Origin of the sequence: Pseudoalteromonas ostreae (genome assembly GCF_018069805.1) — a bacterium.
Lineage (GTDB): Bacteria > Pseudomonadota > Gammaproteobacteria > Enterobacterales > Alteromonadaceae > Pseudoalteromonas > Pseudoalteromonas ostreae.
On the sequence record NZ_JAGPYN010000005.1, the window covers coordinates 173,015 to 228,053 of the forward strand.

At 40.3% G+C, this 55,039-nt stretch carries 59 protein-coding genes and 1 tRNA gene (1 of these 60 only partly in view); 37 read left to right on the top strand and 23 right to left on the bottom strand.

Features of this window, described 5'->3' with window-relative positions; all coding sequences use genetic code 11:
* Both J7338_RS05920 and J7338_RS05925 read left to right on the top strand, forming a co-directional pair.
* Positions 1-70 carry the 3' end of an ATP-binding protein gene (locus J7338_RS05920; protein ID WP_210796183.1) on the top strand. It extends 1,907 nt beyond the left edge of the window, so the window shows 70 of its 1,977 coding nt (coding positions 1,908-1,977); its start codon lies beyond the left edge, outside the window; it ends in the stop codon at positions 68-70.
* Positions 71-154: 84 nt separating this feature from the next.
* On the top strand, positions 155-1,285 hold the full coding sequence (locus J7338_RS05925) for a response regulator (RefSeq protein ID WP_210796184.1): 1,131 nt from the start codon (positions 155-157) through the stop codon (positions 1,283-1,285).
* 34 nt (positions 1,286-1,319) lie between these two features.
* Here J7338_RS05925 and queG read toward each other — a convergent pair whose 3' ends face one another.
* The 4 genes from queG to J7338_RS05945 form a co-directional block, all read right to left on the bottom strand.
* On the bottom strand, positions 1,320-2,453 hold the full coding sequence (gene queG, locus J7338_RS05930) for a tRNA epoxyqueuosine(34) reductase QueG (RefSeq protein WP_210796185.1): 1,134 nt from the start codon (positions 2,451-2,453) through the stop codon (positions 1,320-1,322).
* A gap of 71 nt (positions 2,454-2,524) precedes the next feature.
* Positions 2,525-3,742, bottom strand: a complete 1,218-nt coding sequence (locus J7338_RS05935; RefSeq protein ID WP_210796233.1) for a methyl-accepting chemotaxis protein — start codon at positions 3,740-3,742, stop codon at positions 2,525-2,527.
* Positions 3,743-3,839: 97 nt separating this feature from the next.
* Positions 3,840-4,535 carry a glycerophosphodiester phosphodiesterase gene (locus tag J7338_RS05940; RefSeq protein ID WP_210796234.1) on the bottom strand — a complete coding sequence of 232 codons (696 nt, stop codon included), beginning with the start codon at positions 4,533-4,535 and terminating at the stop codon, positions 3,840-3,842.
* Positions 4,535-5,401: a DMT family transporter gene (locus J7338_RS05945; RefSeq protein ID WP_210796186.1), complete on the bottom strand. Its 867-nt coding sequence runs from the start codon at positions 5,399-5,401 to the stop codon at positions 4,535-4,537. Before J7338_RS05945 ends, J7338_RS05940 begins: the two co-directional genes overlap by 1 nt.
* Positions 5,402-5,711: 310 nt before the next feature.
* Here J7338_RS05945 and J7338_RS05950 point away from each other — a divergent pair, with 310 nt between their 5' ends.
* The 18 genes from J7338_RS05950 to alr all read left to right on the top strand — a co-directional run bounded on the left by J7338_RS05950 (position 5,712) and on the right by alr (position 21,068).
* Complete coding sequence (locus tag J7338_RS05950) at positions 5,712-6,815, top strand: sensor histidine kinase (protein WP_210796187.1); 1,104 nt, start codon at positions 5,712-5,714, stop codon at positions 6,813-6,815.
* Positions 6,812-7,426: a response regulator transcription factor gene (locus tag J7338_RS05955; RefSeq protein WP_210796188.1), complete on the top strand. Its 615-nt coding sequence runs from the start codon at positions 6,812-6,814 to the stop codon at positions 7,424-7,426. Before J7338_RS05950 ends, J7338_RS05955 begins: the two co-directional genes overlap by 4 nt.
* A 120-nt stretch (positions 7,427-7,546) precedes the next feature.
* Complete coding sequence (gene rnr / locus J7338_RS05960; protein ID WP_210796189.1) at positions 7,547-10,042, top strand: ribonuclease R; 2,496 nt, start codon at positions 7,547-7,549, stop codon at positions 10,040-10,042.
* Entirely contained in the window at positions 10,039-10,785 is a 747-nt protein-coding gene (gene rlmB / locus J7338_RS05965; RefSeq protein ID WP_210796190.1) for a 23S rRNA (guanosine(2251)-2'-O)-methyltransferase RlmB, read from the top strand. Before rnr ends, rlmB begins: the two co-directional genes overlap by 4 nt.
* A gap of 248 nt (positions 10,786-11,033) precedes the next feature.
* Positions 11,034-11,375: a 30S ribosomal protein S6 gene (gene rpsF / locus J7338_RS05970; protein ID WP_145236974.1), complete on the top strand. Its 342-nt coding sequence runs from the start codon at positions 11,034-11,036 to the stop codon at positions 11,373-11,375.
* Positions 11,376-11,428: 53 nt separating this feature from the next.
* The gene (priB, locus tag J7338_RS05975; RefSeq protein WP_210796191.1) at positions 11,429-11,746 is read left to right on the top strand and encodes a primosomal replication protein N; all 318 of its coding nucleotides are present in this window, start codon (positions 11,429-11,431) and stop codon (positions 11,744-11,746) included.
* Between the two features lie 12 nt (positions 11,747-11,758).
* Complete coding sequence (gene rpsR / locus J7338_RS05980; RefSeq protein ID WP_002962753.1) at positions 11,759-11,986, top strand: 30S ribosomal protein S18; 228 nt, start codon at positions 11,759-11,761, stop codon at positions 11,984-11,986.
* Between the two features lie 36 nt (positions 11,987-12,022).
* Entirely contained in the window at positions 12,023-12,475 is a 453-nt protein-coding gene (rplI, locus tag J7338_RS05985) for a 50S ribosomal protein L9 (protein ID WP_210796192.1), read from the top strand.
* A gap of 274 nt (positions 12,476-12,749) precedes the next feature.
* Entirely contained in the window at positions 12,750-13,187 is a 438-nt protein-coding gene (locus tag J7338_RS05990; protein ID WP_338052490.1) for a type IV pilin protein, read from the top strand.
* A gap of 2 nt (positions 13,188-13,189) precedes the next feature.
* Complete coding sequence (locus tag J7338_RS05995; RefSeq protein WP_210796193.1) at positions 13,190-13,639, top strand: GspH/FimT family pseudopilin; 450 nt, start codon at positions 13,190-13,192, stop codon at positions 13,637-13,639.
* The gene (locus tag J7338_RS06000) at positions 13,639-14,052 is read left to right on the top strand and encodes a type IV pilus modification PilV family protein (protein ID WP_210796194.1); all 414 of its coding nucleotides are present in this window, start codon (positions 13,639-13,641) and stop codon (positions 14,050-14,052) included. The genes J7338_RS05995 and J7338_RS06000 overlap by 1 nt, the downstream gene beginning before the upstream one ends.
* Positions 14,052-14,576: a PilW family protein gene (locus J7338_RS06005; protein ID WP_210796195.1), complete on the top strand. Its 525-nt coding sequence runs from the start codon at positions 14,052-14,054 to the stop codon at positions 14,574-14,576. The genes J7338_RS06000 and J7338_RS06005 overlap by 1 nt, the downstream gene beginning before the upstream one ends.
* A complete protein-coding gene (locus tag J7338_RS06010) occupies positions 14,576-16,393 on the top strand; it encodes a pilus assembly PilX family protein (RefSeq protein ID WP_210796196.1) in 1,818 nt (605 codons plus the stop codon). The genes J7338_RS06005 and J7338_RS06010 overlap by 1 nt, the downstream gene beginning before the upstream one ends.
* Before the next feature lie 139 nt (positions 16,394-16,532).
* Positions 16,533-17,084 (top strand): RNA polymerase sigma factor, encoded by a 552-nt coding sequence (locus J7338_RS06015; RefSeq protein ID WP_210796197.1) that lies wholly within the window; start codon positions 16,533-16,535, stop codon positions 17,082-17,084.
* Positions 17,071-17,553, top strand: a complete 483-nt coding sequence (locus J7338_RS06020) for a hypothetical protein (RefSeq protein ID WP_210796198.1) — start codon at positions 17,071-17,073, stop codon at positions 17,551-17,553. Before J7338_RS06015 ends, J7338_RS06020 begins: the two co-directional genes overlap by 14 nt.
* Positions 17,554-17,564: 11 nt before the next feature.
* The gene (locus J7338_RS06025) at positions 17,565-18,509 is read left to right on the top strand and encodes a DUF4097 family beta strand repeat-containing protein (RefSeq protein ID WP_210796199.1); all 945 of its coding nucleotides are present in this window, start codon (positions 17,565-17,567) and stop codon (positions 18,507-18,509) included.
* 100 nt (positions 18,510-18,609) lie between these two features.
* Complete coding sequence (gene dnaB / locus J7338_RS06030) at positions 18,610-19,989, top strand: replicative DNA helicase (protein ID WP_145237015.1); 1,380 nt, start codon at positions 18,610-18,612, stop codon at positions 19,987-19,989.
* A complete protein-coding gene (gene alr, locus J7338_RS06035; RefSeq protein ID WP_210796200.1) occupies positions 19,989-21,068 on the top strand; it encodes an alanine racemase in 1,080 nt (359 codons plus the stop codon). Before dnaB ends, alr begins: the two co-directional genes overlap by 1 nt.
* Before the next feature lie 9 nt (positions 21,069-21,077).
* Here alr and J7338_RS06040 read toward each other — a convergent pair whose 3' ends face one another.
* Positions 21,078-21,317, bottom strand: coding sequence for a DUF2960 domain-containing protein (locus J7338_RS06040; RefSeq protein ID WP_145237021.1), 240 nt, complete (start codon positions 21,315-21,317; stop codon positions 21,078-21,080).
* Between the two features lie 131 nt (positions 21,318-21,448).
* Between J7338_RS06040 and J7338_RS06045 the strand changes: the two genes are divergently transcribed.
* Genes J7338_RS06045 through J7338_RS06055 form a run of 3 tightly spaced genes read left to right on the top strand, consistent with a single transcriptional unit; the run spans position 21,449 to position 23,164 of the window.
* Positions 21,449-21,700: a hypothetical protein gene (locus J7338_RS06045; protein ID WP_145237024.1), complete on the top strand. Its 252-nt coding sequence runs from the start codon at positions 21,449-21,451 to the stop codon at positions 21,698-21,700.
* Between the two features lie 25 nt (positions 21,701-21,725).
* Positions 21,726-22,349, top strand: coding sequence for a nicotinamide riboside transporter PnuC (gene pnuC / locus J7338_RS06050; protein WP_210796201.1), 624 nt, complete (start codon positions 21,726-21,728; stop codon positions 22,347-22,349).
* Between the two features lie 8 nt (positions 22,350-22,357).
* Positions 22,358-23,164: a phosphotransferase gene (locus tag J7338_RS06055; protein ID WP_210796202.1), complete on the top strand. Its 807-nt coding sequence runs from the start codon at positions 22,358-22,360 to the stop codon at positions 23,162-23,164.
* On the opposite strand, the gene J7338_RS06060 is transcribed toward J7338_RS06055, so the two are convergent.
* Complete coding sequence (locus J7338_RS06060; RefSeq protein ID WP_210796203.1) at positions 23,161-23,343, bottom strand: MerR family transcriptional regulator; 183 nt, start codon at positions 23,341-23,343, stop codon at positions 23,161-23,163. The genes J7338_RS06055 and J7338_RS06060 overlap by 4 nt on opposite strands.
* Before the next feature lie 255 nt (positions 23,344-23,598).
* On the opposite strand from J7338_RS06060, the gene J7338_RS06065 reads away from it, so the two are divergent.
* A tRNA-Arg gene (locus tag J7338_RS06065) sits at positions 23,599-23,673 on the top strand.
* Between the two features lie 331 nt (positions 23,674-24,004).
* On the top strand, positions 24,005-26,110 hold the full coding sequence (locus J7338_RS06070; RefSeq protein ID WP_210796204.1) for a sensor histidine kinase: 2,106 nt from the start codon (positions 24,005-24,007) through the stop codon (positions 26,108-26,110).
* 6 nt (positions 26,111-26,116) lie between these two features.
* On the opposite strand, the gene J7338_RS06075 is transcribed toward J7338_RS06070, so the two are convergent.
* On the bottom strand, positions 26,117-27,088 hold the full coding sequence (locus J7338_RS06075) for a zinc transporter ZntB (protein ID WP_210796205.1): 972 nt from the start codon (positions 27,086-27,088) through the stop codon (positions 26,117-26,119).
* Between the two features lie 150 nt (positions 27,089-27,238).
* Between J7338_RS06075 and J7338_RS06080 the strand changes: the two genes are divergently transcribed.
* Genes J7338_RS06080 through J7338_RS06090 form a run of 3 tightly spaced genes read left to right on the top strand, consistent with a single transcriptional unit; the run spans position 27,239 to position 29,628 of the window.
* Positions 27,239-27,667 (top strand): ATP-dependent zinc protease family protein, encoded by a 429-nt coding sequence (locus tag J7338_RS06080; RefSeq protein WP_145237042.1) that lies wholly within the window; start codon positions 27,239-27,241, stop codon positions 27,665-27,667.
* Between the two features lie 10 nt (positions 27,668-27,677).
* Positions 27,678-28,583: a 30S ribosomal protein S6--L-glutamate ligase gene (gene rimK / locus J7338_RS06085; RefSeq protein ID WP_210796206.1), complete on the top strand. Its 906-nt coding sequence runs from the start codon at positions 27,678-27,680 to the stop codon at positions 28,581-28,583.
* The gene (locus tag J7338_RS06090; RefSeq protein WP_210796207.1) at positions 28,570-29,628 is read left to right on the top strand and encodes a succinylglutamate desuccinylase/aspartoacylase family protein; all 1,059 of its coding nucleotides are present in this window, start codon (positions 28,570-28,572) and stop codon (positions 29,626-29,628) included. The genes rimK and J7338_RS06090 overlap by 14 nt, the downstream gene beginning before the upstream one ends.
* A 58-nt stretch (positions 29,629-29,686) precedes the next feature.
* Here the strand turns inward: J7338_RS06090 and J7338_RS06095 are convergent, their stop codons facing one another.
* From J7338_RS06095 to recQ, 4 genes are all read right to left on the bottom strand, one after another.
* Positions 29,687-30,253, bottom strand: a complete 567-nt coding sequence (locus J7338_RS06095) for a mechanosensitive ion channel domain-containing protein (RefSeq protein ID WP_210796208.1) — start codon at positions 30,251-30,253, stop codon at positions 29,687-29,689.
* Positions 30,254-30,305: 52 nt separating this feature from the next.
* Complete coding sequence (locus J7338_RS06100) at positions 30,306-32,012, bottom strand: POTRA domain-containing protein (protein ID WP_210796209.1); 1,707 nt, start codon at positions 32,010-32,012, stop codon at positions 30,306-30,308.
* A 66-nt stretch (positions 32,013-32,078) separates the two neighbouring features.
* The gene (locus J7338_RS06105; protein WP_210796210.1) at positions 32,079-32,378 is read right to left on the bottom strand and encodes a DUF3630 family protein; all 300 of its coding nucleotides are present in this window, start codon (positions 32,376-32,378) and stop codon (positions 32,079-32,081) included.
* Between the two features lie 15 nt (positions 32,379-32,393).
* A complete protein-coding gene (recQ, locus tag J7338_RS06110; protein ID WP_210796211.1) occupies positions 32,394-34,217 on the bottom strand; it encodes a DNA helicase RecQ in 1,824 nt (607 codons plus the stop codon).
* 110 nt (positions 34,218-34,327) lie between these two features.
* On the opposite strand from recQ, the gene J7338_RS06115 reads away from it, so the two are divergent.
* Positions 34,328-34,783, top strand: a complete 456-nt coding sequence (locus tag J7338_RS06115) for a thioesterase family protein (RefSeq protein ID WP_210796212.1) — start codon at positions 34,328-34,330, stop codon at positions 34,781-34,783.
* A gap of 52 nt (positions 34,784-34,835) precedes the next feature.
* On the top strand, positions 34,836-35,759 hold the full coding sequence (gene rarD, locus J7338_RS06120) for an EamA family transporter RarD (protein WP_210796213.1): 924 nt from the start codon (positions 34,836-34,838) through the stop codon (positions 35,757-35,759).
* On the opposite strand, the gene J7338_RS06125 is transcribed toward rarD, so the two are convergent.
* Positions 35,756-36,991, bottom strand: coding sequence for a response regulator (locus J7338_RS06125; RefSeq protein WP_210796214.1), 1,236 nt, complete (start codon positions 36,989-36,991; stop codon positions 35,756-35,758). The genes rarD and J7338_RS06125 overlap by 4 nt on opposite strands.
* An 88-nt stretch (positions 36,992-37,079) precedes the next feature.
* Positions 37,080-37,454 carry a MaoP family protein gene (locus tag J7338_RS06130; RefSeq protein WP_210796215.1) on the bottom strand — a complete coding sequence of 125 codons (375 nt, stop codon included), beginning with the start codon at positions 37,452-37,454 and terminating at the stop codon, positions 37,080-37,082.
* Between the two features lie 91 nt (positions 37,455-37,545).
* On the opposite strand from J7338_RS06130, the gene J7338_RS06135 reads away from it, so the two are divergent.
* Positions 37,546-38,421 carry a LysR family transcriptional regulator gene (locus tag J7338_RS06135; protein WP_210796216.1) on the top strand — a complete coding sequence of 292 codons (876 nt, stop codon included), beginning with the start codon at positions 37,546-37,548 and terminating at the stop codon, positions 38,419-38,421.
* 157 nt (positions 38,422-38,578) lie between these two features.
* Complete coding sequence (locus tag J7338_RS06140) at positions 38,579-39,496, top strand: porin (RefSeq protein ID WP_210796217.1); 918 nt, start codon at positions 38,579-38,581, stop codon at positions 39,494-39,496.
* Between the two features lie 50 nt (positions 39,497-39,546).
* Here the strand turns inward: J7338_RS06140 and recG are convergent, their stop codons facing one another.
* The 3 genes from recG to asnC are packed head-to-tail and all read right to left on the bottom strand — an operon-like array spanning position 39,547 to position 42,888.
* Positions 39,547-41,628, bottom strand: a complete 2,082-nt coding sequence (recG, locus tag J7338_RS06145; RefSeq protein WP_210796218.1) for an ATP-dependent DNA helicase RecG — start codon at positions 41,626-41,628, stop codon at positions 39,547-39,549.
* Positions 41,629-41,688: 60 nt separating this feature from the next.
* Positions 41,689-42,375, bottom strand: coding sequence for a tRNA (guanosine(18)-2'-O)-methyltransferase TrmH (gene trmH, locus J7338_RS06150; protein WP_210796219.1), 687 nt, complete (start codon positions 42,373-42,375; stop codon positions 41,689-41,691).
* Positions 42,376-42,429: 54 nt separating this feature from the next.
* On the bottom strand, positions 42,430-42,888 hold the full coding sequence (gene asnC / locus J7338_RS06155; RefSeq protein ID WP_145237092.1) for a transcriptional regulator AsnC: 459 nt from the start codon (positions 42,886-42,888) through the stop codon (positions 42,430-42,432).
* A gap of 198 nt (positions 42,889-43,086) precedes the next feature.
* Between asnC and asnA the strand changes: the two genes are divergently transcribed.
* Entirely contained in the window at positions 43,087-44,082 is a 996-nt protein-coding gene (gene asnA, locus J7338_RS06160; protein ID WP_210796220.1) for an aspartate--ammonia ligase, read from the top strand.
* Positions 44,083-44,133: 51 nt separating this feature from the next.
* Here the strand turns inward: asnA and J7338_RS06165 are convergent, their stop codons facing one another.
* From J7338_RS06165 to gmk, 5 genes are all read right to left on the bottom strand, one after another.
* Positions 44,134-45,738 (bottom strand): DUF342 domain-containing protein, encoded by a 1,605-nt coding sequence (locus tag J7338_RS06165; RefSeq protein ID WP_210796221.1) that lies wholly within the window; start codon positions 45,736-45,738, stop codon positions 44,134-44,136.
* 153 nt (positions 45,739-45,891) lie between these two features.
* A complete protein-coding gene (locus tag J7338_RS06170; protein WP_210796222.1) occupies positions 45,892-46,284 on the bottom strand; it encodes a RidA family protein in 393 nt (130 codons plus the stop codon).
* 12 nt (positions 46,285-46,296) lie between these two features.
* A complete protein-coding gene (spoT, locus tag J7338_RS06175; RefSeq protein ID WP_210796223.1) occupies positions 46,297-48,402 on the bottom strand; it encodes a bifunctional GTP diphosphokinase/guanosine-3',5'-bis pyrophosphate 3'-pyrophosphohydrolase in 2,106 nt (701 codons plus the stop codon).
* Between the two features lie 128 nt (positions 48,403-48,530).
* Entirely contained in the window at positions 48,531-48,806 is a 276-nt protein-coding gene (gene rpoZ / locus J7338_RS06180; RefSeq protein WP_064667923.1) for a DNA-directed RNA polymerase subunit omega, read from the bottom strand.
* A gap of 117 nt (positions 48,807-48,923) precedes the next feature.
* Positions 48,924-49,544, bottom strand: coding sequence for a guanylate kinase (gene gmk, locus J7338_RS06185; RefSeq protein WP_210796224.1), 621 nt, complete (start codon positions 49,542-49,544; stop codon positions 48,924-48,926).
* Positions 49,545-50,083: 539 nt separating this feature from the next.
* Between gmk and J7338_RS06190 the strand changes: the two genes are divergently transcribed.
* Together J7338_RS06190 and J7338_RS06195 are read left to right on the top strand one after the other, a co-directional pair.
* Positions 50,084-50,614 carry an AHH domain-containing protein gene (locus J7338_RS06190; RefSeq protein ID WP_228732927.1) on the top strand — a complete coding sequence of 177 codons (531 nt, stop codon included), beginning with the start codon at positions 50,084-50,086 and terminating at the stop codon, positions 50,612-50,614.
* Positions 50,614-51,201: a hypothetical protein gene (locus tag J7338_RS06195; protein WP_210796225.1), complete on the top strand. Its 588-nt coding sequence runs from the start codon at positions 50,614-50,616 to the stop codon at positions 51,199-51,201. The genes J7338_RS06190 and J7338_RS06195 overlap by 1 nt, the downstream gene beginning before the upstream one ends.
* Before the next feature lie 241 nt (positions 51,202-51,442).
* Here the strand turns inward: J7338_RS06195 and J7338_RS06200 are convergent, their stop codons facing one another.
* Complete coding sequence (locus J7338_RS06200) at positions 51,443-52,123, bottom strand: tyrosine-type recombinase/integrase (protein ID WP_210796236.1); 681 nt, start codon at positions 52,121-52,123, stop codon at positions 51,443-51,445.
* Between the two features lie 196 nt (positions 52,124-52,319).
* Positions 52,320-53,180, bottom strand: coding sequence for a YicC/YloC family endoribonuclease (locus J7338_RS06205; protein ID WP_210796226.1), 861 nt, complete (start codon positions 53,178-53,180; stop codon positions 52,320-52,322).
* A gap of 178 nt (positions 53,181-53,358) precedes the next feature.
* On the opposite strand from J7338_RS06205, the gene rph reads away from it, so the two are divergent.
* Both rph and pyrE read left to right on the top strand, forming a co-directional pair.
* On the top strand, positions 53,359-54,072 hold the full coding sequence (rph, locus tag J7338_RS06210) for a ribonuclease PH (RefSeq protein WP_145237114.1): 714 nt from the start codon (positions 53,359-53,361) through the stop codon (positions 54,070-54,072).
* A 20-nt stretch (positions 54,073-54,092) separates the two neighbouring features.
* Positions 54,093-54,737: an orotate phosphoribosyltransferase gene (pyrE, locus tag J7338_RS06215; protein ID WP_145237117.1), complete on the top strand. Its 645-nt coding sequence runs from the start codon at positions 54,093-54,095 to the stop codon at positions 54,735-54,737.
* Positions 54,738-55,039 lie beyond the last annotated feature (302 nt).

Genomic DNA, 55,039 nt, shown 5'->3' on the forward strand with positions numbered 1-55,039 from the left:
TCATAATAATAGCCTCGAAGGTACTACGATTCGTATTGTTTTGCCTTTAGAGATAAAAAGTTTTAGTTAAGCAAGAATAAATTACTTAGCCTTACTGGTAAGAGTTTTTTTTACGACTAAACTATTAATATGAATTATGAAATGGATGACAATTATGCCAGTAACTAGAATTCTAGCTGTTGATGACGAGCCCTTTAATTTAGAGATTATAGAAGAAATATTGTTAGATCTTGATTTTGAATTAAAGATGGCCAGCAGTGGCCCTGAGTGCCTCAGTGTAGTGGAAGAGTTTGCGCCGCAAGTTATTTTACTTGACGTGAGTATGCCAAAAATGAATGGTTATGAGGTATGTAGAAAGCTAAAAGCCAATCCCAGTACGGCTCATATTATAGTTATGTTTGTATCAGCCAGAGGCACTGTTGAAGAGCGGATGGAAGGATATGCAGTCGGTGCGGAAGATTATATTGTTAAGCCATTTGGGCCGGACGAACTTAAATCAAAACTGAAAATCCTTAATCAAGTCCTCATTGAAAAAAAATCGTTAGAACAGCAAATAGAAGAGGCCACATCAACCGCATTCAATGCCATGGCAAACAGTAGTGAAATGGGGCAAATAGTTAATTATATTGAGAGTATTGGTATGATTAACAACACTAAAGCACTTGGTGAAAGCTTGGTTCATTGTTTAAGAACGTTTGATTTACAAAGTAATGTTGAGTTTAGATCTAGTATTGATGCTCCTGAGCATTTTTCTCTAAATGGTACGTGTTCGCCAATTGTAATTGAATTGTTTGATATGCTAAAAAATAAGGGGCGCTTACATGAGTTTTCTCACCGTATTTTAGTTAATTATGAATTAATTAGTTTATTAGTTTTAAACATGCCAGATCACGATCCTGATAAGCATGGCCGGATCCGTGATCATGTGTGTTTTATTGTCAGTGTTACAGAGCAACAGTTACGAGCAATCATGACTCGTGAAGCTTTAGAATTGCAACAAACAAAGCTAAATGATGCAATTACTATGGTTAATAGCAAGTTTCATGGCTTAATTGAGCTGTTGAATGAAAATCGTAAGAGTAATGAAGCCGTATTCAAACGTTTACAAGAAGAATTAGAAGATCGGATCCCGACAATGGGGTTAGATGAAGATCAAGAAGTGTTTATTTATCAGAAGGTAGATCACGCTATTCAAAAATCAGTTGCCCGTGAAGAGTCTGTGAAGGGGGTAAAAGCCGCTTTTTATGAAATTGAGCAAGACTTATCAACTTTACTGAGTAAATAACAAGGTTAATACTGAAGCCCCAAGAGATGATAAGCTATGCATCTCTTGGCAGGCCTTTTTCTACGATACGTATCAAACGGGCGGTTTTTCGTAGCAGCTTATCTTGTTTTGAGCGTTGTTGCTTAAGCGCCCACTCTATATGTTCTTTTACCAATTCGGTTGATTGATCATAACTGGCGCTGAGCGCGTCAACGATCGATTGGCTAAATTGCGCATTACCTAAACCTACAGCAATATTTCGGAGCCAGCGTTGATGGCCAATTCGACGGATTGGACTGCCTTCGGTATTTTTTAAAAAGGTGGCTTCATCCCAACTAAATAAATCAAGTAAATCTTTATCTTTTAATTGTGTTCGTGGGTGAAAGTCGGCTTCATCGGTAATTTGCCCGTAGCGGTTCCATGGGCAAACTAATTGGCAATCATCACAGCCGTAAACGCGATTACCTAATAGTGAGCGATATTGCTCTGGGATTGGCCCTTGTAGCTCAATAGTAAGATAAGAAATACACTTGCGCGCATCAACTACGTAAGGTTCTACAATTGCGCCGGTTGGGCATAAAGTTATGCAGGCTACACACTTCCCACATCCCTCAAACTCATTGGGCTTATCAATTGGTAAAGGGATATCAACAAATAACTCACCCAAAAAGAACCAAGAACCGGCTTCTTTATTGATTAGCAAGCTGTGTTTTCCACGCCAGCCTAAACCTGCTTTTTCAGCAAGTTGACGTTCTAATACTGGTGCTGAATCAACAAATGGCCGATAACCTAAGTGACCGATTTGAAGCTCAATTTTTTGACCTAATTTCTTTAATCGATTACGCATCAGTTTATGATAATCACGCCCTAACGCATAACGACTAATATACGCTTTATCGGTATTTTTGAGGGTTTTAGCAAAGCTTGCATCGGGGGGCAGGTAATTCATTTTTACAGATATAACCCGCACAGTACCTGGGACTAGCTCCGCAGGGCGAGCGCGTTTCATACCATGAGCGGCCATATATTCCATATCGCCGTGATAGCCTAAATCAAGCCAGCGCTGTAATTGTGCTTCGTGTTTGCTTAAATCAATGTCAGTGATGCCAACTTCGGCAAAGCCAAGCTCTTTACCCCACTGTTTTATATCAAGGGCTAACTGCGTGTGATCGGATATTGAGCTACTCACATGGGTACATCATTCAGAAAAAAATAACGGCGCAATTTAACATATTTACAGCACAGTTAAAACGCTTGTACTTAGACAAAACGCTTTAACTGCTGCTGAGTTTGCTCACTTAGCTGTTGTGATAATTGACAATCACCTAGCGCTACATCAATTTGTGCTTTTGCTTGGCTGCCTAATGCAACGATTTGTTCAACTGATTGATGGGTTTGATTTTGTGTCTGTTCGAGTAAGTGCACAGCGCTTACAATTTGCTGTAATTGTTGTTGATTGTGTTCAAATTCAACAAGCCGATCGGTAAATCCATGGGATGTATTACTAATGGTTGTTTCTGCATTATGTGAATAACTGACAAGTTGCTCAGATTCTTTATTTGTTTGATTTACTAAAGAATCCATTTGGTTGATGAAATCGCTGATCTGGCGAGTTGCATCGCTTACTTTAACCGATAAAGTTCTTACTTCATCTGCTACAACCGCAAAACCACGACCAGCTTCACCCGCACGAGCGGCTTCTATTGCAGCATTAAGCGCCAACAAATTAGTTTGATCTGAAAACTCTTCAACCATTTTCAGGATGCTACGAATATTCTCGCTGTTTTGTTTTAAGCCAGAAATCGTTTCTGAAAAACGGCTCAATACATGACTAATCGATTTAACTTGAGTGACTAGTTTTGTGAGTTCTTGTGCAGAGTGTGTAACAAAGTTTAAATGCTCTGCGTTTACTTGATGAACATCATCGGTATTGGTAACGATACTTTGCAGACTATCAGTTATTTGATTACTGGCTGCGGTTATTGTTTGGCTAAAATCAATTTGTTGTTCGCTTAGCTGCGCCGTATGTTGCATTGACTCAGTCACTTGATTATTACTTTGTGCGCTGGCCTGCGAACTTTGGTAAGTGGTAGCGAGTAATTGGCTTAGATGATCAGTAAAGGTATTGTACTGTTGGCTGATCTCACGAAATTCATCATAGGTAAAGTGGGGGAGTTTAGCTGCTAAGTTTGCATCTTGGCGGTTAATTTTTACTAACGTATCGCGCATTGCTGTTACTGGGCGCACGATCAGAAAGCGCATGTAAAAGAGTGTAAAGGCAAAGCCGGCAATAATAATCACCGTGAGTAACCAAAATAGGCTAGTGTCTGCGCCTTGCGTAGTTAGATTGTTATATAACCAAATCAGAGTAATAGCTTGAAAAATAAATACAAAGCTAAGGTTGCCAACAATTTTTCGGGTTAAAGTAAAAAAGAAGCTTTGTTCTATAAAGTTATAAATACGCATATACCCACTCATTAATTGCCCGCTCGGCTGTTGCATTTGTTTTACTCAGTATCGTTCAAATTCACTTTAATTCAAGAATATAGGATGAACGACAGCCATTTTTTAATAACTACAGTGAGTTTAAAATCATTTTAGTGTTGCATGGATAATTAGTAAAAATTCCGTCGACACCAAAACTAAGCATTAACTCAATATCTTCTTGTTTATCAACAGTGTATGCATAAACTTGTAAGCCGCGTTGTTTGGCATCCGCGACAAACTCATAGTTAATAAAGTTTTTATCAACATGAATACTAAACGCCTGTAAGCGCTGGGCAAATTCGGCATAGTTGATGGGAATGGAGCCCGTTAATGCGCCAATTTTTAGCCAAGGTAGTTTTTGTTTAAGCCACATTAATTGATGATGATCAAATGAAGAGACTAACAGCATATCCTGAGATAGTTTGTTATTAACGATATTTAATTCAATCAGCTCAACAAATTTATCCAACGAAAAAGTATGTTTTAACTCAAGGTTTAAGAGCACTTTATTAGCTGTCCAATCAATAGTTTGCTGTAGGGTTGGGACAAATTCACCATTGCCTGCATCAAAACATTGAATTTGCTCTCGGGTGAATTTATTTATTTTGCCGCGGCCGCTGGTTGTGCGATCTAGCCAAGTATCATGGATGATCATGTAATCATCCAAACAGCTTTGTACATCGACTTCAATGCCATCAACCTCTATGTCTACAGCAGCTGTAATTGCACTCTGAGTATTTTCTGGATAAGTGCCACTGGCGCCGCGATGAGCAAAAACTTTTATCATAATCTGTGTTTCCGAGTAATTGACCATGTTTCGTAAAATGCTGCACTGATCACTAAAGCACCGCCAAGTATGGTCTGTAGTGAAGGTTGCTCATGCAGCAGCAAAAAAGCTAAAAATGTGCCATACAAAGGCTGTAAACAAGAAATAAGCCCCGCTGTTGATGCTGATAAATATTGTAAACTTGCCGCAAATAAAGAGTGCGGAGTTGCAGTAAAAATTACACCAGCGACGACCAATAACCCCAAATCTTGGTTTGCTATATTTATCACTGGTACTTCAATAAAAGCACATAATAATAAGCTAGCCACTAATGTTTGATAAAACATAGTTTGTGGCCCAGCGTAGTGGCTAAAGTATCGCTTATGAACAATATTTCTAAAAGCGAAAAAAAATGCTGAAATAATCCCTGTTACCACCCCTAAGGTCACATTATTACCCATATCTACATTTGGGATCAGTAAATAGATCCCAGTTATTACTACGCCTGCACTGAGCAAATCGTTTACTTTGGGTTTACTACTATTAAAGAATGGTTCAATAAATACGGTGATCACTGGGTAAGTAAAAAATGCAATCATGCCAATGGCAATCCCAGCCATTTGCATACCTGCAAAATAGGTAACCCAATGTATACCTACAGCAGCTCCTAACAACAAAGCAATCAAGTAATCTTTAGCACAGCTGAGTTTAATTGCTTTTTTTTGCCATAACAGCAATATCATAATAGCCAGACCCGCTATGGCTGCGCGGTACACGGTGATATCTAATGCGTTGAGATTTATTAATTTGGCAAATAGTGCTGTGCCACCAAAAAGTAATACCGCAATATGTAAATAAATTAAACTTTGTTGTTGGGGTTGCATGTAAATTCGCTCTGCTATTTTTTACTATCTTATCACTGCTCATAATAAGGTGAAATTTTTAAAACATGACAAATGTCAGCAAAGTTGATGACATTTTACACTCTTATTTTTTTTAGCGGCTGGCATAGTTATCACATTCAACTGGAGGTAATTATGAATGCTTTAATTTTAATCAGTTTATATATCAGCGACTTTTTTGAAATATATAGTTTTAGTATTACTTACGCCGGTTACTTTATGTTGTTATGTGTTTTTATGTTATTTAGTAAAAACATAATTATAAATAAAACGATACACTTGGGGTATTAGTATGAGTTCACTTGACACGGTTGCTGAGCAAATAGATAAAGGGTTTTGGAAGTATGGACATTTAATTTTTACCGGCTTTTATTTGTTGCCAATTATGATTAACTTTGCAAATTTAACCGCAAACAACATTTTTATGTCCTTAGCTTTATATATTGCTTTTATTATGCTCTATGTAAAAGCAATAAATTGCCAAGATACCGATACTACTAAGTTAGTTATTGCTATGTTGTTAGTTTGTTTTAGTGCTACTTTTTATACCTCAGGCACACCGACATTATTTGGTTTCGTTGCCTACATTGTCGGTTATGCATATAGTAAACTGCAACGAATTTATTCAGCATTAGTGGTCATTTTAACTGTTTTATTAAGTGCATATATTGGCGATGTTGCAAAAGTAGAATACTTTCTCGCCATATCTTTAATTTTATGTGTTGCCCTATTTAGCTACGGTATAGCTGCAAAAAGAGAGCAGCAATATAAAATCCGCGAGCAAGAAAACGCCACGCAATTAGAACAATTAGCAGCAATTGCTGAACGCGAACGTATTGCCCGCGATTTACATGATATTTTAGGTCATTCTCTTTCATCAATTGCTTTAAAAGCAGAGCTTGCTAATAAATTAAATCAAGGTGAGCGTTACACACAAGCAAATACTGAAATTGCCCAAGTTGCAGAGCTTGCAAGGCAGCTATTGAGTGATGTGAGAAGTGCTGTCAGTGATTTAAAACAGCTCAATCTTGCGAGCCAAATTTCCCAATTGAAACAAAGGCTAACCGAACAAGGTTTTGAGGCGGATTTTAATGTGAAGTTAAATGCGTTACCTGCAAAAGTAGAAGGTATCGCAAGTCTTATAATTAAGGAGGCTGTTACTAACTTACTACGCCATAGTAGCACCAAGAAATGCATCGTTAGCATAACGCAAAATCAGCAGCAATTAATAATCAATGTGATTGATCATGCACCATGTAGCTCAATAAAACCTGGAAATGGCTTAAATGGCATTAAAGAACGAGCAGAGCAGCTAGACGGTAAGGCTACATTTACCTGTGAGGATAACTTTAGTTTAAATGTAATGCTGCCTTTAACTACGAAGGATTTCCAATGATTAAGGTGTATTTAGTAGAAGATCAGGCGCTTGTGCGCGACGCAATCGCAGCATTATTAAGTCTAGATTTTAATATTGAGGTAATTGGTCAAGCAAGTAACGGGCAAGATGCATTAACAGCCATAAACATGCTAGATAGCAACTCTCTTCCTGATATTATTTTAACCGACATCGAAATGCCTAGCATGAACGGCATCGAACTCAGTGAGCAAATTGCATCAAAATACCCAGCTATAAAAATAGTTATTATGACCACCTTTTCGCGAGCGGGTTATATTAGGCGTTCTTTAAGTGCTGGCGTTAAGGGCTTTATTTTAAAAGAAGCCCCGAGCGATGAATTAATTAGCGCGCTTAAAAAAGTAATGCACGGGCAAAAGGTCATTGATCCTGAGCTTGCTATTAACGCATTAGATGATACTGATCCGTTGACAGATAAAGAACGAAAAGCATTGCAACTCGCAAGTGAAGGGTTGAAAACAGCCGATATTGCCGCAAGGTTATATTTAAGCGAGGGCACGGTACGTAATTACTTATCAGACGCTATTGCGAAACTAAATGCCATAAACCGAGTAGATGCAGCGCGTATAGCCAAACAAAAAGGCTGGCTATAACGCCATTATAAGCAGTTTAAAGCAGGTAAAAGCGCTTTCTTAAAAGTTTCATAGCTTTTGCCTGTCTCATTGATCGGTTATGGGTTAAAATAACATCATAACCAATTAACAAGATAGTGAATGTCAAACCAAGATCCTAATCTCAGTCGAGAACAAGAAAAGTACGAAAACCCTGTCCCAAGCCGTGAGTTTATACTTACTCATATAAAAGACCGTGCCAAGCCTGCTAATTTTCATCAATTATGTGAAGAGTTAGCGGTAAGCGATGATGAGCGTCAAATTGCTTTTAAGCGTCGTTTACGTGCCATGGAGCGTGATGGTCAACTGTTCTTTAATAAATTTAAATGCTACGCCTTAATTGATGAAGCAGGGCTTGTTAAAGGCAAAGTAATTGGTCACCGTGACGGGTTTGGCTTTTTAGAAGTCGAAGGCGAAAGTAAAGACTGGTTTATTGCCAAACATCAAATGAGTATGGTATTGCATGGCGACATTGTGCTGGCTAAAGGCACTAAACGAGGCTCTGGTGGCAAGTGCGATGCGCGCATTATTAAAGTGCTGACTGGCGAGCGAGCCCCGATTGTTGGTCGCTATTTTGTTGAGCATGGTATAGCAGTGGTGGTGGCGGAAGATCCGCGTATTACCCAAGATATTATTATTTTACCAGGCAGTGAAAACGGCGCACGTCATAACCAAATGGTGCAAGTACAAATTACCCAAAACCCTAATCGTAATATGAATGCAGTGGGTAAAGTGATTGATGTATTAGGTGAGCATTTAGCCCCAGGTATGGAAATTGAAGTAGCACTGCGTAATCACGATATCCCACATGTATGGCCTGAAGCGGTTGAAAAGCAGGTGGAGCATTTAGGTGAATTTGTTGAAGAAGCCGACAAGCAAAATCGTGTTGATTTACGTGATTTACCATTAGTAACAATTGATGGTGAAGACGCGCGTGACTTTGATGATGCAGTGTATTGTGAGCCGGTTGAATCGGGTGGTTGGCGGTTATGGGTGGCGATTGCCGATGTATCCCACTATGTAGGAATGAACACCCCACTTAATGCCGAGGCAATCGAACGAGGTAACTCAGTGTATTTCCCTGAGCAAGTTATTCCTATGTTGCCAAAAGTATTGTCTAATGGCTTATGTTCATTAAATCCAAAAGTTGACCGTTTATGTATGGTCGCAGAAATGCTGGTATCGGCTGAAGGTAAATTATCAGGCTATCGTTTTTACGAAGCGGTGATGAATTCGCATGCGCGCTTAACCTACACCAAAGTAAACGCTATTTTACAAGGTGATGAGAAGTTACGTACTGAATACGCACCGGTCGTGCCACATTTAACTGATTTACAGCAAATGTATATGGCATTAAAAGCCGCCCGCCAAGAGCGCGGAGCGATTGAGTTTGAAACCCTCGAAACTCGCTTTGTATTTAACGCTCAGCGTAAAATTGAATCAATAGTGCCGGTACTGCGTAATGACGCCCACAAGCTGATTGAAGAATGTATGATTTTAGCCAATGTGTCAGCGGCTAAAATGCTTGAAAAACACGAAGCCAGCGCGCTTTATCGTGTTCATGCTGAACCAGATGGTGAAAAACTGGCTAACTTTAGACAGTTTTTATCAGAGTTGGGTATTGAATCAACACTCAGTGATGAGCCAACACCAAAAGAAATTACCCATGTGTTAGCCAAGCTTGGCGACCGCCCTGATGCTGAACTTATCCAAACTATGCTACTGCGTTCGATGAAGCAGGCAGTATATCAAGCTGAAAACATCGGTCACTTTGGTTTGTCATTAGGCGAATATGCACATTTCACTTCGCCAATTCGTCGTTACCCAGATTTAGTCGTACATCGTGCCATTAAAGGCATTTTGAAAGCGCAAGGTATGGTTACGTCGGGTGCGTATGTTTATAGTGACGAAGAAGTTGCGCAATTGGGTGAGCAGTGCTCAAATACGGAGCGTCGCGCTGATGATGCAACCCGTGAAGTAGCTGATTGGCTGAAGTGTGAATACATGCAAGATCATGTGGGTGACGAATTTGAAGGGGTGATCTCATCGGTTACTAACTTTGGTTTGTTTATTCGCTTAGCTGATTTACAAATTGATGGCCTTATCCATGTCACTAATTTAGGCGATGAATATTTTCAATATGATGGCGCTAAACATTGCTTGATTGGTGAGCATTCTCGTAAAGTTTATCGTTTAGGTGATAAAGTAACGGTTCAGGTGGCATCAGTAAGCTTGGATGAGCGCCGTATTAACTTAACGTTAGATGGCAATGTGGCACAAGATAGATATGCTCGTCGTCGTAGTGACACGAAAGGTCACACTCCAGCAAGCGTTCGTTCACAGCTAAAACGTGGCAAAATACCAGGTAAAAAAGCTGACGCAAAAGAGTCAGGTGAACTTAGCGGTCGTTCTGAACAGAGCAAAGCAAAGCCCAAAAAAAACAGTGCCAGTAGAGGTAAAAAGAAGCCAGCAGGAAAGTCAGCTGCTGCAACCACTACCACAGCAGTAAAAAAACCGAAAAAAAAGGCTGTTAAAAAGCCAAAAAGACCCGGCAGAAACGCCCGTAAAAGTAAGAGTTCAGGAGCAAGTGATACGTGAGTAATGAATTGATTTTTGGCTTTCACTCTGTTGAAGCAATTTTCGCAAGTGAGCCTGAGCGTTTTATTGAGATTTATGCTTTAAAAGGGCGTGATGACAAACGCTTATCTCCAATTATTGAAGAGGCGCGTAAGTTTGGTATCTCAGTGCAGTTTATGCAGCGTAAAGCCCTTGATAACAAATCAAAGGGTGAGCAGCATCAAGGCATTATTGCTAACGTGATTGCGGCCCCGACTTTCAATGAAAAAGATTTGGATGCAATAATCGCCCGTGAAGAAACGCCGTTTTTACTGGTTTTAGACGGCATAACAGATCCGCATAATTTAGGTGCTTGTTTACGTAGTGCAGACGCCGCCGGTGTTCACGCTATTATTGTGCCAAAAGATAAATCAGCTAAATTAAATGGCACAGCGCGTAAAGTGGCCTGTGGCGCAGCTGAGACAGTACCGCTGATCCAAGTCACCAATCTTGCCCGTACTTTACGTGAAATTAAAGATGCCGGTGTTTGGGTTGTTGGTACTGCTGGCGAAACCGATGTGCATGTATTTGATGCCAATCTAACCGGCCCTATGGCAATTGTTATGGGCGCTGAAGGTGAAGGTATGCGCCGCTTAACGCGTGAACATTGTGACGTGTTAGTTAAAATTCCAATGGCAGGCACTGTTTCAAGTTTAAACGTATCTGTAGCAACAGGTGTTTGTTTGTTTGAAGTGTTACGCCAGAGAAACGCGACACAGTTATAAAAGCTTTAAGCTTGTAGCTGTCAGTTTAGAGATAAAATTTGAAACCATGCTTGACTTAATAAGCATGGTTTTTCTTTTTGAGCTGATAGCTGATTTTTCAACTTACCACTTAAAGCTAAAAACCTACTTGCTTAATTTTCCGACTAAGCGTAAAATGCGCGCTCATTTCGGCCTATTTAATATTAATTCCTTGCCTTAAACCGACCGGCTGAAACGGTAGAAGGCTCTATTAACCGTAAGGAATATCCATGCGTCATTACGAAATCGTATTCATGGTTCACCCAGATCAGAGTGAGCAAGTTTCTGGTATGATCGAACGTTATACTGGTTCTATCACTGAAGCTGGTGGTGTTATCCACCGTCTTGAAGACTGGGGCCGCCGTCAACTGGCATACCCAATCAACAAGCTTCATAAAGCTCATTATGTTCTTATGAACGTTGAAGCACCTACTGAAGTAATCAGCGAGCTAGAAACTACTTTCCGCTACAACGATGCAGTGCTTCGTAACTTAGTTATGCGTACTAAAGACGCTGTAACTGAAGCATCTCCTCTTGTAAGAGAAGAGAAGAAAGAAGCACCAGCTGCTTAATTGTTTTGAGTCCAAGCATGGTGTTTGATCAGCGATAATTTAAGGTAAACCATATGGTCAGTCCTTTTATGAATCAGCTGGTTATTTCTGGGGTTGTTTGTAAAACACCTAAGATTAGCCAAAGCCCTGCTGGTATCCCGCATTGTATTTTTGTTGTAGAACATAAATCAATGCAAGTTGAAGCTAACCTTAACCGTAATAGTTATGTAAGGCTTCAAGTGGTTGCCAGTGGTAAGCAAATGCAACAACAGACTCAACATTTGCACGTTGGGCAGGCATTGCAAGTGAGCGGTTTTTTAAATCGTCACGAAGGTCGTAACGGCCTTAGCCAATTGGTTTTGCATGCTCAGCATATAGAAAGAATTATTTGAGGAATTTATCTCATGGCACGTTATTTCAGACGTCGTAAGTTCTGCCGCTTTAAAGCGGAAGGCGTACAACAAATCGATTATAAAGATCTAGCTACTCTTAGAAACTATGTTACAGAAAGTGGCAAAATCGTACCTAGCCGTATTACAGGTACTAGCGCTAAATACCAGCGCCAGCTAGCAACAGCTATTAAGCGTGCTCGCTACTTAGCCCTTCTTCCATACACTGACTTACATAAGTAAGCAGCGGATTAACACGTTTTTAAAAGGTGTAGAAACATGCAAGTTATTCTACTAGATAAGATCGCTAACCTAGGTGGCCTAGGTGACCAGGTTGTAGTTAAATCTGGCTTCGCACGTAACTTCCTTTTCCCACAAGGTAAGGCAGTTCCTGCAACTAAAGCTAACGTTGAAACTTTTGACGCACGTCGTGCTGAGCTTGAAGCGAAAATCGCTGACCAGCTTGTTGCTGCACAAGCACGCGCTGATAAGCTTGAAGCATTAGCTGAAGTTACATTAGTATCTAAAGCCGGTGACGAAGGTAAGTTATTCGGTTCTATCGGTACTCGCGACATCGCTGACGCTATCTCAGCTGTTGGTGTTGAAGTTACTAAGTCAGAAGTTCGTTTACCTCTAGGTACTATCCGTGAGACTGGCGAATTTGACGTATCAATCGCAGTTCATTCAGAAGTAACGGCTACTATCAAAGTAATCGTGATCGCTGAAGCTTAATTTTTAATTAAGCGAAAAAAGCCGTACTGAAAAGTACGGCTTTTTTGTTGATTACTATCACTACCACCCACATCCTGAACGTGCCATTTTCATATCAACATTAGGTAAAGTCCCTTTTTTAGGTTTTTATCAGTGTTATTTGATTTAAAATAAAAACTAATTATTTATACCTATTAAAATGTAGCTGCATTGTAATAAGGTTACAGATTATTGACAGTGACAGCGTTGTCTCTGTATATTGTTTGAGCGCTTGACATAGTGTAAGGATGTAAAATTGAAAGAGCAGATGATGAAAAATGCGAAGCTTTCTTCTGGTTTCACATTAATTGAGTTATTAATAGTTGTGGCTATTCTTGGTATTTTATACAGTGTCGCTATGCCTTCATATGTCGAGCATATGGAGCGTAGTCGCCGTGCCGATATTCAACAAGTAATGTTGCAACATGGCGCAGTCTTAGAGCGGATTTATTCGCGTAATGGTGGTTATCCAAACGCTTTTGATACGGCAAAAAATACAGATTTTTATACTTTTACTTATACAGCGCTAAACCGCGTTAGTGGCGCTGCAGCGGATGCTAATTTTAAAAGTCGTGCATTTACATTAACTGCAACCCCAAAAATCGGTTCTGCCCAAGCAGGAGATCGCTGTGGTGCATTAGTGATTAAGCATGATGGCACACAATCAGCTGATGCTAATAGTTGCTGGGAGTAACAATGACTAGAACAGCCGGTTTTACATTAGTCGAGTTGATGATTGTGGTTGGGATCGTTGCGATTATGGCGGTATTAGCGTTTCCTTCTTTTAGCCAGCAAATCATGCAAGATCGGGTTGTTACCACCGCAAATCAGCTCAATAGTGTGTATAAATATGCGCGCAGTGAGGCGGTAAAACGTAATCGTGAGATTAAGCTAGTGGTAAGTGGCGATAAATGGCAGGTAACAGCAGCTGTTGATGGTGTTGATACAGTATTAAAAGAATTCGTCATCCAACATCATGGTGTAACAGTTGGTTTAGTTGAGCGTACCGTGTGGTCAAGTGGCGAAATCTCTGCGGCGAGCGAGATTTTAATTAAAGATGACAATGATAAAACGGTAGATTATTACTTGTGCATTTTAAAAAGTGGCCAAAATTGGTTAGTTGAAAAATCAGTGGCATGTGCATAATGATTAAACAAAGTGGCTTTTCATTATTAGAAGTGATGTTGTCGGTTGTTATCGCTGGTATTGCTTTATTAGGGTTGGCAGCAGCTCAGCTCAAATCCCTACAATATGCCACTAACAGTTTTAATTACACCGTATCGCTGGTGCAAGGGCAAAATACGTTAGAGCGTATTTGGCCTCGTTTGTGTGAGTTACAAACGACGAATCCGGCGTTATTCACGGATGCTAACTTTCGTGCCTCTTTAGATCCGCAAATCGATGAGTATCAGCTGAGGCTACCTGCGGCGTATGCGCATGCTATGCAAATCACAGTTTCATGGGCTGATGAGCGGATCAAGCAACAAGACCCTGCTCAATTAGAAAATCAAATTACCTTAAATGCTAGTTACCCTGAACTACCAGTTGGGTGTATTTGATGATGGCAATTTATCGTCCGCAAGGTTACACCCTTGTAGAATTGATGGTCGCTCTAGCCGCTGGTTCATTTCTACTAGCTGGAGTTAGCCTTTCATACTCAGCCATTAAAGGCACTATTTCAGTGAGTAAAGAGCTTGAAAATGCACAAGAAGTAATACGTTATACTAGTAAGGTTTTTACTCGTAGCATTAAGCAAACACCAAGCACACCTTTGGTTGCAGTAGATGGTTCGGCAATCACTGTTTCTCAGTCTGCAGGGGTTATCACCTGTAATGGCAGTATATCAACAGCTGATATAAATGAAGTTTATAGCCTAGTGGGCAATAATTTAATGTGTACGTTAGGAGCAGCTCCAGCAGAGCGGTTATTGACGGGAGTCGCCCAGTTGAGTTTTGCAATTGATAATAACATTGTCACTATTAATGTTGGCCCAGAGAACTTACCTGCGCAATTTGGAGACACTATTGCCATTGATATTGCGGTCTCTAATGTTATTTTAAACAATGCTTTTGGTGGTGTGTAATGGCTAAAAAACAAAGTGGTTTTACGCTTGTAACAGTACTTATCCTCACCAGTATGGCGAGTATTGTGGTACTTAATTCATTGCGTGAAAATATTATTCAAGAGCGTATGAGTGGCAATTTTCAAAAGAAAATAAATAGCCGTTTACTCGCTGAAAAAGGTGTCTTTGAAGAAGCTAAGTTATTACAGCAAACTTTTTCAGATGATAAAACCTTAGATATCGATGGTTTGATCGCAGCGACAGGCACAGCATCAGGCCGCGGTTTGATTGGCGAAGATGCAACTTATAATGCCAGTATTAGTAAAAATGCTGCTGGAGAGCTAGAAATCACCAGCTTGGGTGAGCGTTATGGTGGTGATGCACAAAGTAATTTAGTCGCACGGTTTGGATTTACGGCTGGTAAAAGAGGCTCTGTTTTTGAGAACGCAATTGTGGGTTGTGAAGGTGTGTCGCTTAGCGCCAGTGGTCGTGTTGATAGCTATGACTCAAGTAAAGGGGATTATGACCCTGATAAGGCCGAGGCTGGGGCTATAATTGGCACTATCTATAAAGATAAAGATGTTACATTATCAGGAGCTTCAACTATTTGGGGGAGTGTTCATGCGACTGGCAGTATCACTTTTTCCGGCTCGTCTCCAATCACAGGCACATTGCGTGCAAATAATCATATTATAATCGATTCGAATTTTACAGTGTCGACTGATCCAGTTTTACCTGATGGTTTCCCACTTGATACAGCGGTAGGCGGAGATGTTTTATCGGCGGGAGGGGTTACCTGGAATCAAGGAAGAATATTAGGTGTAGTTCGAGCAAATAAAGATCTTAACTTTCCTAATAACAGTGCGAGTACTGTGTTAGAAAATAGAAATAATGATGGCTTAGACGTTTTATATGGCGGCAAGTTAAACGCAAAAAATTTAGCTCCGCACCTTGAGCAAGATGGTATTCCTTACTCAGATCCGCGTTATAATGTATCACCAAATGTTGCGTTGGTTCCTTTTCAAGATCCTGATAATTTTACAGCAGGGCAAACACAGTGCGATTCAATAAATATAACAACAGTTGTTGATGGTCTGGTTGATTCTAGCGCCGAAAATATTATTGTGAAACATGGTAGTTCAACACTCGTCTCTGGTAAGCCAGAAACACGTGTTATCTACGAATTAACACCTGAGATAGCTCAGTCTAAGATTGAAAATCAAGGCGATTATGTATGGGAAAAGTGGCTAGGCGCACGTCCTGCGACACTTAATTATACGTTAAACACAATTGATAACATTGTTGATGTAAAAGTATTAAAAGCGGGTAACTTCTCATTAAATAATGGTATTTTAAAAGTCGCGGGTGGTGATGTAACCTTGATAGTAAATGGTCACTTTATGATGGAAGGTGCTTCAGAGATCCATATAGCACAAGGCAGCAGCTTAAGCCTTTATGTTAACGGTAAAGTAAAATTGAAAGCGTCTCCAGGATCGATCACTATGAAGCATGGGTTAACCAAAACGGGTAAACCGGTATTCAGTATTTATTCAAGCAATGAACAAACCAATGGTATTGATATTGATGCTGATGCTAATTTGTACGCAGCCATCTATGCGCCAAAGACTGATGTTAAAGTCGTTGCTAATGGTGGTTTCAGTGGCTCAATTCGGGGAAAAACGGTTTCAGCGTCTGGTAAAGGTGGTATTCACCATGATTCAAATCTAGCAAATATAAGTAGTGGTGGGGGCAGTGGCAGCGCGGCTGACGCTAAATTAGTTTTCCTAGGCTGGTCATATAAAGTACCTGAAAAAACCAACGAAGAACCCACCCTTTAAATTAATCTCATCACAACGGCTAACTCTTCAGTTAGCTTTTTTCTGCAAAATAATTTTATTTCATTTAAACCTTTTCGATCCTTACTGACGTCTAATACACTAAATTCATAATAATAATCATAAAGGGACAACATCAACGATGTTGATAGATGCAAAACATGCTTTTACACAGTTAAGCGAAGATGCACTTATTACCCGTGTAAAAAGCGGTGATCAAAATGCTTATGCCGCACTTTATGAATTACACGTAAAGCGGGTTTATGGATTGTGCTTACGGTTACTCGCAGATCGCGAACATGCCGAAGATGCAACTCAAGAAGTATTTGTGCAGCTATGGCATAAAATCGCCAGCTTTGAAGGGCAGTCACAGTTTTCAACTTGGTTACACAGTGTTACCAGTAATATTGCGATTAGCTATTTACGTAAACATAAGAATTGGTTGCAAAAAGTAGTGAGCTTCGAGCAAAGCGGTATGGATGAGCAAAGTGCAACAGATTGCCAAGGTCTAAATGGACTCGACAAGTTAGTACTACGACTTCCTGAGCGAGCTCGTATGGTATTTGTGCTGCATGCCATTGAAGGTTATCGCCATGAAGAGATTGCCACTATGTTAGAAATGGCAGTGGGTTCTAGTAAGTCGCAATTTCATCGCGCCCGTCAGTTATTAAAAGAGTGGTATGAAAATGAGTAAGCCTAATTTTGAAACATTTTTAACTGAGTCAATCAATAACACTGAGTCAGAGATCTCGCCACAAAAAGATTTATGGCCAGGTATCGAAAAAGCATTAACGCACGCTCCACTGGCGCAAGTTAAAGCTGCGCTGTGGCCTAAATTGGCGGGTGTGGCAGCATGCTCGGTGGCGGCTTTATTAACCGTGCAGTTGTTGTTTTCTGGCTCTGAGCCTGGGACAAGTGTAGTGATGAGTGACTATTTTACCCAGCAAAAACAAACCTTGTTGGTGCAATATCAAAATCAGCCTGCATTGACAGATAACTGGCAACAGCAATTAACAGAATTAGAAGACGCTGAGCGGGCAATAAAGCAAGCCCTCAAAAATGAACCTGAGAACCCTGCGTTATTAAAAATGCTCGCGCAGGTTTATCAGCAGCAATTAGATTTAATCAATAAGGTGCATGCACCGAAGTGGCAACAAATTTAGGAGTATCAACCATGAAAACATTACTATTAGCACTCACTTTATTGCCGTTTTTCGCCTCTGCTGGTGAAAAAATCAATGAACAAATTGAGGTGCCCGCTAATAAGCGCATTTTTATAGATAACCAACGTGGAAATGTACGTATTGAGGGCTGGGATAAATCACAATTACAGATCACCGGCGAGCTTGACGACAAAGCACAAGGGTATCGTTTAGAAGTAGCAGGGGACCGTATCGAGTTTATCGTTAAAATGCCGCGTAACAATAATAACGGTTGGAATAGTGGTGATGGTTCTCAGTTAGTTATTTATATGCCAAAAAGCAGTGAACTTGAGTTTACCGGTGTTAATGCCAACATCAGTGCTAAAGATTTACATGCAGGAGCAGATATCGATGTTGTTAATGGTGATATTAACTTACAAAGCATCAGTGGCAATATTAGTGTGGATACTGTTAATGGTGATGTTAGTGCGGAAGGCTTAAAAGGTGATATACGCTATGAAACCGTAAACGGTGAAATTAATGACAAAGATTCACAAGGCACGCTGCGTTTTACTGCTGTCAATGGTGATATTAAGTCTAAAACAGCAGCACAAGAAGTTCGCTTAGAGAACGTTAATGGTGATATCGACTTTGCTTTTCAGGCATTAAAAAGCTTACGTATTAGCACGGTAAATGGTGAGAGTGAAATACATATTACTGAGTTACTCAAAGGTGCGCAAATTACTTATGAGTCTGTTAGTGGTGATGCCGATTTTTACTTCCCTGCTAACGTCTCTGCGCGGTTTGAAATTGAAGCGCACGCCAATGGTAAAATCGTTAATAAGCTGAGTAATGACAAGGTGAAAAAAGCCAAGTACGGCCCATCAAGTGAATTAGAGTTTGCGGTTAATGGTGGTGATGCTGATATAGAAATAGATACTATCAGTGGGCGCATAGAATTACGTAAGCAAAAGTAATCTCCCGTAGCAAAGCAGGAAAAGAAATCCAGCTTTGCTCTTTGCACAACGTAGCCAAGTAGATAGAATAGAGGCCATTCATTGTTAGTATTGCGAAGTTATGGCTAAACCAGATAAACAAGTCGACACTCTTAAAGTTCCTCCTCATTCCATCGAAGCAGAGCAATCTGTTTTAGGTGGCTTAATGCTTGATAATCAAGCCTTTGACCGTGTTGCCGAGTTGGTCGTTTCGCAAGATTTTTATACACGTACCCATAAGCTTATTTTTGAAGCCATGGTCGAACTTGCAGAAATAGGCGATCCAATCGATTTGATCACCATATCAGAGAGCTTAGAGAAAAAGAATTTACTCAGTGGTATCGGTGGTTTTGCTTATTTAGCGGAAATTGCTAAAAATACGCCAAGTGCGGCAAACATCGACGCCTATGCGAATATCGTGCGCGAACGTGCTGTAGTACGTGAAATGATTGGCGTTGCCAATGAAATAGCCGAAGCAGGTTTCAATCCGGAAGGGCGCACCAGCCACGATTTACTCGACTTTGCAGAGAGTAAAGTATTTAAAATTGCTGAGCAGCGGACAAAAAGTAATGATGGTCCACAAAGTATTCACAGCATCTTAGAAAAAACAGTCGATAAAATCGAAGAGTTGTACCAGTCGCCACAAGATGGTGTGACGGGGGTAAGTACCGGTTATGCCGATCTAGATAAAATGACCACAGGTTTGCAGCCATCAGATTTAATCATTGTGGCTGCCCGTCCGTCGATGGGTAAAACCACATTTGCGATGAACTTAGCTGAACATGCCGCAATGACACAAGATAAGCCTGTGCTTATTTACTCATTAGAAATGCCCTCGGAGCAAATCATGATGAGAATGTTGGCATCCCTTGGTCGAATTAATCAGACCAAAGTGCGCACCGGTCAATTGGATGATGACGATTGGGCGCGTCTTTCATCAACCATGGGGCTACTGATGGAAAAAGGAAAGATGTATGTTGATGATGCGTCAGGTCTAACTCCAACAGATGTTCGCTCACGTGCGCGTCGTATTGCTCGTGATCACGGTGGGATAAGTATGATCATGGTCGATTACTTGCAGCTGATGCGCGTTCCTAGCCTCTCTGATAACCGTACTTTAGAAATTGCTGAAATCTCACGGTCACTTAAATCATTAGCAAAAGAACTCCAATGCCCAGTAGTAGCACTGTCGCAGCTAAACCGTACTCTAGAGCAGCGTGCCGATAAACGCCCAATTAACTCCGACTTACGTGAATCAGGCTCTATCGAGCAGGATGCCGATTTAATCATGTTTATCTACCGCGACGAAGTATATAACGAAGACAGTACTGAGAAAGGGATTGCTGAAATTATCATCGGTAAACAACGTAATGGTCCAATTGGTAAAGTGCGCCTAACCTTCCAAGGTCAATTTTCTCGCTTTGATAATTACGCGGGGCCTGCTGTAGATGATGATTACTAATGCGCTTAGCTATTGCCGAAATTAATTTACAAGCACTTGCTCATAATTTAGCGCAAGTGCGACAGTTTGCGCCTAACAGTAAAGTTATGGCGGTATTAAAAGCCAATGCTTATGGCCATGGTTTAGTAAAAATAGCGCAGCACCTTAATGATGCCGACGCATTTGCAGTGGCACGAATAGATGAAGCGCTCGCACTGCGAGCAGGCGGGCTGACCAAGCCTATTGTGTTGCTGGAAGGTTTTTTCCATCAAGATGACTTGCCGATTTTATTAGCCAATAACTTTCAAACCATAATCCATGATGAAAACCAGCTCAGAGCACTTGAAAATGCAAAGCTCGATGCACCAATCAGTTGCTGGTTAAAAATCAATACGGGTATGCATCGTTTAGGGGTTGCACCAACGCAATTGAATGATTTTTATCAGCGCTTGCAAGCGACTAATAACGCTAAAGATACAATCAATTTAATGACGCACTTTTCCAGTGCCGATGATGTTAATGATCCCAAAACAGCTGAGCAAATTGCTTTGTTTGATTCATTAGTGCAAGGCAAACAACAAGCACATTGTTTAGCAAATTCGGCCGGTATTATTGCTTGGCCTGCCGGTCATGGCGAGTGGGTGCGTCCAGGCTTGATGATGTATGGTGTATCACCAATGCTTAACACTTCTGGCAAAGACCATCAGCTGAAGCCGGTGATGCGCTTAACCACTAAGGTCATCGCAATTCGCGATGTTGATGCCGCGCAAGGTGTTGGTTATGGTGGCTGTTGGCAAAGTGCTCAGCCGACTAAGCTTGCAGTGGTTGCTATGGGCTATGGTGATGGTTATCCGCGTCATGCTAAACATGGCACCCCTGTAGTGATTGCTGGCAAACGTTATGGTATTGCTGGCAACATCTCTATGGATATGATCAGTGTTGATATTGGTGAAAATGCTGATGGCATCAAAGTCGGCGATGAGGTGGTGATGTGGGGCCCAGAATTACCCGTTGAAGAAATCGCCCAATGTGCCACGACAATCCCTTACGAGTTAGTCTGTAATATTACCCCACGGGTAAGCTATGAATATTTAGAGTAATGCTAAGCGTTACTCTTTGATAAAATACACATCGCTAAAACCCATGCGAGCAAACTCTTCATCACGAAAATTACGCACTGCCGCAGAGCCTTTTGAAGTCATAGCAATTTGCTGTTCCATCTTTAAATAATTTGTTAAATCAATCCCTTCAGCCGCAGCAATAGCCTGATACATATCGCGATATTTATCTTTTGCAAAATTAATTTCGCGAGGCTGATTTTTAAATTTGTACGTAATGCGTCGTGCCATGAGTCACTCATAAAATAATTTAATTGCGTTAATTTTACACCTTCTTCGACATCCGCTCTACCTTTGAATGACTTGTCGCTTAGCTCAAGTTACAATAACGGCCATATTTTTAAATAAACCAAGGAATTGTCATGAAATTATCTGTAGAGATCAGTAAGTACCCACTTCATCAAGATTATATCCCATTTATTAAGGGGTTTATTGATCGCTTAAATGAATATGACGATTTAAAAGTAATAACAAATACCTTGTCGACGCAAATTTTTGGGGATTACGATTTAGTAATGTCAGTGCTTAGTACTGAGATAAAGCGTTCATACGAAGAGTTTGGCAAAGCTATTTTTGTTTGTAAATTCCTCAATGGTGATCTCTCTCCCCAATAGCAGCTAAAGCCTTAGTGGATCAATTATGGAATTTATTACAGAAACTCTCGCAGGGTTTACTGCAATGTCGCACTGGGAATATATCGCAGTGGCGCTCTCTATGGCATATTTGCTATTAGCAATAAAAGAAAACCTGTGGTGTTGGCCAGCAGCATTTTTTAGCACCCTTATTTATACCATAATGTATTGGAATGGTGCTTTATTAATGGAATCGCTATTGCATTTTTACTATATGTATATGGCGGTTTATGGGTGGGTAATATGGCGAAAAGGCGACGCTAATAAACATCAATTAGTGATTACCTCATGGCGCTTGCACCAACACTCATTCATCATTATTGCCACTTCGATTGTGGCATTAATATTTGGTTATGTGATGAACAATCACACCCATGCAGACTTTGCTTATTTAGATAGTTTTACAACCTGTTTTGCTGTTGTTACAACGTATTTAGTCGCGAAAAAAGTACTGGAAAATTGGTTGTATTGGATTGTTATTGATGCAGCTTCAATGTACTTGTATTACGAGAAAGGCTACTACCCAACATTAGCGCTATTTATTTTCTACACCATAATGGCAGCATGGGGGTTTAAAACCTGGTATGAAGAGTATGAGCAAAATCAAGCTAAGCCTTTAGCGCAATTATAAGAAGCAGTATGACAGGTAAAGAAATTAGCGACATTTTTGCCGCTTTTGATCCACAACTAAAGGTATTGAGTAATGAGCGGCTATTAAGCGGTTTAAGTAACGATAACTTTTTAGTGCGCACTGCACAGCAGGCTTTTTTATTAAAGTGCTATCGCGAGCATTGGCCAGTGCAGGGCTTAGCAGCACAAGCTGTATTTGCGCAGCAGCAGGTATGCCCTAAACCACTGTGGACTGATGAAGTTAACAAGATTGCTATTTTTGAATACCTAGAGGGTGATATTGCACAAGGGGGCTACACTTTAGAATTGTTGCAAAAGTTAATTGCTTTCCATCACCATAATGCTGTTACAGAGCCAATGGATATAAAATACGAGCTGGATTTTTATAAAAAAACTCGCTTATATCAGCAATATCAAGCAAGCATTGAGGATGCATTAAAGCAAATCGCGTTATTACCCCGTGATGAAGGTTTTTGCCATAATGATTTGGTAAAAGAAAACATTATTGTGAATAGCCAAGGCATGTTTTTAATTGATTTTGAGTACGCTAAAAGTAATGACGTATACTTCGATTTAGCAGCACTGACTGTTAGCTTTGCGTTGAATGATAAGCAAAAAAATAGCTTACTTTCAAACTACCAACAGCAATTGCCTGCTTTTCAAAAGTTTTACTATTCAGTAAAAAAACTTGAATGCTATCAGCTGGTGTTTTTAGTATTGTGTATTTGTTGGTATAGCGCACGTTCAGTCGATAATAAAGCGACTGAGTTACGTACGCAGTTGGATTGTTTGATTAGCTCAATGAAGCATCGTTAAAGACCACCAAAACGCGCCGCAAGTTCTTTATATTTTTCGACTTCATCAGCATCAAATAGTGGTTCTCCGTTTTCATCAACAGATTTCGATATTAATAAACTTTCCCGGGCAAGACGCTTTACACGTTCAACTTTAACCCCTAAAAACTCCGCTACTTGCTCGGTTGACATTAAACTCATAGATACTCCTCATGTTAAACCTTTTACAAACCGCCTTAAAAGTCGTTAAACGGGCATTTATATGTTGCAAAATGGTTAGTGATTTTTATTAAGTATAATTTAATAGCTGTTTTTTGCTTGCTTGTGAAGTAATTTATTATAATTTGCTGAATTAATAAGCATATAAGCGATAGAAGCTAGCATTTAATTGCATATGCCTTTATTATTGCTCGGCCTAAGCACTGATATCGCGAGTTGGTGTGGTGGCACAAATGTGCTCTCGTGGTGAAATGGATATCACGTGGCCCTCCGGAGGCTGAGTTGTAGGTTCGATCCCTACCGAGAGCGCCATTTGCAACAATGTCTAAGCTTTTCATCAAAGGCAATTAATAATAATTGTTCATTTTAATTTACTGCCTTTGCTCTCAATCACATACCTTTAGTACACATAATTTAAATAAACCCCTCTAAATCTTTAGAATTTAATACATTGCACAAGTTGTAAAACTGACAACTGGACTATACTCATAATTCATTGCCTTAGGGGGTTATTTTATGCACTACAGTACATTCGTATCATGTCCTTTTGTATACTAGAACAATTGAGCACAGTTGTTATTAGGCAATGCCTGTGAGTGTTGTGTTAAATGAGCTCTTTAGCAAAGGGTACTCTGGAGATTGAATGAATATTAAAACCCGTATTCTGGTGTTTGTCATTTTGTTTGAGATATTGGCTTATTCAACCCTACAGTTATTCAACACGCTAATTTACAAAGAATCTTTGGATGAATTTAAGCAAAATGAAATTCAGGCTGTGTTTAATGGCACTATTTCCCGTATCAATCATCTTACAGAACAAATGCAAGGTCATGCGATCGATCTGGCTCTAAGCGGTGAACAGTTATACTTTCTGCGTCATCAAAAATCTACTCCCATGGCTGATATCAAGGAACTGGCTCAGCGCACGTTACAAAACAAGTTTACTAGTTTTGAGCAAGCTATGGGCGGAGGGCTTTGGTATCAACCCCAGGTACTGGATGAGCAGTATCGTTATTTTGGCCCATATGTATATAAAGAAAATAAACAGCTGCAATTTACGTGGGATCTCAATACACCACAGTACGATTATTTTTCTCAGGATTGGTATCTGCTTGCTGTACAGCAAGGGTGGGGATTAAACCAATCCAGCTATCGTCCAATATTTTGGACTAACCCTTATTACGATGATGCAGGCTCATTCTCGTTGATGATGACTATAGATGCGGTGATGCTTGACGATAACCGCAGTCCGATTGGTATGGCGACGCTCGACTGGTCTTTAGCTGAGTTAAGTGAGTTTTTAGTCAGCATTAAAGTGACCGAAAATGCACAATCATTTTTATTTCACTGGGATTCAGAGTTAATTATTGGCTTTACCGACAAGCCTCAAACGGTACAGCAGTTGACCGATGACTTTCCTTGGGCGGCAACATTAGTAGCTCAAAGTCGGTTAAGTAAGGTCAATAGCTTTGGGTTTGAGCAGCTAGCAATTGAAGATAAGTATATTTTTTATCAGCTTAGTGAGAGCGGTTTTATCTTTGGCTCATTAGTTCCTAAAAATGATTTAAGTAAACAAGTTGATAAAGTGTCTTCTTGGGCTTTAATCACAGGCAGTGGCATAGGGCTTGGCTTTATTATACTGATGATTTTTATCCTCAAAGCTTTGTTTAGCCCTTTTGATCAGGTATTAAATATCATAAAAAGCTCTATTCGTTATGGTAGTAATAAGCAAGTTAATCTACTGCCAGTTGAGTATGCTAAACACAATGAGTTTACCCCAATTATTACTGCTTTAAATGATGTGTACTTACAAGTAAAAAGCTACGTCAGTGAGATTGAAGATGCGAATACCAAGTTGATGTCTTCACAGCAACAAGTAAAACAGTTAAATGCGGTACTTGAGCGTAAAGTGGCTCTGCGTACTGCTGAGCTTGAGACTAAGACCAAAGAAGCAACATTATCGCTGGAACAGCTAAAACGTACTCAGCAACAGTTAATTGAAAATGAAAAGCATGCGTCGTTAGGACGATTGGTTGCTGGAGTTGCTCATCAAATAAATACCCCATTGGGTATTTGCGTTACGGCTGCATCGGTATTGGAAAGCACCTCGAAAACCATTCATGGCAAAGCGGCTGAGGGTAACATGTCGAGAGAGGAGTTTAATCAGGCCTATGCTCATATAATACAAAGCACAGAGTTGTTGAGCGTGAATCTCCACAGAGCTACCAATTTAATCAATAACTTTAAACAAGTTGCGGTAGACAACGATACACAGGAAAATCGCTGGTTTTACTTAGGTGAGTATATCGATAATATTCTGCTGTCAATCCACTCACGTGTTGACCAAACGCCTCATAAAGTTAAATGCCAATACCAGCAAGAAATTCGTTTTTTTGCCTCACCAAGTGCATTCTCGCAAATTTTAGGGCAGCTAGTGGAAAATGCCTTAGTTTACGCTTTTGATGATTCAACGCCTGGGGAGGTGAACATTACAGTGAGTAAACATGATGAACAACTTCAGCTGATAATCAGCGATAATGGTAAAGGCATGCCAGAAGATGTCCGCAAGCAAGTATTTGACCCGTTCTTTTCTACGAATAACGCACAACTGAGCTTAGGTTTGGGGTTGCACATTGTTTATAATTTAGTAATACATAAACTAGCCGGTACGATAGAGTGCCAGAGTCAATTAGGTACTGGCACTACTTTTATTATTACTATACCAATCAATGAAGTTGAACAACCGTGAGTATTTTTAAAGCCACTTTTTATTTTTGAAGTAAACGCCGATGGCACCGGTGAGCACGACTAAAAATATAACAAAAAAACTAAATGCGTAAGGGCTCTCTGTACCAGGGATACCGCCTACATTTACGCCAAGTAAACCGGTTAAAAATCCTAGCGGTAAAAACAGTGCCGCAACTACCGACATCACATACATACGCTGATTTAATTGTTCAGAAACCTGATTAGTAATGGTTTGTTGAATAATTTGCGCACGTTCAATAGAGTTTTCTAACTCTTCAATAAAGCGGATCAGTAGATTGGTGGTTTCGTTTAACTTGGCTTTATCGTTTTCATTAAGCCAGCTGTATTTGTTTGTCATTAAAGTGCTTAGCGCTTCTTTTTGAGGTCTTAAATAGCGTTTTAAACCAATTGATTGACGGCGTAACTGCGATAGTCCTTGGTTATCAAAGCGTTTAGTCGGCTCGTCTATTTCATCTTCAAAAATATCGAGAGTGTCATCTAAGCCATCGATCACTCCTTGCATACGTGAGGTAAGGTTTTGTGTAAGTTGGCAAACCAATTCAGAAATACTACCTGGCCCGGTTTTTTCTTCCAGCGCAGCTAAAATATCTTGGACCGAAAGTAAACGACGTTTTCGGGTAGTGACCACTACATTTTCATTGATAAATAAACGAAGTGAGACCATGTCTTCAGGGCTTTGTGCAGGATTTAAATTTACACCACGTAAAAATAGCATGCAGCCGTTAGTGACTTTGGTGATGCGTGGCCGAGTTTCATCAGCTGTTAATGATGCAAGTTCATAGTCAGTCAACAATTCACGACTTTGTAGCCAATCTATGGCTTCAGTTTGGCTATAATCAAGATGAATCCACAATTTACCTTGCTCAGGCTGCCAGTTCTGTAGGTCTGCGCTGTTATCAATTATATGTGCACCGCCTTGTTCATCAAGTATAAGTGCGTGTAGTAAACCATTGAACATAGTAAATTCTCATTATTACTGTATGGTTATTATAGTTATCGATAAGACTATTTAGGTCAATCAATTCGGCTCATCGAGTAGATAAATTTATTTCACTGGTGTTTTTATTCGCGTAGCGTATAAGACAGTTTTTTATTAAAGGGCACATTTATGACGGCAAAGATAATTGTTGGTTGGCGTGAGTGGTTGAGTTTACCTGAGCTTGGCATTAATCAAATAAAGGCTAAGATTGATACAGGCGCACGTACGTCATGTATTCATGCCCTTAATATTGAAGAATATGAGCGAGAAGGCGAAAAGTGGGTTAAATTTATTGCTCAGCCTTTGCAAGAAGATGAGCACACTCAAATTGAGTGTGATGCTAAAGTAAAAAAGATGAAATATGTAACCAGCTCAAGTGGGCAGCGTGAGTTGCGGTATTTTATTGAGACTAAGCTCTGCGCTGGTGATAAAAGTTGGCCAATAGAAGTCACTTTGACCAGCCGAGCGAGTATGAAGTTTAGAATGTTATTAGGGCGCACAGCCATGGAAAATCGTATAGTCGTTGATCCGGCTTTATCTCATTTATTAGATAGTTAAGGTTTTAACTATGAAAATTGGTATTTTATCTCGTAACAAAAATTTATATTCAACGCGTCGTTTAATTGAAGCAGCTCAGCTGCGAGGTCATGAAGTGAAAGTGATCGATGCGTTGCGCTGTTACATGAACATTAACTCCGAGCAACCAGAGATCCATTATCGCGGCGAAAATTTAAAAGATTTTGATACCATAATTCCGCGTATTGGTGCTTCAGTTACTTTTTATGGTTGTGCGGTACTGCGTCAGTTTGAAATGATGAATGTATTTCCTGTTAATGAATCAGTTGCTATTTCACGTTCGCGAGATAAATTACGTTCGTTACAGTTGTTATCACGTAAAGGTGTTGGTATGCCGGTAACCGGCTTTGCCAGCAAGCCAGATGACGTTAAAGACTTACTAGAAATGGTTGGCGGTGTACCTGTAGTTATTAAGTTGTTAGAGGGTACCCAAGGGATTGGTGTGGTGTTAGCTGAAACACGTAAAGCAGCTGAGAGTGTTATTGAAGCCTTTATGGGCTTAAAAGCTAATATCATGGTACAAGAATATATTAAAGAAGCCGGAGGTGCAGATATCCGCTGTTTCGTACTTGGTGACAAAGTGATTGCCGCAATGAAGCGTCAAGCACAAGATGGCGAGTTCCGCTCTAATTTACACCGCGGTGGCAGTGCAACATTAGTGCGTATTACGCCAGAAGAACGAAAAACAGCAGTCGCTGCTGCTAAAGCTATGGGCTTGAATGTAGCTGGGGTTGATTTACTTCGCTCATCTCGTGGACCTTTGGTGATGGAAGTTAATTCTTCACCAGGTCTTGAAGGTATAGAAGTCGCAACAGGAAAAGATATTGCAGGTATGGTGATCGAATTTATCGAAAAAACCGCTGCAACCAAAAGGACCGCAACGCGTGGCAAAGGTTAGAATCAATAGTGCGTTTACTTTATTAGGTGAAACGGTGGGTGTCGGTGAGCGTAAAACGCTGGCCCTAGAAGCAGCTAAGCTGTATACCCATTCGCCGTTGAATATTCCAATAGAGGTAGTGAATGGAGTTCAAGCAGGGCCTGTTTTAATGGTCTGTGCGGCTATTCATGGTGATGAACTCAATGGCGTAGAGGTTGTACGCCAATTATTAGCAAAAATAGATGCTAGCCAGCTGCGCGGTACGCTAATTGCTGTGCCGATTGTGAACGTATTTGGTTTTATTCATAAATCACGTTATTTACCTGATCGCCGTGATATGAATCGCAGCTTTCCAGGTTCTATTCGTGGATCGCTTGCTGGACGTATGGCGCATATGTTCTTTTCGCAAGTGGCCATTCATTGTACGCATATTATTGATTTACATACTGGGGCAATACATCGCACCAATTTACCGCAAATTCGCGCAAATTTGAGTGATGAAGCAACGGCACAAATGGCGAATGCATTTGGTACACCAGCGGTTATTGATGCGTCACTTCGTAATGGCTCACTGCGAAGTGAGGCCGCGAACTTAGGTATTCCGGTGATCACCTACGAAGCTGGAGAAGCGCTGCGGTTTGATCCCATTGCAATTGCGGCAGGTATGCAGGGCGTTGATTATGTTATGCGTCATTTAAAAATGATCCGTGGCAAGCGCGCAAAAAAATTACCAGAGCCAATTATTGCCAGCTCTACCAGTTGGGTACGTGCTGAAGTCGATGGCATTGTACGTGCGCAAGTATCATTGGGTGAGCGAGTAATAAAAGGACAAATTTTAGCTTATATCAGTAGCCCGTTAGGTGATTCTGAGCTGGAATTATTAGCACCAAGAAGTGGTATAGTAATTGGTCAACAAACTATGCCATTGGTTAATGAAGGTGATGCAGTATTTCATTTAGCATATTTTGCTCACGCAAACAGCTTGGTAGAACAACAGCTTGAAACCTTTATTGATGAAATAAGTGATATTGAAGATGAGTTAAAAACAGCGGAATTAAATAATTAATTGCTGACTGTAACTGCTCAAAAAAGCCGTTTAAGGATACCCTTAAACGGCTTTTCGTTTATTGTAGCTTTTTAGGTCCAATAGTACGCTTAACCGCGATTGCTTTAGTCGGTTTCGGCTCTTTATTTAAAACCATCACCGGGCGAGTAACAAACAGGTTATTAGGGTAAATAACTCGGTGCCCATCAATATGTTCTAAAACTACATTCATCAAGCCCATCTCGACAATACGCCCTTCAACAAAGTTCGCGCCGTCAATGACTCTAACCCAATAACCAACGCGACAGTCATTTTGAATAAACATTAGCAAGAACGAGGTGAGATTGCTTAATAGCGACCAAGCTGCAAATAGGGCTACACCTAGCATGGCAAATAAGGATGAGCCAAGTACCAGTAACCCCCGCAATTCTATACCCCAAAAAACTAACACTAGGCACAGCATGACCAATGCGATAATAATTTTTAGTAATAGTTCAGCACGATATTTACGGTGAATATCGATTTTTCCCTTAATGGTTTTTTCGAGTAACTTTTTAGTCAGTTTTAATAGTACCGGAAAAAGTAATAGAGCGACCAAAGTGACGATAAGCTTATACTGGGTGTCAAGAATATCTAACAGTTCCACAATCAATCCAAGTGCGGTTTAGGAACAACTAGTTTAGCGTTTTTAGCACACTTTAAAAGGAGTTTTTTACAGTGATTAGCCACTGAAGAGAATCAACATCATCACTTTTATCAAGTGGTGCGGCGATATCTAAATGGATCACAGTACCTGCATTTGCTCTGCTTGGAGCGAGTCGTAATCCGATACCTATATTTTTCAATACTTGGCCATTTTTACCGTTATTTTGATCATTAAACCATGCGCGGCCGATATCAAAGAATGCAGCCCCACCGACTTTAAAAAGTTGTAGTAGGTCGTATTCCCAATAATAGCGTTTTTCTAGGTTAACTAAAAAGCTACGATCGCCTTGTTGATAGTCTAGCGGATAGCCACGTAAGCCATTTTCTCCGCCTAAGATAAGTTGTTTGTCGGGGGTTAGGTTTTTAGCATAGTCTAAGCGTATTTTGGCATACCACGATTGTTCAAAGCTGGTGTTTAAATAGTACTGCACCTGGGTACTTGCGAGTAAGTTTTCTACTTTGCTTTGTTGTTCGTTCCAATTCCCGTCTAGACTGGCAAGAAAGCGCCAGAGGGTATTATCGTCACTAAAATGAGCTTTTTTTGCATTAAATGAGTAAATAGCGCGGCTATCGTCATTACTTAACTCTTCGCTAGCATAGCCTAATAAACCTTGCACATTCCAACCAAGGTTTAAATCTTCAGTACGATAAATACTGTCAAAATTACGTACTTTTATATAGTGATCTTCAAACCAATGACTACTGATGTATGGATAGCTTAGCTCTCGTTTATCGGCCAATGGTGTGACAGTGTTTATAGTGCTTTCAAAAGCTTGTTGTTCATGGGTATAACCGACGCTAATGCGTTGAGTCCAATTATTTGCAAGCTGTTTTGAATGGCCAAAGTAAATCCGATTATAATCGGTTTTTTGGATAAATTGACTGGATACTTCACCACGTTTATAGAGAGATTCAATTCGTTGATCCGAAAAGCTCAATAGGCCATAGCTGTACGGTGTTTCAATAGAGTAAAAAGGGTAGCTAAGCTCGAGTAATTGGCGTTTGCCATCGTTGTTATCTGAATACTCTATACGGCCACGATAGCGGCTAGAAAGTATATTAGGATCATCATAAACGAATAGATAGCCACTGCGTTCGGCATCGGTGGTGCGAGCGAGTGACAAACGTTTACCCCAGCCAAATAAATTGGATTCGCGAAATCCAATGCTCGATTTATTTTCCCCACCACTGCGGCTAAAGTTAATTTCTGGTAGTAACGTCCATAGGTCGCGAGTGATCACCTTCACATCAATGTCGCCATCGCAGTTCGTTTGAGCTTTAATTCTTGCATCGTATAAATAACCTTGGCGGCGTAATATACGTTCTGATTCGGCGAGTTTCTTTGGCTCATAGTGCTCACCAGGTTCGAACAGTAAAATACTCTTTATAACATTTGGTTCTGTGGTTATATGAGCGCGATTAGCAAAGCGAAATAATGCGTTATTTTCTTCTTCTAAATTGGTATTGAAAACGTTGAGTTGTTCAAGCTCGATATGCGCGATTTTGGCATTATTAGTTTTTTCTGGTAGCTGTACATCAACATCAAGTTGGCGGCGCAGGTTTTTATCAGTTGGTGTTATTATGCGCTGATTACTGCAACTTTGCTGCCCGTCATCAAGCGATTGCGCTAAGCCATAAGGTGAATAGAGCAAGGTGCAACAGCTAAATAATAAAATTGCATAAGCGTTATTGGCAACCATTGAAATCCTTAATTATGGGTTTTTAGCGTTTACCCACTACACACTAAGTTAATGTATAAGTCTACCTCATTGTTGCAATAGTGTAAGAAAATAGTGCACTAAAGCTGCTAATAAATGCTCAGCTTCAATGCCTTCACCATTAATCCAAACGCTGTTACTGTAGTGTTCAAAGTTTAAATTAAAGCTTTGCTGTGCATACGTAAAGCGGCATTGGTGGCGGTCAGCACCGCTGGCAAATTCGCTAATGCTGATCTCGGGCGCATGCAGAAATAAATGCGCCCATAATTCAAAGTCATCATCATTAGGCATTTCGCTTGGGCTAATAATGATTGCATTATGGCGGGTGTCTAAGTGAAATTCAGTCATGCTGTTACTCTGTTTTTAAGAAGCCGCTAAATAGTTGCGAATAGCTTGCAAAAAGGGGCTGCCGTATTTATTGAGTTTAGTAAAGCCAACCCCTGACACTTTGAGAAATTCACTGTCATTGGTTGGCATCAGTTGCGCCATTTCTGCGAGCGTTTTATCGTTAAATACCACATATGGTGGCACATCATCGGCATCGGCAAGCTCTTTACGTAAGGCACGTAGTTTTGCAAATAGCTTTTTATCGTAATTAAACTGAGCAAGCTTGTCTTGGTATACGTGCTTAGCTTGCAGGCGAGGTTCTGCCATTTGTAGCGCGTATTGACCTTTCAAAATAGCGCGAGCACCTTCGGTTAAACGCAGTGTTGAGCCTTGGGTGATATCTTGACTTAGTAAGCCTTGGTGAATAAGTTGGCGTAAAATACTGAGCCAAAATTCACTACTGTGATCTTTACCGATGCCATAAGTGCTGAGTTGGTGGTGATTGTTATCCCTAATGCGGCTGGTATTTGCCCCACGCAGTAGCTCAACAATGTAGCCTAGACCAAAACGCTGTTCGGCGCGATACACACACGAAAGGGCCTGTTGTGCCACTAAAGTACCATCAAAACTTTTTGGTGGATTTAGGCAAATATCGCAGTTGCCGCATGGTTCGCGTTGATATTCACTAAAGTAGTTAAGAAGTATTTGTCGACGGCATGTTTGTGCTTCTGCGAAGCTGGCCATAGCATTAAAACGTTGCTCTTCGACACGACGACGATGTTCATCTTCAATGTCTTCAAAAAAGCGCCTAACACGGCCAATATCAGCCGGATCAAAATACATAATAGCTTCAGCAGCTAGGCCATCACGGCCAGCACGGCCTGTTTCTTGATAGTAAGATTCAATACTTTTTGGAATATCATAATGCAGTACAAAGCGGACATTGGGTTTATTGATGCCCATGCCAAAGGCAACAGTAGCGACTACTATTTGAATATCGTCACGGGCAAAACCGGTTTGTACAAATTGGCGTTGCTCGTTACTCATACCTGCATGGTAAGCCGCTGCGTTCATTCCAGCGTCAGCGATCTTTTCAGCTATTTCATCAACTCGTTTTCGACTGGTGCAATAAATAATACCACTTTGATTTTGTTGTTCTTTTAAGTAGCGAAGTAATTGCGCTAGCGGTTTGAATTTTTCTTCAATGGTGTAACGAATATTTGGTCGGTCGAAACTGCCTGTGTGTATATAGGGGGCATTTAAACCAAGCTGCTGGACAATATCAAACCGCGTGGCTTTATCAGCTGTCGCTGTAAGCGCCATCATAGGGATACCTGCAAAGCGTTGTTTTAGTTCGCTTAAACGGCAGTAGTGAGGGCGAAAATCATGACCCCAATGTGATACGCAATGGGCTTCATCAATCGCAAATAAGCTAATATTGAGGTGGTTTAAGCGCTCTTTAAATTCATGTTGCAGCACTTTTTCAGGTGCAACATACAGTAATTTTATCAAACCCTTATGTAGTTGTTGATATATTTGCTGCTGTTCGTCGCGGTTTAAACTGTTATTGATATAAGCCGCTTTCACCCCGAGCGCTTGTAATTGCGAGACTTGATCTTGCATAAGGGAAATTAATGGTGAAATAACGACGGTAAGACCGCTTAAGGCAAGTGCGGGCACTTGGTAGCATACTGATTTGCCGCCGCCAGTTGGCAGTAAGACTAGCGAATCTTGGCCGTTAAGGGCTGCATTGATCACCGTTTCTTGGCCATCACGAAATTCGCTATAACCAAACACTTGTTTGAGTATAGCTGCGGGACTGCGCACTACGGTGCTTGCTGTGGGGGTTGGTGTGTTCATCGCGGACATTTTAGAGCTTTTAGACGACCTTGCATAGGTGCTTTTTATCGCACTTTCTTTTTAGTTGTGCTTTACTCATCTTACCAGTTATAAAGTTACGGATAATAATAATGAATAAAGCCCAATTAATTGACCAAGTTGCTAAAGTTTTTGTAGAGCAAATGCCGTTTAATCAGTTTTTACAAATAAGTGTTAAATCACTTGATGCTGAACAGGCGAAAATAAGCTTTCCTTGGCAAGATGTCTTTATTGGTAATCCCGCTCAAAAAATCCTCCATGGTGGGGTGATCTCTGCGGTACTTGACAATGTGGGGGGGATGCTTGCTGCTGCCGCGATGATAGATAAGCTCACAGAGCTTAATATAATTAGTATTCAAACCAAGCTAGCGACACTCGGTACTATCGATTTACGCACTGATTACTTGCGCCCAGGCAAAGGGCTTGAATTTACCGCTAGTGCTAAGCTAATTCGCTCAGGTAACAAAGTGTGTGTATGTCGGATGGAGCTCCACAACGAACAAGGCATTCAAATAGCTTTTGGCACGGCAACTTATTTAGTTGGCTAAAGTGCAGCTGACAGGTAAACTGGTTACCTTTCATCTACTTCAGAAAAAATATATGCCAACTAATCCTGAACAGCGTAAAGGTGTTATCTTAGCCTGCATGGCTTTTTTTATGTGGGGCTTAGCGCCTATTTATTTTAAATTATTACAGCACATATCAGCTTTTGAAATATTGATGCATCGTGTTGTTTGGTCTGTATTATTCATTGTTATCATTGTTGCCGTACTAAAGCAGTGGCATAAAGTACAGCATGTGCTTAAACATCCTAAACTCATTGCAATGCTGGTGATTACGGCCACCTTACTTGGTTTTAACTGGGGGCTGTTTATTTGGGCGGTTAATAATGGTCATATGCTTGATGCAAGTCTTGGTTATTATATCAATCCGTTATTAAACGTATTGTTAGGCATGCTTTTTTTAAGTGAAAAACTACGAAAATGGCAAGCGCTAGCGGTTGCTTTGGCGCTATGTGGTGTAGTGATCCAAGTTATTAGTTTTGGCTCATTTCCAGTAGTTGCACTTTCATTAGCAGGGTCATTTGCTGTGTATGGCTTACTTCGCAAAAAGTTACCGATTGAATCGTTGCCGGGGTTGCTACTTGAGGCATTAATATTATTGCCAGTTGCTTTAGTATATTGGTGGTTAATGACGCCATCGAACAGTTCAGACTTCGCTGCGAATAATTGGCATACTAATATATTGTTGATCAGTGCAGGCGTTATCACCACATTGCCATTACTGTGCTTTACTGGTGCAGCCAAGCGGTTGCAATATACTACCTTAGGGTTTTTCCAATATATTGGGCCAAGTTTAATGTTTGTGTTGGCAGTGGTATTTTATGGTGAAGTATTTAGTGCTGAACGAATAGTGACATTTGCCTGTATCTGGGGGGCGTTGGCTATTTTTAGTTGGGACTCCTATCGGCAGTCGCAAAAACGTAAGCGGCTAACTGTCGCTTCCCCAGCAAAATCAGTTTAACTCATTACACAGTTACGGCCATTTTGTTTGGCATCGTACAGTTTAATATCGGCCTGTTTTAATAATTGATCAATTTGATAAACAGGCTCGTGTGCGCAACCAATAGAGAGCGTAAATTGAATTTTTTCTTTGCTAAATTCAGGGCTATTGAGCTCAACAAAGTGACGAAAATTATCCAAACGTTTCAATACTTCATCTTTATTTGTATTATTAAAATACACAGCAAACTCTTCACCACCTAAACGAGCCGCCAACTCTTTTGTAAAGTATTTTGCAAAACAAATAGAAAGCCCTTTCAGTACTTCATCACCAGCGTCGTGGCCATAGGTATCATTTATTGCTTTGAAATGGTCAATATCAAGCATCGCCAAAGAGGGGGTTAGCTCTTTTGTCTGCATTTTCTTTAATGATTTTATGGTTTCTTCAAAGAAGTAGCGACGATTAGGTAGTTTGGTTAAATAGTCGGTGTTCGCTTGCAAGCGAATGGTGGCAATTTGTTCCAGCATGTCAACGTTTTGGCTCAAACGGCAATAAAACTCTTCGTTATTAAACGGCTTACGCAAATAGTCGTTTGCGCCATTTTTTAAAAAACGCGCCGAAAGGTGTGCTGCATTAGAGCCGGAAATACCGATTATTGCTTTTTCTTCATTGTTGTATAAACGACGAATTTCACCACATAACTCAACCCCATTCATGTTTGGCATTTCGTTATCTGCAATTATAATGGCTATATCGGGGGTTTGATCAAGCACAGCAAGTGCTTCAATGCCATCACTGGCTTGTAGTGTTTGATATTTGTGGCGTTTAAGTAAGCTACATATATGCAGGCGTGCAGATAATGAGTCATCGACGACTAATACTTTAACGTTTTCGTTGCGAGGCAAGCGCTGTAGTTGCTTTTCTAAATAATGGTAGGCTTGCTTGTTTTCTTTGGTGATGTAATCAATGACCGGGTGTTTTTCGACTATATCGCGGGTGTTTGCATCTATATTGCCGGTCATTACTATGGTAGGAATTTGCGCTTCAATAGTGCAGGGAATAGCCTCTCCTTGTGGTGCGTCAGGTAGAATAAAATCTACTACAGCGCAAAAATAGTTATTATTACTAATTAACTCTTTTGCTTGCGCTAAGGAAGCGGCTATATCTGCATCATAGCCAACCTTAATTGCAATGTGTTTTTGCACTCTCGCTATAGTTGGCGTATCTTCAATGATGAGTATTTTTCGTGTCACGTAACACCTTGTTTTGGCATTGCCAAATTTATTTAATTACACAAGTTGTAACTGTTAAAACACGAAAAAGCAAATAACATCATTATTTTTATAGGCTATCAGACTCCGAATAGTAGTCTGGGTTTTGTGGTGCAGGGCTTGAAATTTTAGAACGCCCAAACAGAGTATGAAACTTTGCTTTACAGGTCGTCAGTTTTAGGTATTTAATCCACGCACGCTCAATTGCGTTGGTTGGCGCTTGGCTGCCAGAGACAACGGCATAAAATTGTTCTTGAATTTCATTTTGTGGTTCAAGGGTTTTATTATATAACCCTTTTAGAACAACACCGTGTTGTTCAAGGATACTGGCTTCTAGTAAGGTAAAATTACCGCAGCGGCCGAATCCGCGCGGAAAGTTTTGATCATCATAAAACTGACGTTGGCTTACAAATGCTTGGCGAAGTAGTGAAATATCATTGCTCATGGCTGTTTCCTCATACCCTATTTTCAAGCTGGAGTATGGATCAAGTTGGGCAATTTATTAAACAAAAAATTTTTATCGTGAGGATAAATAATTGGATATAGATTTATTGAAAACCTTTGTTGAAGTGGTACGTACTCGCCACTTTGGTAAAGCGGCTGAAAACCTTTACATTACACAGTCTGCGGTGAGTTTTCGAATTCGTCAATTAGAACAAGGACTAGGGGTTAATTTATTTATCCGCCAACGTAATAACATCCAATTGACAGCCCCAGGCGAGCGCTTATTACCCCATGCGCAAATGATTATTACAGGTATGCAACGAGCTAAAGTTGATGTTGCTCTTGCTGATAATATGCATAAGCAAATCTGTTTAGCGGGGACCCCTAATATTTGGGATGCTTTTTTACAGTTTGGTATCACTAATATTGTTTCAGCAATGCCTGGAGTATCGCTGGTGGCTGAAGTAAAAGCACAGCAAGAAAGCACACGGTTATTGTTAGAGCGCACCTTAGATCTGGCGATTTTATTTGACCCACCAAAAGTGGATGAATTAGTGGTTGAACGTATTTGCACTTTACCAATTATTCCTATTAGTGCATTTGCAGGAGCTGCGAATGAAAATTTTTTTGATAATCAATATGTCTATGTTGACTGGGGGACTACCTTCTCACTTTGGCACGCACGGCAATTTACTAGCCACACGCCTCCGTACTTTCGCACCAGTACAGGGCGCATTGCATTAGATTTGATACTACAATGTGGAGGGAGTGCATTTATTCCTGAAGTTTTAGCGAAAAGCCATCTAGATAAAGGGGAGTTACATCGAGTGTCTGATGTGGAACATACTTCTCGGGATATTTTTGTCGCTTATCACAGAGATAATGAACAAAAGCCTTTGCTTGAGACGTTGGTTAATTTATTACTGAAATTAACGCCAACAATAAGCAGTGAATTTAGTGCCAAGTAAGCTGTATGACATTTTTGTGTTTATTTTATGTCTTTTACTCTTCTTTTTTATGAATAATATGAGGCAAAAATATTTCCGTTGTAATATTTTTGTCATTTATTGCAGGCAAAATGCAGCGAATTAAAAATTAGTCTGTTGCGTTTATTGAGGAAATAATATGAAATTTGCAAAGTCGAGCCTATTACTAGCACTGTTAAGTGGTTTATCTTTTTCTGCATTTGCTGATGTTGATGTGTATGGTAAAGCAAATATCTCTGTGCAATCTTCGGATGACGGTGAAGGGTCATTCAGCGAAATTAAAAGTAATGCATCGCGAATCGGTTTTAAAGGCTCTGAAAACATTAGTGATGGCCTAGAAGCTATTTATAAGTTCGAATTTCAAGTTAATGTTTCAGATGATTCAAAAGACACGTTTACGTCACGTAATCAATACGTCGGTTTAAAAGGTGGATTTGGTCAAGTTGTGCTTGGTCGTAATGATACTGCTTTAAAGCAATCGCAAGGTAAGCTTGATTTATTTAATGACCTTGAAGGCGATATTAAAAATTTATTCAAAGGTGAAAACCGTCTTAGTGATACGCTAACGTATTCATCAAAGGATTTAAGCGGTTTTAAAGTGCTTGCAACTTACGTTGCTGAAAAAGAGAGTGAAGGCGATAACGGTTATTCTTTAGCACTTACTTATGGCGATGCTGGGCTGAAGAAGAGTAACGTTTATGCATCAATTGCTGCCGACAGTGAAGTCAATGGTTATGATGTTGTACGCGCTACCGTGCAAGGTAAAGTGGCTGATATTAAACTAGGTGCAATGTACCAAAGCCAAGAAAAAGTGGATGGTAGCGGTGATGCCGATGGTTATTTAGTTAATGCGGCTTATACCCTTGATAGTAATACATTTAAAGTTCAATACCAGATAATGGATTTTGATGCGGGTGATAAAAAATCAGCTATCTCTGCTGGTGTTGATCACTCATTGAGCAAAAACACTACGCTATTTGCCTTCTACACTAATTTTGATATGGACAGCAATGTTGATCAAGATTACTTAGGTGTTGGCATGGAATACAAGTTTTAGTCTTTAGACTGTTGAAAAAGCCTTACTTATTACAGTAAGGCTTTTTACTATTAAGCTTGTGCATACACTGATTTACCAGCGAGCCAGCGATTGATCAGTTGCTCTACTTGTTCAGGATACTGGCGGAGCATTTGTAGTGCGATAGGTCTGACTAAGTTGAGTGTGTGCTTATCTCTGGTTAAGTCAGCAATTTTAAATTCCGCTAAACCTGTTTGTTTAGTGCCGAGCACTTCACCTGGGCCACGAATTTCCAAATCACGTTCAGCAATTACAAAACCGTCATTGCTATCTCTTAGAACAGCCAAACGTTTTTGTGCAGTATGAGACAGCGGTGCATGGTATAAAAGCACACAATGGGATGCGATTGCACCACGACCAACTCGACCACGTAACTGATGTAATTGTGCAAGGCCAAGCCGTTCAGGATTCTCAATGATGATCAAACTGGCATTTGGCACATCTACACCGACTTCAATGACCGTTGTCGCCACTAATATATGAATGTTTCCAGCTTTGAACTCGCTCATAATGGCTTGCTTTTCTGCTGCTTTCATACGGCCATGAACTAATCCTATAGTTAACTCTGGCAGTGCATGAGTTAATTGCAGTGCGCTATCTTCTGCTGCTTGGCATTGCAATGCTTCCGATTCATCAATTAAGGTGCATACCCAATATACTTGACGACCTTGCTCGGTACAGGCTGTTTTTACCCGAGCAATAATTTCATCACGACGCGTATCAGGTAGTGCAATGGTCTTAATTGGGGTACGTCCTGGTGGCAACTCATCAATCACGGACGTTTCTAAATCGGCATAAGCTGTCATCGCCAGTGTACGTGGGATCGGTGTTGCTGTCATAACCAGTTGATGGGGATAGCAATCACCAAAACGGCCTTTTTCTCGTAGCGATAAGCGCTGGTGGACGCCAAAGCGGTGTTGTTCGTCAATAATAATAAGCACTAGGTTATTAAATGTTACTTGTTCTTGAAATAACGCATGAGTCCCAACAATCATTTGCGCTTCACCTGATGCTATTTTTTCAAGCGTTGCGCTGCGTTCTTTCCCTTTGGTTTTACCACCGAGCCATGCTGTAGTGATGCCTAAAGCTGTAAACCAATTTTCGAAAGTAATGCCATGCTGTTCTGACAGAATTTCGGTGGGTGCCATTAATGCTACTTGATAGCCTTGTGCGATGGCCGTTAGGGCGCTTAGTGCCGCAACCAAGGTTTTACCTGAGCCAACATCGCCTTGTACTAAGCGCATCATTGGATAAGGAGATTGCAAATCGTTTTTTATTTCAGCGACGACTTTGTTTTGCGCGTTAGTGGGAGCAAAGGGGAGCTGCGCTAAAAAATCATGCTCCAGATGATTAATAGGGTTCAGAGCAACCGCTTTTACTTGCTGTCCTTGTTGACGTAATTTTAATAAGCTTAAATTTTGCGCCAGTAACTCTTCAAACACTAAACGTTGTTGCGCCGGGTGCAGGCCTTGCTCTAATGCGGTGATGTCTACATCATTAGCGGGGCGATGTAAAAGTAGCAGTGCCTGAGTTAAATCCATACCTGCGTGCTGAAATTGCACTGGCAATAACTCTTCTACCTGATATTTTTCAAGTAATGCAATCGCCTGATCACTTAATGCACGGATCGACAGTTGTTTTAACCCTTCCGTTGTCGAGTAAACAGGCGTTAGTGTGGTTGCTGTTGGTTGTTCGCTTAGTGTATCGCTAAGGCTGTATTCAGGATGAGTCATTTCATAACCCACTCTGCCACGACGTACCTCGCCAAAACAGCGGATCACCTTGCCGCTACTTAAGGTATTCTTTTGTGCGGCAGTAAAATTAAAAAATCGCAGGGTAAGTCGTCCAGTACCATCGTTAACTTGGCAAACGAGCATTTTACGTTTACCAAAGGTAATTTGGCTGGTTTCTATAGTGGCTTCAATACTGACATGACTATGCACAGCTAAATCACTGATTGCATAAATACGGGTGCGGTCTTCATATCGAAGCGGTAGATGAAAGAGCATATCTTGCACTGTGCAAATGCCGAGTTTTTTTAGCCGCTCGGCCATTTTTGGACCAACGCCTTTGAGGTCACTGATTGGGTAGCGGCTTAAAGTTGGCTTTGACACTATACGCTCAAATCTTTCATTTTTAGATACTTTTTAGTTTACGTGCGAACAGGCCTGCCATCAAGCATGTTTTAATTTGTGCCAAAACTCATCATCAGCGATGATTTCACCATTTTCATCGAGGGCTGGATAGGGTTGCGATTTTTCTTTGCATTTTTGTGCAATGATTGGATGGCAGCCTTCAAATAGCATCTTATGTTTTATGCTCTCATCCAGCATAGTGCGCTCATATAAGCCAGCTTGCAGGCGTTGGTTTTGTGCTTCAAATAATATCAGTGCAGCGGCCACTGACACGTTCAGAGACTGCGCCATGCCTTGCATTGGAATAATAATGTTTTTATCTGCGTGGGCAAGTGCTTGTGGTGATATGCCGGTTTTTTCTTGGCCGACAATAATGGCTGTTGGCAGAGTATAATCAATCTCACGGTAGTCAACCGCATCAGGACATAAGTTAGTGGCGAGTATTTGTACTTGCGGATTATGCTGGCGCATCATAGCCACAGCGCTGTTGATATCTTTATGTAAGTGAGTTGCGATCCAATTTTTACTGCCTCCAGAGGTATTATTGGTGAGCCATTTTTGGTTTTGTGGCCATACTGCATGAACATTATGGCAACCTACAGCATCAGCGCTGCGAACAATTGCAGACAAGTTATGGTGTTTGTGCACATCTTCTAAGCACACGGTTAAATCTGTTTGACGACGATCTAGTACGTGTTTAATGCGATGATAGCGAGTGTTTTCCATTTTTAGCCTTGTCTGAACTCATAAAATTGCCGCTATTATACGGGAATTACCGTCTCAAGGCATTACTGAGCGGCTAATTGGGTTTTGCAGTGATATTAGCGTTTCGGTTGACTGAATGGCTTCGATAGCTTGAATTTTATTGATCAATACATCTTGTAAATGATCAATTGAACGGGTCATTACCTTAATAAAAATACTGTAGTTTCCGGTTGTGTAATAAGCCTCAACGACTTCTTCAAGTTCCTTTAGATGCAATAAGGTTTGTGGGTAGTCTCGAGCATTATTGAGGTTGATGCCAATAAAACAACATACATCGTAGCCTAACTGCTTGGCATTGACGCTAACTTGGGTGCCTGTAATGATCCCCGCTTGTTTCATTTTTTCAATCCGTACATGAATTGTACCTGCGCTAACGGCGAACCGTTTGGCTAATTCTGCATAGGCTGTGCGGGCATTATCCATTAATGCGTGGAGGATCTGTTTATCAAGATTATCGATTTGATAATTTTCCATATAAATATCATCTTTAAATTATTGAATCATCATTTTTTATACCACTAAATTAATCAAATTAATATGATAAAGGTGTTTTTGTTATTGGTTATTGAATTAAAGTTCAAAATGATTGAGGATTACTTTAACGACATGGTTGCTCATAGTGCAATCATGCATTTATGCAAGTAACAATAACTGGGAATGAGGCCAATTATTATGAGTTCACACTTTGTCCAGCAACAGCTGCAAATTAGTAAAGTTAAACAGTATTTTTCACACCAGCTAGAACAACAGCTAGGGTTAATTGAAGTACAAGCACCTATTTTGGCTAAAGTAGGTGATGGTATTCAAGATAACCTAAGTGGCACTGAAAATGCGGTTGCGGTAAAAGTTAAAACTATTCCAGCGAGTCAATTTGAAGTGGTTCACTCGCTTGCCAAGTGGAAGCGAAAAACGTTAGCTGAGTATGGTTTTGCAGTCGGCGAGGGGCTATACACGCATATGAAAGCATTGCGCCCGGATGAAGAGTCATTAAGTCCCATCCATTCTGTTTTTGTTGATCAATGGGATTGGGAGAAAGTAATTTGTGCCAGTTCTGAGCGCTCTCTTGATAAGTTAAAAGAAACAGTTCAAGCCTTGTATAAAGGCTTAAAAGCAACTGAGCAATTTGTTGCTGATGAATTTGGTATATCACCATTTCTACCTGCTGATATTACTTTTGTACACAGTGAGCAGTTACGTCAAATGTACCCTGATTTTACCGCCAAGCAGCGCGAAAAAGCGATTACACAAGAATATGGTGCGGTGTTTTTGATAGGCATTGGTGGGGCATTAGCCGATGGTAAAATTCATGATGTACGCGCACCTGACTACGATGATTGGTCGACTCAGACCTGCGAGCAATACAGTGGCTTAAATGGTGATATTTTACTGTGGAACCCTGTGCTTGAAGATGCTTTTGAAATTTCATCAATGGGTATTCGCGTATCACCAGAAGCATTAGTTGCGCAGCTGGCAATTACCGGGGATGAAGCACGTTTAAAATTTGATTGGCATAAGCAACTACTAGCTAAACAATTACCACAAACAATCGGTGGTGGGATTGGTCAATCTCGATTAGCGATGTTGTTATTACAAAAACCTCACATCGGTCAAGTACAAGTAAGTGTATGGCCGGAGGAGTTAAAACAACAAGTGGCTGGTATTTTATAACGTAGACGAGAGAATAGAGACTATCAGCTGTTAGTCTCTACCTGCTTGCGATCAACTGGTTTTAAATTCAATCTCTATTTTTCCTTCTTGCAGTTTTACGTTACAAGGAGGATAGCTGCGATTAGTTTTTAATACTTTATCGAAAATATGAATTTCGACCCCAGAATGCAACTTTTTATTGACCGCTAAATTAGCGTTATTAAGTAGTTCATAGAGACTTTGTTCTAGTGTTGTTAAGCGTTTTTCTAGTTGCTCTGCTTGTTGGCAATAATGTTGCTGAGTTGCCCCAATTTTAGCGAGCAATAGTTTTTTCTTATCTAAATCTTTTACTAAATCGGCCTTTTCTAGGGTTGCTTGCAGGGTGTCTAATTGTTCATCTGTTTTAGCTAATTCTTTAAGACATTCATCGGTTTCAGTGGTAACAGATTTTCCTGATGCTACCATGTTTATGAGCATTTTAGCGCCCGATTCATTACCAATTTCACCAGCGATAATCATTCCTGCATCCAGGATCTCACCACCAAATAACTTCCCTTGTGGATTGTCTGCTTGGCCTATCTGTAAAAGCTTAGTCGCTTTCATTGCGCAGTGGCTAGCTTGGCGTTCAATAAAAATATTATTACCTTCAAGGTAGCTATATTGGGCGTGAGATAAATGAATATCACCGTTACAAATAATTTTGCACGAAAGCGTTTTATCATCTAGCTGGTGGCCAATCACACCTTGTTTAATGGTGATATTACCTTGCGCTGTCAGTTCTCCAGATTCAACTGTCCCCATCACAGTTATATCGCCTTTGGCGGTTACTTTCATACCTGGTTCTATATTGTGGGTAACAATAATGCTGCCATCAAAGTTTATATGGCCGCTTTTAACAGTGACATCGGCAATAGTAAAAATATCATCAACGCGCATGCCATTTTGAATTTCGACCGGCACGCCCGCAATACTTGAGATTAATTCAAGAGGATTGGTTTTTGATATTTCACTGCCCTCACCGGCAACTAGCGGGCTACTTTCTCCTGCTTTTGCCGGAAGGACATCGCCTTTTACGGTAAAGCCCTCTTTACCAGGGGTTGCGGGTTGCTGTCGAACTAACAATGTGCCGGGTTCGACACTGGCTAATTTGCCAAAATCACGCATATCAACAGTGCCATCTTCGCGCAATTTAGGGGTGTGCAAACGCTCTTTTAAAGTTAGTACTTGAGGGAGTAATTTTGATGATTTACCGTCTTCTGGTAAGCGACCTTTAGCGAGAATACCTTTAACAGTAGTGCCTGCGGGTAATTCAAATTGTTTTTGTAGCAGCTGCTCTAAAAAAGCTTGTTTGTAACCTCGAGCAACCCCAGCTTTGATTAGCTGTTGCTTAGCTTGAGCAAGGGCTAAAACTTTACCACCTTGTGCGAGTGTGAGTTCGCCTGTTGCTAACATTTTATCATCACTGAGTGTAACAGTTAATGTGGCGTCATGCTTACTGGCAACCACTAAACTACGTTCGCTACTAGGCTCTTTAAAAAAAGCACTGATAGCATCATAGTCTATGCGACATTCACAGAATGTTGATTTTTCTAGAGCCTCAATAACAAATGCGGCACTAGGCGGCGAATGTTCTATCACATCGAGTAGTACATTACCGTTATGAGCAAGCTTAAACACGGATCATCCTTTTACAACACTTAAGTTAAAGGTTTTTATAATTATACAGGGATAGAGTGCTAGAGATTTGAATAACTGTCAAGAAAATCGGCGAAAAGGGAACTGATGAGTTAATACACCTAAGTATAAATACTTAGGTGTATTGCTGTAAGCTTAATTTGTTGAAGGCAATTCCATAATACCATCAATCTCAACTTGCACATTTTTTGGTAATGCGCGTACGCCAATCGCAGCTCGGGCAGGATAAGGTGCTTTGAAGTATTGACTCATTACTTCATTTACCGTCGCAAAGTTAGATAGATCAGTTAAATAGATATTAACTTTTACTAAATCTTGAATGCTACCACCGGCTTCTTCACATACCGCACTAATATTTTTAAATACTTGATGTGTTTGTTCCGCGAAATCTTCAGAGATCACTTCCATCGTTGCGGGGACTAATGGAATTTGACCAGATAAGTAAACTGCTGTACCAACTTTTACTGCTTGGCTGTAAGTGCCGATGGCAGCAGGTGCTAGATCCGTAGAAATAAATGCTTTATTCATGATTTTCCTATGTTATTTTTTACGATAGACTTTTTGCACATCAGGCATTACGCGAATGCGACGCATGATATTAGCAACGTGGACACGGTTTTTAACAGTGACTCCTAAATCTATCACGTATAAATTGCTTTCTTTTTCATCAGTGGCAATTTCCACTATGTTTGCTTGGGTTGTAGCAATTACATTGGTTAGTTTTGCGAGTGCGCCTTGGTGGTTTATGATTTCCACACGCAGTGATGCAATATATTCTTTTTCAGGGTTATCATCCCATTTTACAACCAAATATTTGGAGCGTTCAGTTTCCCAGCCGCGAATATTTTTACATTCTTGACGGTGAACTGTGATGCCTTTACCTTGGCTTATATGTGCGGTGATAGCATCCCCTGGCACTGGTCGACAACATTTAGAATAGTTAACTAGCATACCCTCAGTACCAATAATGGTCGCTTTAGCATTTTTAGCCATATCGCTTAAATCATCATTGTCACTTTGTAATAGGCGGCGTGCGATCAACATACTCATTAAATTACCACAGCCAATTTCAACCAATAACTCTAATACAGTATTAAGCTCATGCTCTTCAAGTACACGGTTGATATTTTCTGCTGGCAAGTCATCAAACTTCGTTTCACCCAAAGCTGAATCGAGTAATCGACGGCCTAGCAGTAAAGCCTCTTCATGATGCTGACTTTTCAGGTAGTTACGGATGCCTAAACGAGCTTTACCAGTAACAATAAAGTTGAGCCAAGTCGCATTTGGATGTGCACCAGAGCTAGTAATAACTTCAACTGTTTGCCCTGTATCGAGTGCTTTATTTAACGGATGAGGTTTACGGTTAACACGTGCACCTACACAGGTATTACCTACATCGGTATGGACCGCGTATGCAAAATCAACGGCGGTTGCACCCATAGGTAACTCAACTATGCGGCCATCAGGAGTAAACACGTAAATTTCTTCTGGGAATAGCTCTGTTTTAACGTTTTCAACAAATTCAAATGATGAGCCTGCGCTTTGTTGTAATTCCAACAAACTTTGCATCCACTGGCGTGCACGTTGTTGTGCAGTGTGGCCTGCGTTATCACCTGATTTTTTATACATCCAATGAGCTGCCACCCCTTTATCTGCCATGTGGTCCATATCGTGAGTACGAATTTGGATCTCCACCGGAATACCATGTGGGCCAACCAATGAGGTATGTAACGATTGATAGCCATTAGTTTTTGGCACTGCGATATAATCTTTAAAGCGTGTTTCAATAGGCTTATATAAATTATGTGCAACCCCTAATACGCGATAACAGGTGTCCATTGATTCAACGGCAATCCTAAAAGCGTAAATATCCATCACTTCATTAAACAGTAACTCTTTATTCAGCATTTTTTTGTAGATGCTATATAAGTGTTTTTCACGCCCTGAAACGGTGGCTTTAATGCCAGCCTCTTCAAGTCGAGCGGTTATTTCTGTTTGGATATTCGAAATGACTTCTTTACGATTACCGCGTGCTTTAGCGACTTCTGATTTTAAAGCGCGATGACGCATAGGATAGAGCGCTTGAAAGCCTAAATCCTCTAATTCATTCTTGATATCGTGAATACCTAAGCGATTAGCAATAGGTGCATAAATCTCTAATGTTTCACGTGCAATACGGCGGCGTTTATCAGGGCGTAGTGCACCTAGCGTGCGCATATTGTGTGTACGATCAGCAAGTTTGATTAAAATAACCCGAATATCTTGGGTCATCGCCATAATCATTTTTCGATAGTTTTCAGCTTGGAATTCTTTTTTATCTTTAAAGCTGAGCTTATCAAGTTTGCTTACGCCCTCAACTAATTCTGCGACTGTATCGCCAAAAATTTCGGCTAAATCTTGTTGGCTAAAGTCGGTGTCTTCAATCACATCATGCATTAATGCAGCCATTAACGTTTCGTGATCTAAATGCATACCAGCCAGAATTTGGCTTACTTCAACAGGGTGAGTAATGTAAGGTTCGCCACTTGAGCGAGTTTGACCCTCATGGGCCTCTCGGGCTACCACATAGGCTTTTTGTACCAGCTCTACATCAGCAGCAGGTAAGTATTCTGATATTTTCTTTTTTAGACCTTCAAAAAGATACATTCACACTCCAATGTTCTCGTGAAGCAAATAGGTAACGGTATGTTAAGAATATACGATGAAAAGAAGGGATTGCCAACGGCTAGAATAGAAATACTATACCGTTGGCTAAATCAGACAAGGAAGTCAGATTATTGGTTGCCGCCTACAATAGCTGCAACTGCAGCCATTTCAGCCGCCTCTTGATGTTGTTGCTCTTCACGATCAATAAGATCCATTGATGAGCTATCCACTAAACCAAGTTCAATTTCACGTAAAGCAACAACCGTTGGTTTATCGTTTTCAGGATCAACCAGTGGTTTTTTACCACCAACCGCGATTTGACGGGCACGACGGGCCGCAACTAAAATTAAATCAAAACGATTACCAATTGCATCTACTGCATCTTCAACAGTTACGCGAGCCATCTTAGCACTCCAAATAAATTTTTAAGCAAAGACGTAGTTTACTGCACCGAGTCAGATTCGCCAATAGCTTGTGGTTAATTTAAACAAATAAAATACTTACTGAACCCAAATTAGGATTTAGCGCAGTAAGTCTACGAGTAAATCTTGATGGCGAATAGCTTGGCTTTGTAGCGATAAGCGTTTTGCCAATACGATCGTCTCAATTTCCTTCAGCGCAGTTGCAAAATCATCGTTAACCACTACATAGTCATATTCATTGTAATGAGACGTTTCAGATTGTGCTTTTGCCATGCGACCAGCAATGATTTCTTGTGAATCTTGGCCGCGATTATTTAAGCGCGCTTCAAGTTCAACTTTTGACGGTGGTAGGATAAAAATGGTTTCAACATCAGCGACCAAGTCACGCACTTGACGTGCACCTTGCCAATCAATATCTAAAAATACATCAATACCAGCTGCAAGCTGATCTTCAATTGCTTGCTTTGATGTACCGTAGTAATTATCGAATACTTGCGCCCATTCAAAAAAATCATTTTTTTCAATTAATGATTTGAATTCATCAACATTTACAAAGTGGTAATGCACGCCATTTGCTTCGCCCGGACGAGGCGAGCGAGTAGTGTGCGAAACAGATACTTTCATATCATTATACTTAGTTAACAATGCATTGATTAAGCTGGATTTACCCGCACCAGATGGTGCCGATAAAATAAATAAGTTTCCGCGAGTTTGCGTCATTACTTTGCTCTCTACTAAAAATAAATAGGCTTGAGTTACAAGTAACTCAAGCCTTAGATAACACCATTATACTTTAATAACTAAACACTGCTCAAGTTGAGCAAAGAAACACTTATTCGATATTTTGGATCTGAATGTGGAGTGTTATTATTAAACGCTTTAAAATCAATACTTTGAGTTTTTGTTTTAACTTGCGTAATAGATTTAGTAACCACTTGGGGTGAGGCTGAAGAGCTTTAAGCTATTTTGCTTAATGATACCTCAATACAAGTTAGTACCTAATAAAGAGCGTGATAATTGATTAACTGTATAATTTTTGTATTATACACCCAATCGTAATCAAATAATCAAGGAAGAGTGTTTTTATGAATCAATTACACCAGTACCCTCACCCTGAAAGTCCTCAAAACCCTTCCCCCTTAGAAATGGCTATTTATAACTATGAATTGAAAGCCAAAGAGTTTCATAATTAACGAATAGCTCAAAAAGGGCTGGAGGGCGAAGAACTCAAAAAGAAGATGGCTCGTGACTTTAATCATTTGCAAAAAGAAAAAGAGAGAATTACAGCCCATGCTCGCTTACAAACAGATTTAAAGGAATATCGTGAGAAAAATGCAGGTTCAACAGTTACACAGTTAAAGCAAGAAAAGCATCACCCTACACAAAAGCTTGCTCGTCATTTGGCTGCAATAGGTGAGCCTAAACCAACTAATCTACATGAAGCCCACCACATTATTTGTGGTAAAGGCCAGTACCAATCAGTAAATATGCTACAAACCAGACTTAATTTACATCTACACGGAATAGGGATTAACGACCCGATTAACGGCGTGTGGTTGATTAACTTTGAAAAAAATAAAGAACAAAATTGGGATAGCCCTGCTTCACCGCCTCACCGTAAACTACATAGGTACAACTATGAAACATGGATAAATACCAATTTTGGTAATAAATCTACGCTTAGAGGCTTATTTTTAAATAGACTAAGAACTGTTAAAGTTAAAATAAAAACAGGCACGTTGCCCGCTGGTTTACTTGAACCAAAAAATGAAAATTGGAAGGCTTTGTAATGACTGTATATCAAATCAAAAACGAAGCTTACACATACGACGTAATCGACTTTGATATTGTTGAGCTCTCAAAAATACTCTCAAAAAATAATGACCTCGAGCCGGACACTATATTAACGATGTTTATGTCAGCAGCATCAGACAATATAGAGTTTAGCCACCTATGGCCCGAAGGATTAAATTTTAATTATTTTGGTAAAGCTAAAAAGCAAAACTATGACATATCGCGCTTAGGTCATTTTTTAATAATGAAGATGCCAGTATATGAGTTGTTAAAAGAGCGCTTAGCAAATTTTGGAGAGTTTTTACCCGTTAAAGCTGAAGGCAATAACATGATGTTGTTTAATTTGCTTACCTTCGGACAAGAGCAAAAAGACATGTGTTTGACTAAGTACGAAGATGGCTTTGAAGACGGTTTAGAGTTACTTACTTTTGAGCAAGACGATATACAAAAAAAACTATTGTTTAAGTCTAAGCTAGAAGGCGCTCAAAAAGTTTATTGTACTGATGAGTTTAAAAACATCATTCAAAGTAACAAATTTAAAGGTTTAGTATTTGACGAAGATTTACTAGATCCGTTTGTTTAGTGCTGCTGACTTTAAAGACTGAAGCGTTGAGTAGTTAAGTACTCACTTGTTGCGAATAAAATACTTTCAGACTCTTGATCTGAACCAATAGTTTTGGATACCTCATTAAGTGAGTAAACTAACTCATAGAGGTGAATTATAACAACAAAGACCAAACGTAAATCCTATTCAGAATAATTCAAAGAAGAAGCGCTAAAGCTGGCAAGTAAAGTATGTAATGGTCTAATGAAACTGGAGAGGTTTATAGCGTAAATTGGTCAGAATTTTCCCGCAGGCATTGATACACCCTCTCTAGTTCTTCAAGTGATAGGGCGCGGCTGCGGCTTTGCTCTACACCGGCAGCATCCGACACGTTAAATGCTTCTGCTGGGTTTGAGGTGCGCAAATCTAGCTTAATTGCATGCCTGAATAATTGCTTGCAGTACATGAGTGCATCATTGGTAATACTCGGGCGGTTACTTTGTGCAATGCGCTGTATCGCGCCGCGAATATCTCTGGGGTTTACTTTTTCGATTGCTAACCCACCAAAATAAGGGGCTAGATCTTTAGTATAAACACGTCTGGTGATATTCGGGTGCTTTAAGCGTTTTTCGCACTCTTGCAGCCAGCCTTCGGCAAGATCATTGACAGTTTTTAAAGTTTCATTATCGAGGCGCATTTTTTCGGCCTGAGGATCGATGTTTTCATTTTTCACATCAAGCACAATTTGCGCTGACTTTAAACGTGCCTCAGCCAATGAAACATCTGGGTATTTGCCGAAGGTTATTTCTCTGCGCTTTTTATGAATTGTATATCTAACGACCCAAAAAGCGCTTCGCTCTTTACTGATTCGGATATAGAGGCCATTCCCAATTGAGTGATAGCCTACTTTACCCGTTTTGATTAAAGACTTAATTTGCCGAGCGTTAATTTTGTTTGCAATATCATATCTTTACAATAAAATTGGTGGCAGATTTTTAAAGTTTGAGGCAAATTTTGAATTTTTTCAAAATCTGCCACCATTTCTGCCATCATTTTTTCATTACAAAGAGCAATTCGGAGCAACAGGTTGAAACACGTAAAATTCATAACAACCAGATTTTAAAGGCCATTTTAACGTACCGAAACAGCCTGAAATATTACTCTATGTTCTGGATCTGCTCGCGCATTTGCTCTATCAATACTTTAAGCTCAACCGCTGCATTGGTGATGTCGCTGTTGATTGATTTAGAGGCGAGGGTGTTTGCTTCGCGGTTAAACTCTTGCATCATAAAATCTAAACGACGACCACATGCGCCACCTTTTTTAAGGATTTTTTTAGTTTCTTTGACATGAGATTTTAAACGGTCTAGTTCTTCAGCTACGTCTTGTTTTTGTGCAAGGTAGATGAGCTCTTGCTCAAGGCGAGCTTCGTCAATATTTGCAGTTAAATCTTCTAATTTTTGTGCTAATTTTTCACGCTGCCATTTGGCAATTTCTGGCATGTGAGTTTCAACAATCGCTACTTGCTCTAAAATAGCATCAAGACGAGCGGCTATCATTTCTTCAAGATTAGCGCCTTCATCACCACGTGCAGATTTAAAATCTTCAATCACTTGATCAAAACCAGCAATGAGTGCGGTGTTAACGCTATCCATATCTAGCTCTTCAGCTTCCATAACACCAGGCCAACGTAAGATGTCGACAGGATTAATATCGCCATTACTTTGTTGTTGCACCCATTTAGCGCTATTGATCAGTTGTGCAGCTAAAGCCTCATTAATTGAAAGCTCGCCAACATGGGCTGGATTGGCCACAAACTTTAAGAACACTTCAACCTTGCCGCGTTGTAAATGTTTACGTAGGCGCTCACGGATCACCGGCTCCATGCCACGAAATTGCTCAGGTGCGCGAATAAAGGTTTCAAGGTAGCGTTGGTTTACTGAACGAACTTCCCACGTGCCAGTGCCCCAATCGCCTTTTATTTCGCGACGCGCGTAAGCAGTCATACTGTGGATCATGGATGGTTTCCTAGTTTTATTAAACAATATTAAAAGTGATTATACCGTAACACTGGTTAAGCTCTAGCGGAAATTTTTGTTGCTGCGAATTTTACAATTTGCTTTTGTTTAAATCAGCATGGCATCTACAGCTATATATACATATAATGTGGGAAATTCTGAATTAAGGGGATCGTGAATGCGTCCAAGCGAAAGAACACCTAACCAAATTAGACCGGTTACATTTACACGTAATTACACTTTGCATGCTGAAGGCTCTGTGTTGGTTGAGTTTGGTAACACAAAAGTACTTTGTACAGCCACTGTTGAATCAGGTGTACCGCGTTTTATGAAAGGCCAAGGTAAAGGCTGGATCACAGCTGAGTACGGTATGTTACCGCGCTCTACCCATACCCGAAATGGCCGTGAAGCGGCGCGTGGCAAGCAAAGCGGTCGTACTATGGAAATTCAACGCTTAATTGCACGCGCACTTCGTGCCGCAGTTGATTTAAAAGCGTTAGGCGAAAATACCATTACTATTGATTGTGATGTTATCCAAGCTGATGGCGGAACTCGTACTGCATCAATCAGTGGTGCTTGTGTTGCTCTAGTAGATGCGTTAACACATATGCGTAGCAAGGGTATGATCAATTCAAATCCTCTTAAATTTATGATTGCAGCTATTTCGGTAGGTATTTATAAAGGCCAAGCTATTAGCGATTTAGAATATTTAGAAGATTCTGACGCTGAAACCGATATGAACGTAATTTTGACCGAAACGGGTAAAATTATTGAAGTGCAGGGTACAGCCGAGGGCGAACCTTTCTCGTTTGATGAGCTTGATGAATTACTCACTCTTGCGAAGCATTCAATCCGCGAAATCATTGATGTTCAGAAGCAAGCACTAGCTTAATAAGTAATAGGTTTATAGTAATGAAAGATTATCAAATAGAGTTTATTGAATTCGCCTTAGAAAAACAGGTGTTAAAGTTTGGTGAGTTTACTTTAAAGTCTGGCCGTACTAGCCCTTACTTCTTTAATGCGGGGTTGTTTAATACAGGTCGTGACCTTGCACGTCTTGGTCGTTTTTATGCTGCCGCCCTTGAAGATGCAGGCATTGAATATGATGTTTTATTCGGTCCTGCTTATAAAGGTATTCCAATTGCAACAACTACCGCAGTAGCACTTGCAGATCATCACAATAAAGATGTGCCTTATTGCTTTAACCGTAAAGAGAAGAAAGCACACGGTGAAGGCGGTACATTAGTAGGCTCTGAGCTAAAAGGCAAAATCATGTTAGTAGATGACGTGATCACTGCTGGTACAGCAATTCGTGAGTCTATGGAAATCATTGCAGAAAATGGTGCGGATCTAAGTGGTGTCTTGATAGCTCTTGATCGTCAAGAGAAAGGTAAAGCTGAACTTTCTGCAATTCAAGAAGTAGAACGTGACTTTAATACTAAAGTAGTTTCAATAGTAAAGCTTGCAGATTTAATTAGCTACCTTGAAACTAAAGGTACTATGAACGAGCATCTTGCATCAGTAAAAGCTTATCGTGAGCAATATGGTATAGCTTAATCTAAGTATACTTAAAGCTATTCAACAAAAGCCCGATGATTTTCATCGGGCTTTTGCGTTTTATAACCGTATAAAGTTATTTTGAAGTTAAAAAAGTATCTCTTTTGTAGGGTTTGGCTTGAATTTTGAACGAACAGCACTTTATTTCAAGTTTTCTTTAAAAAACGCTTGCGTAAAATTCGCTGCGCCCTATAATGCGACCCCACTGAGACGGCAGACAGCAACGCTTAGCGAGGCAAGAGTCACTTAGTTAGTCGAGTAAAACTTGAGTTTAAATTTTTAATAAAGTTTAAAATTAAGTA

Bases quoted from the DNA above. Each gene is read 5' to 3' on its own strand.
- rplI (WP_210796192.1), top strand. From the start codon at position 12,023: ATGCAAGTTATTCTACTAGATAAGATCGCTAACCTAGGTGGCCTAGGT.
- J7338_RS06130 (WP_210796215.1), bottom strand. From the start codon at position 37,454: ATGAGCAATGATATTTCACTACTTCGCCAAGCATTTGTAAGCCAACGT.
- rimK (WP_210796206.1), top strand. From the start codon at position 27,678: ATGAAAATTGGTATTTTATCTCGTAACAAAAATTTATATTCAACGCGT.
- J7338_RS06100 (WP_210796209.1), bottom strand. From the start codon at position 32,012: ATGGTTGCCAATAACGCTTATGCAATTTTATTATTTAGCTGTTGCACC.
- J7338_RS06060 (WP_210796203.1), bottom strand. From the start codon at position 23,343: ATGAGTTTAATGTCAACCGAGCAAGTAGCGGAGTTTTTAGGGGTTAAA.
- J7338_RS05925 (WP_210796184.1), top strand. From the start codon at position 155: ATGCCAGTAACTAGAATTCTAGCTGTTGATGACGAGCCCTTTAATTTA.
- J7338_RS06115 (WP_210796212.1), top strand. From the start codon at position 34,328: ATGAATAAAGCCCAATTAATTGACCAAGTTGCTAAAGTTTTTGTAGAG.
- rpsR (WP_002962753.1), top strand. From the start codon at position 11,759: ATGGCACGTTATTTCAGACGTCGTAAGTTCTGCCGCTTTAAAGCGGAA.
- J7338_RS06015 (WP_210796197.1), top strand. From the start codon at position 16,533: ATGTTGATAGATGCAAAACATGCTTTTACACAGTTAAGCGAAGATGCA.
- J7338_RS06205 (WP_210796226.1), bottom strand. From the start codon at position 53,180: ATGATCCACAGTATGACTGCTTACGCGCGTCGCGAAATAAAAGGCGAT.
- alr (WP_210796200.1), top strand. From the start codon at position 19,989: ATGCGCTTAGCTATTGCCGAAATTAATTTACAAGCACTTGCTCATAAT.
- J7338_RS06105 (WP_210796210.1), bottom strand. From the start codon at position 32,378: ATGACTGAATTTCACTTAGACACCCGCCATAATGCAATCATTATTAGC.
- asnC (WP_145237092.1), bottom strand. From the start codon at position 42,888: ATGGAAAATTATCAAATCGATAATCTTGATAAACAGATCCTCCACGCA.
- J7338_RS05935 (WP_210796233.1), bottom strand. From the start codon at position 3,742: ATGAGTGGGTATATGCGTATTTATAACTTTATAGAACAAAGCTTCTTT.
- rpsF (WP_145236974.1), top strand. From the start codon at position 11,034: ATGCGTCATTACGAAATCGTATTCATGGTTCACCCAGATCAGAGTGAG.
- J7338_RS06005 (WP_210796195.1), top strand. From the start codon at position 14,052: ATGATGGCAATTTATCGTCCGCAAGGTTACACCCTTGTAGAATTGATG.
- J7338_RS06080 (WP_145237042.1), top strand. From the start codon at position 27,239: ATGACGGCAAAGATAATTGTTGGTTGGCGTGAGTGGTTGAGTTTACCT.
- J7338_RS06010 (WP_210796196.1), top strand. From the start codon at position 14,576: ATGGCTAAAAAACAAAGTGGTTTTACGCTTGTAACAGTACTTATCCTC.
- J7338_RS06170 (WP_210796222.1), bottom strand. From the start codon at position 46,284: ATGAATAAAGCATTTATTTCTACGGATCTAGCACCTGCTGCCATCGGC.
- J7338_RS06025 (WP_210796199.1), top strand. From the start codon at position 17,565: ATGAAAACATTACTATTAGCACTCACTTTATTGCCGTTTTTCGCCTCT.
- J7338_RS06000 (WP_210796194.1), top strand. From the start codon at position 13,639: ATGATTAAACAAAGTGGCTTTTCATTATTAGAAGTGATGTTGTCGGTT.
- J7338_RS06020 (WP_210796198.1), top strand. From the start codon at position 17,071: ATGAAAATGAGTAAGCCTAATTTTGAAACATTTTTAACTGAGTCAATC.
- pnuC (WP_210796201.1), top strand. From the start codon at position 21,726: ATGGAATTTATTACAGAAACTCTCGCAGGGTTTACTGCAATGTCGCAC.
- dnaB (WP_145237015.1), top strand. From the start codon at position 18,610: ATGGCTAAACCAGATAAACAAGTCGACACTCTTAAAGTTCCTCCTCAT.
- priB (WP_210796191.1), top strand. From the start codon at position 11,429: ATGGTCAGTCCTTTTATGAATCAGCTGGTTATTTCTGGGGTTGTTTGT.
- gmk (WP_210796224.1), bottom strand. From the start codon at position 49,544: ATGACGCAAACTCGCGGAAACTTATTTATTTTATCGGCACCATCTGGT.
- J7338_RS06040 (WP_145237021.1), bottom strand. From the start codon at position 21,317: ATGGCACGACGCATTACGTACAAATTTAAAAATCAGCCTCGCGAAATT.
- J7338_RS05945 (WP_210796186.1), bottom strand. From the start codon at position 5,401: ATGCAACCCCAACAACAAAGTTTAATTTATTTACATATTGCGGTATTA.
- asnA (WP_210796220.1), top strand. From the start codon at position 43,087: ATGAGTTCACACTTTGTCCAGCAACAGCTGCAAATTAGTAAAGTTAAA.
- J7338_RS05950 (WP_210796187.1), top strand. From the start codon at position 5,712: ATGAGTTCACTTGACACGGTTGCTGAGCAAATAGATAAAGGGTTTTGG.
- J7338_RS06045 (WP_145237024.1), top strand. From the start codon at position 21,449: ATGAAATTATCTGTAGAGATCAGTAAGTACCCACTTCATCAAGATTAT.
- J7338_RS06140 (WP_210796217.1), top strand. From the start codon at position 38,579: ATGAAATTTGCAAAGTCGAGCCTATTACTAGCACTGTTAAGTGGTTTA.
- spoT (WP_210796223.1), bottom strand. From the start codon at position 48,402: ATGTATCTTTTTGAAGGTCTAAAAAAGAAAATATCAGAATACTTACCT.
- J7338_RS06075 (WP_210796205.1), bottom strand. From the start codon at position 27,088: ATGTTCAATGGTTTACTACACGCACTTATACTTGATGAACAAGGCGGT.
- recQ (WP_210796211.1), bottom strand. From the start codon at position 34,217: ATGAACACACCAACCCCCACAGCAAGCACCGTAGTGCGCAGTCCCGCA.
- rpoZ (WP_064667923.1), bottom strand. From the start codon at position 48,806: ATGGCTCGCGTAACTGTTGAAGATGCAGTAGATGCAATTGGTAATCGT.
- pyrE (WP_145237117.1), top strand. From the start codon at position 54,093: ATGAAAGATTATCAAATAGAGTTTATTGAATTCGCCTTAGAAAAACAG.
- rnr (WP_210796189.1), top strand. From the start codon at position 7,547: ATGTCAAACCAAGATCCTAATCTCAGTCGAGAACAAGAAAAGTACGAA.
- rph (WP_145237114.1), top strand. From the start codon at position 53,359: ATGCGTCCAAGCGAAAGAACACCTAACCAAATTAGACCGGTTACATTT.
- J7338_RS06055 (WP_210796202.1), top strand. From the start codon at position 22,358: ATGACAGGTAAAGAAATTAGCGACATTTTTGCCGCTTTTGATCCACAA.
- J7338_RS06070 (WP_210796204.1), top strand. From the start codon at position 24,005: ATGAATATTAAAACCCGTATTCTGGTGTTTGTCATTTTGTTTGAGATA.
- J7338_RS05995 (WP_210796193.1), top strand. From the start codon at position 13,190: ATGACTAGAACAGCCGGTTTTACATTAGTCGAGTTGATGATTGTGGTT.
- J7338_RS06195 (WP_210796225.1), top strand. From the start codon at position 50,614: ATGACTGTATATCAAATCAAAAACGAAGCTTACACATACGACGTAATC.
- rarD (WP_210796213.1), top strand. From the start codon at position 34,836: ATGCCAACTAATCCTGAACAGCGTAAAGGTGTTATCTTAGCCTGCATG.
- J7338_RS05955 (WP_210796188.1), top strand. From the start codon at position 6,812: ATGATTAAGGTGTATTTAGTAGAAGATCAGGCGCTTGTGCGCGACGCA.
- trmH (WP_210796219.1), bottom strand. From the start codon at position 42,375: ATGGAAAACACTCGCTATCATCGCATTAAACACGTACTAGATCGTCGT.